A 57,671-nucleotide genomic window follows, 5' to 3' on the forward strand; every position below is an offset into this window, starting at 1 on the left:
TCTCATTTGCAAATTGAATTATCCACAACAATTTTTAGTTTTTGATATGGATAATTCTACGTTTCCATTTTCTTTTTCTTAAATAATTCCATCCACTTTTTATCAGATGTAAGAGCCATTACCTTTTGTAATTGTATGGAATTTTGTCCCGCGAGCGGGACGAAAAGGAATAGCAAGAGGATAACACGCTACGCGATGTTAAGCATTCCTTTTCGTTTTTAAAGTGTTGAAAATCAATCATTTGATTTTTTTTGAAACTATGAATTAACAAGAATTGGGAACACTTTTCACGGAAAAACCGTCGCAGCCCAGTAAAATTGGCAAATTTTTCACGGAAAAATGGATAAAGGATACGAAAAAGAACGGTTCGAGAGCATAAGCATCAAAACATCTGTAGTCAAGAAATTTAGGCAGTTTTCACGTCAAATTTCAAAATCACAATCGATGACCTTGCTTTTGATGCTCGAGTTTTTTGAAGATAATGGCATTTCGCCTGGCGAGAATTTAGGGCCGAAAATGCAGACGCTGGAAGAGCTTATCAAAAAGCGAATCAATGGTGTCATTGCCATTTTGCGCGATATCGAAAAGAGCCAAACCAAGCCTACCGTTGCGATGATGGAATCCTTGTTCAAAGAAGCAGAACCCAAAAAGAAACCCTTGATTCTGGAAAAGAACGCTGCGGGCAAAAAGGAAAAAATCCGCTTTCGCGAAACCGAGTCTACGAGGTTCACGACCGAAGGGAGAGCGAAGCGGTAAAGCAGAAATACGAACAAAGAAATCTAAAAGAGAGAATAATGTACATTACCATAACCGCACAGAAATTGGACAAAAATTATGGGCAAAGCTCAGCCAGTTTTGTGTCATATTTAGAGAAGGAAAATGAGGGTCGTCAGCAAGAAGAAATGGAACATTTCTTTAATCAATATGGTGATGAAATTTCGGCTGAAGAAGTGGTCCGAGAAATTGATGGAAATACTGCAAAGCTCAAAAAGAAAGAACCGAAGTTTTATTCCATCACCGTGAGTCCGTCCAAATATGAATTGCGAAAATTAGAGAACAGTATTGAAGATTTGAAGCGATACACCCGAGAGCTGATGAAGGAATACGTAAAGTCTTTCAACCGTGAAATAAACGGTCGGGCAATTACGGTCGATGATATAAAGTACTATGCCAAGATTGAGCACCAACGAACCTTCAAGGGAACGGACAAGCAGGTGCGCGAAAACCAACCTTATGCCACCAAGATTCTAAAACTGAAACAGGAAATACGAAAAATAGAACACGGCGAGGCAACGGGAAATATCGAACGCTTAAAACTAAAAATCGGAAAATTGGAAAAAGAGGCACCGTACCAACAAAACGGTATCCGCATCTTACAGGGAATGCAGAAAGCTGGAAATCAAAGCCACATCCATATCATCGTAAGCCGAAAGGATGCTTCCAACTCGGTGAGTCTTTCCCCAGGAAGCAAGTACAAGGCATCAGATGTAGAGATGCACGGTAAAAAGGTAGGGCGCGGTTTTGACAGGGATAAATTTTTTGTAGCGGCTGAAAAAACATTTGATAAGACTTTTGGCTACGACCGAAACTTTGCTGAAACCTACAAAGCGAGAAAGGACTTTGTGAAGCACCCAAAGCTGTACTACGCTGCGCTATTGAAATTGCCTGCAAATGAAAAAGCGTTGGCATTTAAAGTAATGGGCAAATCAGGCATACCGTTGATTCCCAATATTCCCACCAGTAAAGCGCAATTGGCACTTCGGGTTTTCAAAAGATTAAGAAAAGGTGCTGAGGTGGCTATTAAATCAAGCTCAATCGGGATTTAAACTAAGTTGTCTATGGAAAATCTACAGGACATATCTGACAGAAGAACAAGCTTCGATGCACCGAAGATTGAGCTGTTTACAATGGACTGTATGCAGTACCTAAAGCAATGCAACGATAAGCAGTTTGATTTGGCCATAGTTGACCCACCATATGGAATCAGTATCCATAAAATGAATTTTACACAAAGTCTTAAAGCTGGTCTGGCCAAAAGAAGAGACTATAGCTCAATTGGCGATTGGGACAAAGCTATACCTGAAAAAAAATATTGGAAAGAGTTAATGAGGGTTTCTAAAAATCAAATCATTTGGGGCGGTAACTATTTCCCGTTACCTAAGTCCCGAGGTTGGGTTTTTTGGGACAAAAGAACGGATGCTAAGTACAATACCGATTTTGCTGATGGGGAACTCGCTTGGACATCTTTCGATAGACCTATGGGTTGTTTTAGATGGTTGTGGAACGGGATGCTTCAACAGAATATGAAAAATAAACAAATGAGAATACATCCTACGGAAAAGCCAAAAGCGCTCTATGAATGGCTGCTTATGAACTATGCCAAAAATGGTTATAAAATCATTGATACACATTTGGGAAGTGGCAGCATTGCTATGGCTTGTTGGAATATGAAATATGATTTGGTAGGAATGGATATCAATAAGGAATATGTAGAATCTGCAAAGAAGAGATTCTATGAATATAAGAAACAACTAACCCTATTCTAATGCTAATTACAATCCCACAAATACTTGTTTATGTTTTGGTGCCCATACTATTGATAGCCATAGTTTTTTATGTCTTTTTCGATGATGAAGAATCTGTAAAGAAAGATAAAAGATATCAAATAAACTTCAGGACCAAATCCGGCAAGTTTAAAATCGATAACATAAAACGTGGTGCATCCATCATTGGTTCTGCAGGAAGTGGCAAAACGGAAAGTGTGGTCTATGGGTTTTTAAAACACTTTCGTGAAAACAAATTCTGCGGAATCATACACGATTACAAAGACTTTGAACTGACCGAAATGGCATATCCACTCTTTAAGGATAGCGATATTCCGTTTAAGGTCATTTCCTTCGATAAAATCATTCATAGGGTAAATCCTATTGCGCCACGCTATTTAGAGAACGAGGAAAGCGTAAACGAAGTCTCAAGGGTATTAATTGAAAATCTCTTAGAACAAAGGGAAAGCGGAACCACAGGAACGACAAAATTCTTTAACGATGCTTCGGAAGGATTGATAGGCGGATTGATTTGGAAGATGAAAACAGATTACCCGGAATTTTGCACCTTGCCACATCTCATTGCGATTTATCAATTTCTTGATACCAAAAGCTTGATTCAGTTTCTGGAAACCAATACGACATCAAGGGCAATGGCAGATGCTTTTATTAGTGGTAAGGATTCCGACAGGCAAACCGCAGGCGTTAAAAGTACGCTGGCCAATGCGCTGAAGCGAATTAGCACACAACGCATTTTTATGGCATTGTCTGCGGATGAGGTACCCTTAAACATCAATAGTGAAGCTAATCCAGCTGTCATTTCCGTGGTTAATAACCCGAAATATGAAACTTCTTACTCACCAGTCATCGCCACTATCATCCACACGATTACCAAGCAGATGAGCGTAAGAAACAGCAAGCCATCTTTCTTGCTAATGGAAGAAGCACCCACCATCCGATTGTTGAATATGCACCGTATTCCAGCAACTTTGAGAAGCTATAATATTTCAACTATTTACGTGATGCAGGATAAAATCCAGAATGATATGATGTATGGCGATAAGGCAAGTAAGGCTATTTTGAGCAATCTATCTTACCAATTCTTCGGAAAGGTAAACGACCCAGACACCGCCAAATATTATGAACGATTCTTTGAAATCATCAAGGATCCCACCAAAAGCATAAGTCGTGGTCATAATCTCGATTTTGACACTCGAGTTACCACAGGTGAAAAGGAAATCCCAAAGATTCGAGCGGATGTTTTTTTCAGATTAAAGCAAGGCGAGTTCATCACCTATGCCGATGGTAAGGATAAAAAAGTGCAGTTTAAGTTAGCCAACATACAAAGAGAATTACCGAAGAATGTAAACCAATTTTCCAAAGCAGATTTGGAGGCTAATTTTGAGCGGGTTTATGATGAGGCGAGGTCGATTTTTAATTCTGATTAAACACTAAACCTAGGATTTTGTAAATTGGACTTTCAATGTCTAAACAAAAATACTATCAGAACATTTTTGCTTTACTTAGAGGTTTAAAAACGGTACAACCCTTAAGTGAGGACTTCCATATCCATAAATTTTCAGATACGCCCAACACTTGGGTAAAGGAAACGAGCATCTTCCGTAGTGATACCTATTCCATCATTTTATTGACCAAAGGGGAAGCCGAATACAAAATTGGTCTATCCGAATATCACATTACCGAAGGGAGTATCTATTTTCAAGCACCGCAACATTTGCGATATTACAATCGGCTATCCGAATGGCAGGGCTATGTCATTGTTTTTATGGACAGTTTTTTTGAAGACCATCCAACACTCAAGAAATTAGTGACCGAGTTCGATGGTTTTAAAATCACTTCAAAAGTCGTGGTCCAATTAAGCGATGAAATCTTGTCAGAGACAGAACAAATGTTTCAGCATTTATATGATATCAGTTATTCGAAAAGCGTCCATCGTTTTGCAAAAGCAAAATCCTTATTGGAGCTCGTAATGCATCAAAGCACCGAGCATTACAATTATCAATATAGCAATCAAAAGGAAACAAAGCAGAATCGTATCGTAAAACAGTTTGAGCAAATTGTAGAAAAACATCTCTATGATATTACGCAAGATAATGTAGAACGTCTCATTACTATTTCAGAAATAGCATCGCAAATCAATATAAACGCAACCTATTTAGGTGAGGTACTTAAAAAAGTAACGGGTAAGACCCCAAAAGAGATTCTTTCCGATAGAATTGTTCTCGAAGCACGGTCGCTTTTGAACAATACAGATATGGCTATAAACGAGATTGCCTATTTCTTGAAGTTTCAGGACGCTTCTAACTTTACTAAGTTTTTTAAACAAAAAACTGGGGTTTCACCATCGGATTATCGCTTATAATCTTCTTTTTCTGCTAAAAACTGGAAAATGTACCAGTCATACTGATTTCTTTACCATAAAATACCTTCCCATCTGTCGGATATTTGTACTGTACTAAAAAACAATACAAAATGAAAACAGATAACACATTTAAACTAGGAGATTTCGAAATTAATAGAATCGGTTTTGGAACAATGAGAGCTTCAACTGGAGCTGGAATTTGGGGAGATAACTTGAATAAGGAAAATACTATTAAAGTTATCAGGACTGCCATCGAGAACGGGGTCAATTTTATAGACACCGCAGATTCTTATGGACCTTATACTTCTGAACTTCTAGTTCAAGAAGCGATTAGACCATTTAAGGATAAGGTAATGCTCGCTACCAAAGGCGGTGCGGTAAAATATAAGCCTGGAGCTATTATGGCAAACGGCCATCCATACTATTTACGTACGGCCATCGAAGGAAGTTTAAGGCGATTGGAACGGGAAATCATTGATATGTACTTCCTACACCGGGTAGACCCGAATATTCCCATTGAGGAATCCGTAGGCGCCTTGGCAGAATTCCAAAAAGAAGGTAAAATCAAACATATTGGTATTTCCAACGTAACCGTAGAACAGTTAGAGAAAGCGCAATCTGTTGCAAAAATTGATGCCATACAAAATGCTTTCAGTTTCAAAGACAGACGTTACGAGGCTGTAGTAAAGAAAACAACGGCAGAGAACATTGCTTTTGTGGCACACACACCGGTAGCGGTCAATAATTGGGATGATGACGCTTTCGCGAAAGCGGAAAAAGAAAATGTATCCACCAACCAACTTTCCCTTGCTTGGTTGCTTGATTATGCGCCGAACGTTATTTCTATTCCAGGCACATCTTCAGAAAAGCACTTGATGGAAAATTTGGATTCCTACAAGGTGGATATCAAATTTTAAAACAACAATAACAGATTAAAAAATAAAACAATGAGAAAAACAGTAACAGTAATCGCAATCGTCTTGGCAAGTGTAATGATTTACAGCTTTTCAAAAAATGAAGCAGATAGTAATGACAAAGGATTGGCCACAATGAAAGCGGACCACCTTTTGTTAGGGGTGAGCAACTTTGAGGAAACCCTACAATGGTACCAAGATATCTTGGGCTTTGAAGTAGAGGTACAATGGAAGGTCGAAGGTCTGGATAATCTGGATTTAGCTTATTTGAACAATGGTGATTTCAGAATCGAAATTATTGGGGATAAATCTTCAGAACAGAACAACAAGCAGGTAAGCGATTTTTCCGACCATCTGTCCCACCAAGGTTTCGCCCACATTTGTTTTCAGGTCGATGATATCGACCTGGCAATGAAACAGCTGAACGATAAGGGCATAGAAACCTTCATTAAAGCAGGAACATATCCACTGGATACCTATACCAGAAGGGTAGCTTTTATAAAAGACTTAAATGGGAATGTCATTGAATTTGCAGGACCACTAAAAAAATCTAAATAATAACATTTAAATACGAACACAATGAAAACACTTAACATAAGCTTTCTTCTATTACTGATGACCACGACCTTAACTTTTGGTCAGCAGGTTGAAGCAATAAACTTGGAACAACATATCAATCAACAAGCGATTGGTAAAGTAGGAATACGCACCACCTTCGAATTTAAAGAAAGTGAAGCTGAAAAAAGCATCGAACATCTTCAAAAGTTATCTCAATTTGCAACGGGCAAAAGCAATCCAATTTTCTACAGGTTTTTTCAAAATGTAGAAAAGCCAGAACAAATTGTACTCTTTGAAGAATGGGCATCCGTTGCAGACTATCAGAACGAGACCTATCAGTCATATCGCCATAAGTGCCTAAATGATTTGGTAAAGGCCATACGTGGAGTCAAATGGTACCGGGCTATGAGTAACGAAAGAGAAAAGCATAATACAGCGGACCTCGCCTTTCTGGACACTATTCCAGCCACGGCACCAACGGCGCAAAAGACATTAGATAGGTTGAACAAGGTAGGTATGGGTACCAGCCCCTTCGTGCTGTTCGTAGATGTTCCCATTAAAAAGGAAGGAATCACGGCAACGCGAAAGTCGGTCGCCCAAATACAGGTGGAAACCTTAAAAGAAGAGCGCGCCATCCATTACGGGTACTTTCAAAACTTGGAAGATGCTGGAGATTTTTTACTCTTTGAATGGTGGACCGAATCTGATGGGATGAACGACCATTTGCAATACGACTATTTCGTGCAACTGATGAAAACCTTCGGTGCCTTTGGTGGTGATGGTCGTAAAATTGGAATTTATAGACCCTTGAAATTTTAAGGGCAGAAATAAGGATTATACTATTTAAAGAAAGAAAAATGAAATCGAAGATTCACGAATATCTAAACAAATATACAGCAATGAGTAAAACAATATTTACGATAGCAACGGCGCTACTCACAATGTTTGTGAGCCTTGCTTCAGAAACAACACAATTAAAGGAAATAGCGAGTTTTAAAGAGCACAGGCCTACGGCCGTGGTTGTTTCCCAAGAAGGCAGGATTTTTACGAACCTTCCATATTCCAGTTACTCATCAGATACACATTCAAATTCGGTTTTGGAAATTTTTGAGGATGGAAGTCAAATGCCATTTCCAAATAAAAACTGGAACCAGAAAGGATACGCTTTAAATATATCTGACAGTCACTTCATCAACGTACAAAGCTTGACCATCGATGCCCAAAATGATTTATGGGTGTTGGACACCGGCTCGCCAAAACGTCAGGGTGTGATTGAAGGCGGAGCAAGACTCATCCATTTCGATTTGGAGACCAATACGGTAGTGAGCGTAACGAGCATTGATTCAAATATACTTTCAGAAAAAAGCTATCTCAATGATGTGCGAGTGGACAAATTACAATCCTTTGCCTACATCACCGATAGTGTTGACGGCGGAATACTAGTAATCAACCTAAATTCTGGGCAACAAAAACGGGTACTTCAAAATAAATTACCAGAGAATGATATACAGAAAACATTGACCATTGAAGGAATTTCATTGGTGGATGCCGCAAATTTTTATGCCACGGATGGCATTGCCTACGATTCCCAAAATGAAATCCTCTATTTTCAGTACAGACCCTTTTCTGGCTCAACCGCTTTGATGAAAATAGATACGAGGGTATTGAATGATTTTACGCTTTCGCAAAGACACACGGAAGAATGGCTACGCTTTGTTGGACGTACGGTAATAACCGACGGGATTACATTCAAGAATGGATATCTCTATTTAACCGATTTGGAGCGCAATGCCATTACGAAGTACAATCCCGAAACAAATGAATTGATTGAAGTCATTTCAAATGATAAAATCAGCTGGCCGGATAGTATTGACTTTGATAGCGAAGGCAATTTATACTTTACTACGGCACAGTTCCATAGACTACCTGGGCTAAATAACGGTGTTAATGTGCAGAAAGGGGATTTTAAAATCTACATGACCAACTCAACAGAGGTTACGAGCAAGACCAATTTTAAACTAAAGTTCGCACCACATATTGGTTTGACAAGTTTGGAAGATGGTATGTTTATCAATCACGCAGGCAAAGACCCTATTTCACAGATTCAATTTATCGCGGCACAGGGCTTTAAAGGTATCGAGGACAATTTTATGAAAATACGCCCTGTGAAACAGCAGATTGCCATTGCTCAAGAGCTTGAAAAAAACGAATTGCAACTCGGTTCGTTTGTACACAACACGACGACTTGGCAAAACGCTACGTTGGTTTCCGAACCTTCGGAAGTACGTGAGATTATCTTAAAAGAAATTAGGGAAACCGTTGAAGTTGCCAAACGGGTGAACGGTAAGTACCTGACGTTACTATCGGGTAAAAGTCATCCTACGATGGAACGTCAATATCAAAAGGCAAATTTTATAGAAAATCTAAGGGTCATTGCCAAAGAAGCCGAAAAGGCAGGACTTATTTTAGGCTTGGAAGCGATTAACGGAAAGGAATTCCCTGGAACATTTATTACCAAAGTTACCGAAGCCTACGAAATCGTAAAAGCGGTTAATAGTCCTTCTATAAAACTGACATTTGATATGTACCACGTACAGATTGAAAATGGTAACATCATCAACACCTTTGACCAGACTTTTGACGAAATCGCATATATCCATATGGCCGATAATCCGGGCAGAAGCGAACCCGGAACCGGAGAAATGAACTTTGTAAATATTCTGAAACATATTTATAAAAGCGGCTACACAGGGTTTATAGATATGGAACACGTTAGTTCGATACCCGGGAAAGAGGGTGAGCAAAATATTTTAGACATTTACAAAAATTTAAATAAGAAATTATGAAAACTATAATGATAGTACTTGTTGTACTCTTAGCAAATACCGCCATAATGGCGCAGGATAAAGAAAGTGATTTTCAAAGCATAGAGGTCTATGGACAGACTTTAAAATATGTTGAAAAAGGACAAGGCGAAACTTTGATTTTATTACACGGTTTGGGGAGCAATTCCGAAAGGTGGATAAAAAACATAAAAGTACTGGCTCAAAACTACAATGTAATTTCTTTGGACCAAATAGGTTTTGGTTATTCAGACAAACCATTGATGCCTTACAAAGGGTCGACTTTGGTAGAATTCCTGAACGGGTTTATGGTGCAAAAAGGAATAAAAAAAGCTACGCTCATTGGGAACTCTATGGGAGGATGGGTATCGGCATTATTTGCCGTAACACATCCTGAAAAATTGGATAAGCTCATTATTGTTGACCCTGCTTTTCTGCTGGGTTTACCTGAAGATGCCAATGCTGATGATATCTACGCTTTTGCGAATCCTTCCACCGTCGAAGATATGGCCAGCTATGTGAAACGTATTTTCTTTCAGAACGAGGAGTTGTTACGACCAGAAAATCTGAAGCAAAGTTTGATAAAAAAACTAAGCTGGAACGATGGCTACACGGTTCATCAAATCATCAAATCCTTACTACAAGGAAAAGACCTAATGGTAGATTCTTTAGAAGATATCAATGCCAAAACTTTGATAATCCAAGGGCAACACGACCCGATTGTACCAATGGAGACAATTAATACGCTAAAAGAGAAAATAAAGGACAACATCACCATAATCTATGAAAACAGCGGACACTCGCCAATGATTGAAGAACCCAATAGATTCAATACTGATGTCCTAAATTTTTTAAATAAGTAAAAATGAAAAAGCTAAAATCTACATTCATTGTTTGGATAGCTATTTATCCTGCAATTACCCTAATCTTATTGTTATTCGGTGATATGCTAAATCAACTTCCAATTTTACTCAGAACTTTTATTCTTACCATAATTTTAGTGCCAGCAATGGTGTATCTACTCATTCCATTTTGGACGAAGGTACTAGAGTTCAAATCCCATAAGTAATTTAAACAATGCTAGTAATTACAATGGTATTGATGCTATAAGTAATACTAAAGTAGCTAATGGAACGGTTATTGTCATATATAGTCAAGTAAAATATGGAAAAAACTTGACAAAATATATAGAATTACATATATTTGTACCCTTAGAGTTATGAGTATTACTAAAGATATAAGAGATAGAGTTGCTCGTATGGATGCTGGAGAAGTATTTACATACGATAGTTTGGCTATTCCTCAAGATGAGTTTTCTGCTGCAGCTAAAGCTTTAAGTAGATTGGTTGCTGATGGTACTATCAAGAGATATAAGAATGGAATGTATTACAAGCCAAAGAATACTGTTTTTGGAGAACTGGAACCAAGGGAGAACGTATTATTAAAAAAGTATCTATTTGAGAACAACAGACAAATAGCTTATGTGACAGGAATACGTTTGTACAATCAAATGGGATTGACCACGCAAGTCCCTAAAGTAGTGCGTGTAGCCAGTAAGGATAAGCAGATAAAGACCAAAATTGGAAATATGGTTATTAAACCTGCCAAGAGTTATGTGCGGGTTACGAAGTACAATGTACCCCTGTTGCAGTTATTGGATGTCATAAAAGATTTCAAGAACATTCCCGATTTGGATAAAGCACAGGGAGTGCGATTTATAAAACAAAAAGTTCGAAAGCTTTCCAATAGTGAAAAGAACAAATTGACCAAATTCGCTAAGTCGTACCCACCAAAAGTGCGGGCTTTTTTAGGAGCCATTCTTGAAGCACTTTCCTTAAAAAAACTGAGTCAGTCGCTTAAAGGCACAATTAATTATTTGAGCAGTTATGAGTTTGGTGTATCAGAAAAAATATTGCCCACCATTTCAAACTGGAACATTGCTTAATGAAACTTCACGAATATAAAGATGCCTTTGAAGGTGCCATTGTAGCGGCAGCACAGCACTTTTACATTCCGGAGATATATATCGAGAAGGACTATTGGGTCACCTATGCCCTTAAACAGATATTCTCGGATAAAACAGCCAAAGATTTGGCTGTCTTCAAAGGGGGAACTTCATTATCCAAGTGCTTTAAAATCATCGAACGATTTTCAGAGGATATCGACCTGGTCGTTTTTCAAAAAGAAGGCGATAGTGGCGCCGCCTTAAAGGGTAAATTAAAGAAAGTGACCAATACCGTTGGTGGTGCTTTGGCTTATATTCCGAGCCATCCTTTTGAGGTGAAACTTGGGAAAATTAGAAAGCTATACTACAAATATCCCAAGGCCAACTCTCAAGGTGATTTCGGACAAGTGAGTGAAACCATTGCGGTAGAAGTATCCAATCTCGGGAATACCCATCCTTACGAAAGTATTTCTATCCATACGATGATTGCAGAATTTATAGGCACTACGAACAATGTGGACCTAATACAGAATTATGGATTGGAACCGTTTGACGTTAATGTCTTGAGTATCGAACGTACCTTTTGCGAAAAGATAATCAGTCTGGTGCGGTTTTCTTATGCTGATGAACCTCTTAAGGAACTTGCTGGTAAAGTACGCCATACTTACGACTTGCACCAAATGCTTCGACACGATAGAATAAGTGAGTTTATGCATTCCACGGATTTTGAAGCAATGTTGGTACAGGTCGGAAAGGATGATGACAAAGCCATACCCAACGATAAAGAATGGCTGTCAAAGCATCCTTCAGAAGCAATGCTATTCAACAAGACCGAAGAGGTTTGGGAAACCATAGGAAAGACTTATAATTCCACGTTTGCCGAATTGCTTACAGGAAAGTTGCCTGAAGAAGCCCTGGTCGTAAAATCATTATTGCGGATAAGTGAACGCCTCAAACATATACAATGGAAAATGTAAGGGCGTATGGCAAACAAAAAACGACAGCACTTCGTATCGCAATTCCTGTTGCGGAATTTTTCTTCTGAATCGAACAATAAAACCATTTATCTATTCAATAAGAATACTGGAAAATCTGTGAGGGATGCACCGATTAGGTCACAGGCGCAAGAATCCTATTTTTATGGAATAGACCCAACATTTGAAGATTACCTATCCTTATATGAAGGTAAGTCCTCTGAAGTTATTAAAGATATCATAGCAACTGGGTCATTACCCGATAGAACCGAAAAAGCCAATTCATTCTTGCTTCATTTTGTGATGATGTACGCCTTTAGAACAAAGTCAAGTGTGTTCAATACCGAAGAGCGCATCAATTCATCCTTCAAAACAATAGCTAAGTATGATAAAGAATTGAGCCAGATTGATTTCAGTACACACAGAATTAAGCATCCAGAACCAGCAGCTTTCAATTTGGCATATAACATAGATAATTGGGTTATCACGGGAGATTTGAACTTGTTGCTTCTACAAAACCAAACTGCCAGTAATTTTATACTTTCTGACAACCCTTTTGTGCAATTTAATCCTATACTTCTTTCGAATAAAGATTACCCCAATAATGGTGGATTGCTAAGTAAAGGGCTAATTATATTCTTTCCACTTTCACCCAAATTCTGTCTAATGTATTACGACCCTTTGGCGTATGCTCTTCAAAATGGAGATAGAGATACACTATGTCTTAATGTTCAGGAGGATGTTGACAATATCAATTTGCTACAAGCAATTGCATCGGATAAAATTCTTTATTACGGCAATTTATCCGAGAATGATTATGTCCTAAACTTAGGGTTAAAGAGTCGTCATTTGAAAAAGGATATATATGTGAATGAGGAAATACCACATCCTACAAAACCGAATAGTTTTGTCTTGTTATCCTATTATTTAGAACATACCAACAACCCAAATTTTTCATATTTCAGCCTTACCGAAGAAGCAAAAAATCGCATTGGTCATATAGGAATGAACGAATTCAGAAATCAAGAGATAGTGGATTGGGTACAAATGGATAAAACCCAGTTAAGGAATAGATATAAAAGTTGATATGAAGGTAGTTCTCGATTCGAATATCATAATAGCTGATTGGCACTTGGGTTCACCCAGTTTCAGAATATTGTTAGAAGGTTCCAAGCAAGGAAAGTTGGATGTTTACGTCCCCAAAGTGATTATCGACGAAGTCTGCAATAAATTTGAAGAGCGTTTAAAACAAGCCCAACAAAAAATCGATAAAGAATTGAAAACAGTAAAGAAACTTACTGAAGAGTCTTTTGACAATGAGGTAACCGATGATTTTATTAAGGAGAACACATCACAATATCGGAGCCAGCTCATTAAAAAGCTGAAAGAGAACAAAGTTTCATTCTTACCATACCCCAAAACCAGTCACAAGATACTTTCGCAAAAAGCGATGAAGAAAATTAAACCTTTCAATTCAAACGAAAAGGGATACCGTGATAGCCTGATTTGGGAAAATGTGAAGTCGATATTGACTGAAGATGAACAGGCAATCTCATATCCTGAAGTGATTTTTATTACGAATAACTATACTGACTTTTCTGGCGATGGCGATAAGATACACTCAGATTTGATAAACGAATTGACTGAAGAAGAATTCGACGCATCTTCGGTAGAACTGAGACGTGGCTTAAAGGAATTTAACGATACGACCACAAAACTATTCTTCTCGCAAGCTGAATCATTTAGGAATAGAATAAAAGATGGTAAGATTTGGGATTTTGACATCAAGACACCCATTACCAATTTCCTTTTCGATAATTATATCGGCAAGGAATTATATCATTATCAATCAAGGGATGAGTACGAATTTGATAGTAGTACGGTAAGTGGTATCAATGATGAAGATTTTGAGTTGGAGATTACATCGGTACAGAAACTGAATGCTACCGAGTTCATTCTTGAGGTCGCTACGGAAATTGATACGGAAATCGACCTATTTATAGAAAAATATACCAATTGGATGGATATGGAACCTAAGGTTGCAATTATAGACCCAGACTGGAACCGCCACGTTATGCTGGCCAGCACAAGTCTTAACGTGCCTTTATCCATTACCTTAATTGTTGACGCTGATTTGGAGATAAGCAGTATTGAAATTGATAAAATTTATGACGAATACAGATGATAGATTTAAGCTTCAAAGAATTTCAAGGTTTACTGAAGAATCTACAGTTTGACAATCAGAGTTCATACGTGCAGGCATATCCAGAATTTATTCGATACTTCCAAAACGTTCCAATAATAGAAAAACATCATTTGGTTATTGCAGGTCATTTTACTTACGGTTGGATGCCTACGATTCTCAAATTGGATTTGAGCCAATCAGAACATACACTCAAATTATTGAACGATGCAAAAATTGGTCAGGCTTTGACTTTTAAAGACTTGGGATATTTTAAGGGAAAAATAAACAATTCATTGGTTGGCGTTTCAAAACTGTTGCATTTTATTTCACCTCAAAACTATGCAATATGGGACAGCCGAATTTACAAAGCCATCTTCAATCTCGAACCCTATGATTACAGAATAGGCAATGTGAAATTTTATACTGAATACCTCGAACTGTTGAGTAAACTTGCAAGACACAAAGAGTACCTACAAATACATCAAAATATTGAAGAAAAGGTTGGGTACAAACTCACCTCTTTAAGAGCAATTGAAATGGTGATTTTTGAAAATTCAAAATTCAAAAATTGAAAAAATACTATTCAAGATTTGGTACAATATTTGCTATTAATTAAAGAGAGTTAGATAATAATAAAACCTATATAAGTTCTTTAAAATTTTGGCGTAGTAGTGTATTGGGCAACAAGCTTAATCCAAGAGATTATTGTAAGTCTCGTGTGTAATTTTATAATTAAAAACATAAACAATATGAGAACACTTTTCAATAAAATCGCAGAAGTTTTAAACTTCGTAATCATTTCAATGATAATAACCGTGATATTTCTTTTTGGTGGGCAGACACCCTTATCCAGCAGACTTGTCCGAACAGAAATTTCTTGATAAGTTCCAATCACTATGAAGCTTGGGGATAGGTTTGAGGTTCGATTCCTCGGTCTGCTGCTAATACAAAAGCTACCATATGGTAGCTTTTTTTGTTTCGCTCAAAATTTAGAATGGCGTCTTTTCTTTAGGTCGTCTCGCCGTCACCTTCCATTCACCCTCTTGTTTTATGAGCTTAAAGATACCTGGTGTCTTATCGTAGGATGTAGTGTATTTAACCCAAGCGACATCACCGTCTATTGATTCTTCGAGGACTTTGAAATTAGAATCTGAATTTTTGTTCTTACTAAACGTTGCCATCACCGTATTAAAACTGGCATAGCCTTCTTTGGTGGTGTGCGCTTTTAGAACATCTTCATTGCCTTGATAAATACTCTCGAGAACAGTCTTTGCGACATCTGAGGGTTTAGAACTTTGCTCGCCGGCACAGGCAAACAGCAAGAGGACCGATAAATAAGTGACCAATTTTTTCATAATATTTTAATTTGGGTTATTGATATATCTATGCGATAGTTTCAGCTCTACATTACGTTCGCCATCTTTTTCATTCAGTTCTAAAATGGCCCTACGGTCATTGGATAATGAAAATTTGGGCAACACATAAGCGAACCGCACCATTTCACCTTCTGCGATTTTTGAAGGCAGCTTATGTTTGTATAGCGGCTCTTGATACAGGCGTTGTATCGATTTCATCTTCCCATTTGCCCTCGTTTCAACCGAAAGGTTCAGGAAATTCATATCATAATCCAAGGTAGAATTATTCTCAATCTGGATAACGAAGTACAGTTCTTCTTTATCAAAAACGATATTTTCAACACTCAAAAAAATACCTTCAGTTCGCTTCTTAATTCGACCAATGCGTTGTTTTCTATTGAGAAGGTATGTGCAGAATTTTTGATAATAATACGTTCTGTTATCTACACGCTCTTCAGAAGATTCAGCAAGAATGGAATCAGTTATAATCGGCTTTTCATTCCCGATACTATGCGATGCAGGAATGAAATAATTAAGCTTAGAAAGCTGTTTTCTGTACTTTACAATATACGAAAAAATTGAGCCATTTCTATTGATTACCAGTAAATTACTTTCCTTCCCTGGCTTGGCTTGAAGTAACCCAAAATACTGTTCTTTCTCACGATTATAGGTAAAGACAAAATTATCCGCGCCGGTGATACCTTGACGAATGGGTTTTGGAAAGAACAGCGCAACATTCTTGGTGTCGTTTGCATAAATGGTGTCAAGAATTGTCGTTGAATCTGCTTTAGCCTGAGCTGAGCATAATCGAGGTGCGAAAGCGGAAATCAGTATTGCTAATATTAAAATGGTCGTTTTCATAGTCTGGGTTTTAGAATTAATCTGTAATTGTTCAGAACGGTTACTTTTACCCTTCGATTAGAGCGCCTGAATACTTGTGTGATTCCGCTTACTTGTGGAACACTTGGGATATTGATATCCCCAATAACATCATCGAGTACTTCTCTCGAAACTTCTTCCCTAAAGTTGTTCTCTACGTAAATACCCTCGCTACCGTCGAGCAAGTCGACGGCTTTGAGTTTGGTAGGATGATGTTTTATATTTTCAATAGCAATCAAGGCACGATTGGGCTGAAAACTGATAAATCCGAAAATGGGTGTGTTCTTAGGCATCGGCTTACCATTGATAGTAGCCGATTGGATCAGGCGCATACGCAATCGGGTATTTGCTTGCACAACTTGGTCGCCATCTACCACCACGTAAATGGTTTCATCCGTATTGCCAATGATGGAAAGTTCATTGGGCTTGGGCGAAGCGGCAAAGAACAGTTGGTGTTCCAAGCCCAGTTCTTTTGCCTCGATTTTTTGTGCTCTAACGACTTCTGCGGAATCCACTTTTGGTGCGGTTTTTTGAACCACTCGCTTTTGACCTAAATTTTGATACCGCTCTTCAGAATACTTAATCTTGCCGGCATCATAGATACTGTCCACAATGCGTTGTCTTTGTTGTTCGGGTAAATCGGGATTGTACAGTCCAGTTGAATCCAATAGCTTTTCATCATAGATACTGGGTGCATTGGTTTCGCGTACTTCTTTCAAATCGTTGATAGCATCCAGTTTAGAATCATATTCTTTTTGCTCTTCATTAAGTTCTGGAACAAGGGTCTGTTCAAGGCTTTCACTCTCATTTTCATCATCGCCCATCACTATCATCGAATAGCCAATGAGAAATATGAGGACGGTGGCCAGCACCGCTGCAAAGACGATTTTATTCTTTTCTACCTTCATAGTCTAATTTTTTTAGTGTGTTTTCGAAATAATTGGTAATGAGCAATCCGTGTGGATTGTTAGGGAAATGCCTATCAACGGCTATCAGATTTCCTGTTGAGACCAACTCATAGGTATCGATAATGGAACCGCGATTGATTTCAAAAACTGTCACGGTTCTAAAGGCATAAGTCTCACTCTGTTTTTCAATCTGGGATTCAATACGCAGTACCTTTTGTACAAGAGAATATTGTAGCAGCCTGTTATAAACACCATCGGCCTTTTTCTGACGGTACAGATTATCCACAGAACTATTGCCTAGCCAAAGTGCCTTTTTCAAATTACGCTCATAGTTGCTGGCATCGATGTTATAGAAATAGGTATGAAACAAATCCAAATGCGAGAGTGCCTCTACCTTAAAGTTCTCTTTTTGTGCCACCAGTTTCAATGGAATTATTGAACCATCGGTATTTACGGCAAAAGCGCTGTTCAATGCTTTTTGGTTGATGTTGTAGGCCATCCAAACCGAGAAGAATGACGATAGCATCGCAGAAATAACCACCGCAAGTACGATAAAACGGTTCATTTTCAAAACGGCATATATGTTTTTATAGGGTGTTTTCATTGGAAGAGTTTTAGTTGCTAAAAAGTCTGAGTGTAAAAGAGGTGGCGCGTCTGTAGAGCTTGAACTTTAGAAACACGATAAAGCCAACTGAGCCCAGTTGTACTACGGGTGCAAAAAAACCTTCCCAAGTGTCGCTTCCAAAAAGATTGACCCAGAAGTTAGCATTGATTTCATTATAAATGGCATTGATAAATACATTGACCAAAAAGAAGGCAGGCACCAACATATACACCGCAGCGTATAGTTTAAAAAAATTATAGGCCAGCGACCGGAACTTCTCAAAAACCGCCAAACTAATGACCAATGGAAAAAAGGCCTGCATTATACCCAAAAGAAAAAAACGCTCTGCCAAGAATAGCGGATAGATAAACAAATCCAATATCCAGAGTATGGTACTAAGGATAAATGCTAATATTTTGAACCCGTATAATGGTGTTACCAAGGCTTCATAGAGTAGTGTCATTGCCATACTCGCAGCGTCAAGAAGACCTACTTCCTCTTCAAGTGGTAGGTCTTGTAATTGTAAGGGTAAAAGCGCTGGCGCCGTTCCACGGTATTGCCCTTCGATAGCAACCAAAATGCCATCGAAAAATCCCAAGACCTGAGTCGAGAAAATGACCAAGAGCACAATGGCGAAGTTCTTGGCCAATTCCCCAGGATTCAGCCCCCAAGAATACCCATCCTTATCTGCAATACCCTCATTGTATTTTTTAAGGATATTGACCAGGAAGAACAGTACCGCAAGTGTTTTCATTCCGGCAATGGTATATTGCGAAAAAGCACTTGCCTGTATGGTTTGAAAAACCGTATCGATATATTCCAGCCCTATTGACATTGTTTAATATTCTGTTTCACGGTTATTCACTTTGTCCTGCATCTTTCTGAATGAGATGATATCTCGGTAACGCTTCGTTCTAATGGTAATGTTTGATACCATTTCCCTTGATTCCGCCTCTTTCTTTTTGAGGACTTCGGCACGTTCGGCATCGCTCATTTTTAGGTAATCGCTGGATAAGATTTCGTCTATAAAATCAACCGTGTCCAGAGAGTTCTGTACAATGGCATCAAAGGATTCCATCACCCGATTCACTTCATCAGGTTTGATGTAGGGCGAGTTCAAAATATCCTGTAAGTCATTTTGCATTACCTCGATAAGCCGTTGGTTGTTACTACTAATTTCCTCAACAGCCTTAAGCTGCCTAACCACGTTGGAAACCTTTTCTATGGCTTCTTTGGCATCCTTTAAAAATTTTACGGACTTAATCATTTCTGCCGTCTGCTTACCCGATTCCAACAGTTGTTTTACCAAGCTGATAAAGTTGGTGTTGTCATAAACCGGCATTCCCTGGCACGCAGCGCGTGCAGGCAGTAAAAAGATGAATGCTGTTGCGATAATTAAAATTTTTGTCTTCATAGCTTTATGTTTTAGATGTGAATTGTTTTATGGCTTCTTCCATATTATTTGTCTTATTATAAATGGCCATTATGGTCTCGTTTTCCTTGCCATCCGTGAGGTAAGCCGCATAGACTTCCTTCGGCACTTCAAGCCGGAAAATGTTACTTTCCTTTCCAATTTTGATGAACATTTCGGTGTACTTCCGAGGACCGGTAAGATTGTTTTTGATGGATTTTAATTGGTTCAGGTCGTGGCTGGATAGGTTCAATCGCTTTACCAGTTCTGCGTAGCCTTTTTCGTTGTTCAGGCTATATACCACTTGTGTATTTTCGAGAATACTTGCTGATGTACTATTGTTCGGTAATTGATTGATGGATTGAAGAATAATACCTATCGCACCATTTTGTTTCCGGATGGCTTGATAGTAGAATTCCACACTTTCCAGTACGTTATCAAACTTTAACTGTTTGGCAAACTCATCGAAGAGGATAATACCCTTTTCCGCGCGATTTTTCCAAATGGTTCTCTGGATGGCCGACTTTATCAGCTTCAACATTACAGAAAGGATTTCCTTGTTGTCCTTCACTTCATCCAGCTCAAAAACGATGAGGCGTTTATCCTCGATTTTATAGGTCTGGTCTTCGCTCACCTCAAATAGGAAGCTGTATAGACCATCGTCGACATACTCTGACATTACGTGCAAAAAGCTCGTCACATTGAAGTAGTCGGGATGGATTTTTAGGCTCTTCAAAAGATTGTTTTGATGCCCTTCTATAAAATTGTAGAACCCGTCCAGCGAATGATTTTCCAAGGTGCTGTCGTAGTAGTATCGCAGTATCTTTTTAATGGAAACCGATTGAGCCTTGGTCACTTTTAAGTCTGAAGCAAAAAGCTCAAAAAGAAATACCGACAAATCTTCAAGGCGCTCTGGTGTGAGGTCGTTTTGGTCGCTGATAAAAAATGGATTGATACCCAGATTTTTTCCGCTTTCATAACGAAGAACGGTATATTTTTCAGGATAGAGCTTGGCAAATTTGGTGTACGAACCACCCAGGTCAATGATGACCAGGCGAACGCCACTTTCAAAATATTGGCGCAGTATGTTATTGGCGAGAAATGACTTGCCTTCACCTGTGGGGGCGAAAATGGCAAAGTTTCGGGCCTTGATGCGCTTTTTGCGTTCGTCTCAAACATCCTTTAATACCGGAATGTTATGCTCACGGTCATTAAAGATGATTCCGGTTTCATCAGATTTGTAGTTGGTGTTGTTGATTAGCAGGCAAAGTGCGTGCTTTAAATCGGTAACGTACAAATCATTGTTCGAAAAGTTGGATGAGAAACAACAGTAACTATTTAGGATATAGTTCTTGCGCTCTTCACCACGAGGGTAGTACGAGATAATATCCAGTTCTTTGAATTCAGTTTTTATCTTTGAACCTATCTTGCTCAACTCTTTGGCTTCCTTGGCCCAAAAGATGATGTTGAGATGACCACGGATTATCCGTGCATTGTCATCGGCATTGATTTGGTCAAGAATGTGCTGGATTTTACCAAGTACCACTTTATTTTGCGAACCGAAGTTGGAACTCTTGTTCAGTTCCTCAATCTTTTTGTCGAGCAGTTTCCGCCATTTCTGTTTGTCGTCGAGATACAGGATTTGATTGACGATATGGTTTTCGGTCAAGGTCAGACCAAGGCCATCGATGAATCCCTGGTGAAAGACAAAATCGTCAGAAGTAAATCGCTCATTGGTCTTACTGCTTTGTACGCTTTCGCCAAAGCACAGCTCGCTGTTTACCGCAAGGGCATCAAAATAGTTTTCGCCAATATTTACGTTGCTCTTATCGAGAATAATGTCGGTGTCAAAACCTTCGTTAAAACCATTGAAATAGCCATTTGTTAGATGTTGGATTTCTTTCGCTTTAAGCGGAACAAATTCCATCTTCCGGCTATTATTGATAAAGGAAACCGAATCGCTGACCGAACCTATAAAGCTGTTCACATTGTCATCCAATTTCTGGACGATACCCTTGGAAACCTTCCGGAATGGATTGACATATTTTGGATTATTGAGTGTCTTGTTTTTGGTCAGTATAAAGAACAAGTAGCATTTGTGTTCCATATACTCACGTCCTTTAAAATGTGCATATGTCGCTTTTTCGAGAAAGGTGTTATTGGGAAGTTGTTCTGCAGAATAGGATTTCTTCAGGTAGATATCCTGTTTATGGACAGCTGTGCCCACAGGAAGTGATTTTAAAGCCTGAAACCAGGCACCGTGAATGTCCTCAAAATCCTTTTCTGAAAGCGAATAGATTTCCGGTAGAATGCCCTCATAGCACAAGACCACATTGCCATTATTGGCAAAAATGATATTGTCTTGAATATCCGCAATGGGTCGATATGCCGAGAGGTTAATCTTCTTCATAGTTAAAACCAGAATTTCTTTTATTGCTGATACTTTTTGGAAAGGCATTGATGGTCTGCAGCAGTTGTGGGTTTTTGGCCATTCGGGTCAGTGCCACAAAGAGTATGGCGTTAAAAACCATTGCGCTAAGAATTATCCCAAAACTGAAGGAAAAGATGATGACCAAAAGTGAGGCCACTACCGAGACCATTTGCAGGGCAAACAAGGAAACGGGCAGACCGAAAATCATCGCCCGCTTCCTGATGTTTCTATAGACCTCAAATTTCTTCATAACACTTTTTAAAAAATGCCTCTTAGAGGCTTAAACCACGATTGAAATGAGGTAGGTAAATATGCCCACGACGGCACCTGCGATAAGTACAAAGACCAGCACTCTGGTAATCCCTTTTTTGAGGTCGGCATTTTCCCCAAAGAAATGTCCTGCGTTGAACAGGAAACCAATCAAAAAGATGACCCCAAGAATTATCGGAAAGATGGCGCGAATGGTATCTGAGACATCGTTTACCGAGTCTTCTATACCACCGATTTGTGCAAAGGCGGGTGCCGAGATGAGCAGCAACGCAATCAACATAGACATTGATTTTTTCATAACTGTTCGTTTTTAGATGCCTGATGAGGGCGTTGATAAATAATCTTTGCGAAATCTATTGGTAAAAGAGAGTATGGGTAGAAATTCGCTAAACTTTAACTCGAAATCCTGTTAAACTTTGGAAGATTCTTAAAGATTGAACCCATTCTTTACAAATTGTGCAGTAAACGTATAATTATGGATCGCTTACTCACTTTATTGATTCTAACATTTTGGATGGTACCAATGACAACTCTGGCCCAAACCGAAAACAATAGAAAAACAGTTGTAATTATTGACCCTGGCCACGGCGGAAGTGATTCCGGTGCCACAGGTATTAATGAGTGTCAAGAAAAAGATTTGGTGCTCAAAATCGCTAAGGAAATCGTGAGGGTCAACGAAACTTTTTTAAATAACAGGTATGACATCTATCTCACACGCTTTACCGATACGCTGGTATCATTACAGCATAGGGCAGAACTTGCTGAGACGGTAAAGGCGGATATGTTCATTTCCCTGCATTGCAATCATTCCAACAATCCGAATGCAAGGGGTATTGAAGTTTTTGTACCTCTAAAGGGGAAGTACGTTCGTGAATCGATTCTTATGGCTCACCAGCTTCAACTTGGTATGAAACAGCATATTGGTTATAAAAGCCGTGGTGTAAAGTTTGGCAACTTTCAAGTGCTTCGGGAAACGGTGGATTATTGCCCTACGGTTTTATTGGAATTGGGCTTTCTGTCAAATAGCGATGAAGCAAGGCACCTTAACGAAGAAGATAATGTTTTGGCGATTGCGCTTTCTATTTTGAGTGGGTTAAAAACCAAAAAAAAGCTAAAGCGATGAAGAATTTTTATGTTGAGCTTTATACTTTGTTGCGCTCTATTGTATTAGAGGTTTGGATTTCCGTAAAGACCTATCTCAAATCAAGATAATTCTAAAATTATTTCTATCTTGTTATTTCTATAGGTTTAGGTGCTTTTCCGGCTATTTTAAGCGTTTTAAACGCAAGGCATTCCACTAAACAGGACGATAAAACAAGGGAATTGCATCTAAGTTCTATAGTGTACGCTATAAAACCACCAAGTACCTTTTTCCTTGTTCACCGATTTTCTTCTGAGTAGTACAACCTGAACAATACTTTGTCCTTGGGCTGTTTCGATTCTTGCCCTTAGACCATATTTCTGCTCAAGCTCAAACCACCATTTATTTTGGTCGATAAGTATGGCTTTTTCCGCTTCTTCTATGATTTGTTTGGCCACACCTAAAAGTCTAAAGGAATTGACCCGTCGTTCTTTACCACGGCGACTGGCCGTGATATGGTTCCAGCCAGTTTTGGATATTCTGATATGCGCATCTACTGCTCTACAATACATTTTACCGTTATCAAGACCAGATTTCCAAGATTGATAAAAACTCTTGGCATCCTTTTTTAAAGAGTCTGAATTTAACAATGCTTTGCTATATTTATTTAGAGCAAGATTGAACAGGCCTTGGATTTTTACCAGCGGTCTAATCAATTTTAGAAAGTCGCCTTTGGAATGCTCACCAAATGTATTCTTCTTGGGTATGGCGATAATTGTTGATGTATCTTCAGGTAGTATGGACGCATCTTTTAAATTCACCCACCAAGCTTTAGGATTCAACCTATTTTCGATGGTAAGGAATTTACCATTTTCACCTTTTAACGGATTCCCGCTTTTATCCCGTTGACGTTTGAAGGGGTTTACAAATACCAGAATAGTCGGGTCGTGTTGTTGGTGCCAATAGTCTAAATGCTTCAGAAACTTCTCTTGGTTGGAAATGGAAATCCTTATCTCATCACTATTAACACTTGAAATGTAATTAAAGCCACACTTGACTTGGCAATTGATGCCCACACCAAGTTCAATACCTTTTTTGTGTAGTAATATCCTACCATCAATACCTTTGTCATTTCTGGCTTCGTTTTCTTGCCAGCCCGATTCCCAAAACTCACGCACATATTGCAGAACCACCCGAATTCCTGTAGCCTCATTTTTCTTAATTAGTCTTTGGTAATGTTCCATCAGTATTGTTTATTATTAGAGGTATCGGGTCAATGGTCTGCTCTTCAATCCATTTATTTTTTGCTATTAGTTCTTCGATTAAGGCTTTTTCCTTTTCATTAAAACTATCTTGCTTAAGACCAGAGAAAGGTGCATCTTGCCATTTGCTATCGTGCTTTCCAGATTTCATAGGTTTTAGCATAGGATTGGCAGGCAAGATTAGAGTGATTTCTTTTTTCTTATCATTTACAATTTTCTTTATTCTGGCATAGATATCCATACCGTGGTAATCCCAATCGCAGACATAGAAAAAGGGAAAGTGAATTTTATCAGTTGGAAGCTCGTGCAATTTTTTGGTGTTGTTCCCACCAACATACCAGAGTTCAATGTTATTCTTTCTAAATTCAAAAGGGTCTTTGAGAAAGTCAATGTTCTCGCAGAGCAAAATATATTTGGGATTAAGGCAGTCTACAACTAAACGGTACTGTTGGTCTTTAGGTGATTCTCTTGGGAATTTCTCAACACCTAAAATGGTTAAGATATCTTTTTTTAATTGTCGTTGGTCATCTAAGAACTTAGAATCTTTGTCCTCAAAAAAATTACTTGAGAAAATTCTTGCCGTGGATAGTTTTTTCCTCAGTTCTTCCCTGTTTTTATGAATAAGGACGAGGGTTTCCAAAATATCCTGTGAATAGGTACGCCTTGCTGAAATCTCAATGCCTACACTTTCAAAGAACTCGGCATAGTACTGATACTGGTCGAGCAAGTTGTCTCTAAAGTACTTGTCAAATCCGTCATTTTTCTCAATTACATCTGGATTACCATCTCGATGTTTTATGTGTTGCAGATTTTCGTAGATAACTTTTTTAACGAATACATTGCTCATCAACTTTACCCGTGTGCTTTTGTTTTCATAAAGTTGATGCAAGCCTTTTAACTGCCGCCAAGTGATTTCTTTTCTCATATGTCTACAGTTCGCTAAATATTACGGATGGTTGATGATTTATCCTATCGTGGTCTTTCCGTTTTGAAAGCCTGTAGATGTATTGATTTTTTCTGGACAGCTTATTGGGGTTAATACCTATGGAAATGATTTGATAGTCAAATTCTTCCGCCAATTCCTTTAACATATCAAAATTTGAACCTATGCCCTCGGCTTCATCAATACTCAAAAACCGAAGTCCAGGATTCTTATTTACCTTGCCATCTTTTATCAAAGAGAGTTTGGCGATACATAGCAAGGCTATAGATGAGTAGGTTTGCCCAGTACTGCCCGAATTTTTCTTTCCGCTTTTCGTGAGCAGTTTATAATCCAACGTGTAATAAGAAAAGGGGTTTAGCAATTCTCTAATACTAACGCTCGGCAAAGGTGCTGGACTGTATTCTTTATAAGCCAAAAGGATTTTTTCTTCAATGGTCGGCAGGTCGTCCAATTTTGAGGTCAGGCTATTCTCGTGGTCAAAAATGCCATAGTCTAATTTACCTATGTTGGCGAGAAAATCATTAATCCATTTCAATGAAATATCCTTCCTGAAGTCCGCCTTTAGCGAAGCGGTATTTTCACCGCTTATAATCATATAGTCCTCTTTAAAAAAGCTGTTCATTTTTCGGCTATGGGAAACTTGATTGTTAATGGTCGACCTAAGTTCTTGTAAAATATCCCGGATGCTTCTCAGCTTATTCTGGTTGAGCCTTGCAATGGAATCGTTTATCTCGTCGAGATGTTCAAGTATTTTAGGTATGACGGCAGCTTCTACAAATGAGATTTGCTTGAACAGGCTATGCGGTAATAAGAGGCGTACCAGTTCCATAAAGTTTTTGTCCTCTTCAAACTGAGTGGATTTATCTTGAAGTTGATAAGCGATGAGCATTGCATCAAATTGTTTTACATAAGCTTCAGAAATATTGTTGTATTTATCTTTGGAATCGTCATAATCTTCTTGACCAATTTTCATATCAGAAAACTCACGTAGCCAATTGGGAAAAACGGTTTCAATCTCAAGGATGCGCTTTTTGGATGTGTCGTATTTTTCAAGCAGCTTATCAAGCTGGTCTGTCTCGTTCAGGATGTTATTTTGTTTGGTGTATTCCTTTTGATAATCTAAGGCATAGGATTTTTCCTGAAAAGCAAACGTTTTATCTTTTCGCTTTCGCGAAATCTGATGCTCTTCCAGTAGCGTTTCTATATGCTCTTCCAATGTATCTATATCCACAGTTTCAATCTGTGGTAACTGTTGTTCAATACTTTCCAAGTACCGTAGTAATTGACTCTGGCCATCTTTTTGTTTTTTGGATTCTTGGTATAATTTTAGAAGCTTATCTTCATTGTTTAAATCTTCTAAAATCTGGTCGATATCACCTTGGGCTATTTTTGCCAGTTCAACTTTGGCTTTGGTTGCAATGCCCTCATTTTTTCTGCCGAGCCAAGCAGGTATAGCATTTGGTATTTGTGAAAGTTCGTTGAGTAGAAACGACCTTAAGGTTTTGATGTTACCTATTCTGTTTTCAACTTTATTTAGTTGTTCTTGATTCTCTTTTTGGGTTTCCAGAAGCACATCTTTAATCTTGCTGCTATCATCGGTGTCAAAAATCTGTTTTTCAACTTTTTTGATGTAAATACTAAGTCCGGATAAATTCAACCAAAAATGATCATCGATTACTTCAATATCTTCTTTACCTAATACCGAAATGAGATGTTGTGGGTTTGGAATGTATCGTGCATCGGCTTTTGGTGATTTAGGCATTGCCGTATTCAAATCTTGAAAATGTCTCAGTAGGCTTTCCTCAATCGGCGAACAAGCTTTGCCACGGTTTAAAATCCAATAGGATAGTGTTTCCGGATTGTTGAAGTCATTGAACTTTATGAGTTCCTTTGCCAACGACAGCTTATCTTTCAAGGTTTTTATGTCGTCATCTTGCTGGTCTACGATTTGCTTCAAATCTTGATTAAAATCTATTACCGAAAACGCTTTGGTCAATCCTACTTTTTCAAGCTTTGCGTTTAGAATCGTCAATGCCTCATCAAACTTCTGTTGCTCTAAATAGTCCTTGATGATTTCTTGTAATTGGGTATCGGTATTAAGCTGAAGTTCTTCCTTTACCGTTTTAGCGCTATTCAGCAGTTCCATACGTTTTTTATAAGCATTGAACTCAATAGTCAACTCATCTTCCTTGGGTCTTTGTGTATTAATTTGTTCTTGTACCTCACGAAGTTTATTTGCCTTTAATTCATTTAGCTGTTGTAAGTTTTTCCGTGCATCTAAGTAATTTTTGAGCACCATTTTTATGCTTTTCTTGCTTTGTTTTTTGATACGCTTTTGATAGTTCCAAGCTACTTCAATAAACACTCTTTCGGTTTTATCTTTTAGCTTTTTAAGTTCGTACAATTTCTCGATATTATCGCTCTTTGCCTTCATCTGTGTGATATATGCTTTATTGGCCCGATGCGTATTTACAGAGTCCTCAAACTTTTTGACCGCTTCTAAATAAGTGTTGTAATACGTTTGGCTCTTTTCTTTTCCAAACAAGAATTCTTGAAGTTTTACATCACTTTTTACAGAAATCCCTTTTCTGGAAAACGCCTGTAGGATTTTGGCATAATCTTGCAACGCACTTTTACTGCTAGCGATATCAATGGGCAGTAAATTGTTATTGAACAATGCCTCGTGGTAATCTTTGAAATACTGATAGATTTTACAACCGTAGTGTTCGGTCTGGTTCAACTTAGCGTCCAAATCTACCAAAGTCAGAAGATTACCTTCGTCAACAAAATCTTCCACAACAAATGGTTTCTGAAAGGGCTCAAACGACTGTTGTTCAAAATCGAGGCCACCTTGTACTATAAAAGCTTGGCTCATTTTGGCATTCCGCTCTATGTAACAACCCATTAAAAGATATTCTTCTTTAGCGACTTCAATATTGAGATAGGCATAGCCATAATCACCTTTTTCGCTCGACTCTATGACCAATGTATTGAACGGTCTATCGTCTTGTCCAGTCGTAGAGGATTCATATTCCGTTGAACCGATAATAATTAATTGTAAAAGGTCGGTGATGATGCTTTTACCTACCGCACTATCACCCGTGAAGTCAGTTCTAAACGGATGCAATTCATAGTCAAAATGCTGATGATGAATGATATTTATGGTGCCTAAGCTGTGTATTCTCGGAAAGTCCTTCATTGATAGTTGGCGATGATGTTATCGATATCCTTTATTTGTTTTTCGTAAACCGAATTGATGCGGTTAAAGGATACTCTGGGTTCAAAGTAATCGTTGTCAATATCCATCCAGCCAAGGCGTTTGAAGCTTCTCAGAGCATTGTGTACAACCGAATCGATACGTTCATCGTCGTCAGATAGCTTGATGTCGCTACCGGATTGTGCCAGTAATTTGATTAGACCTTCCTTATATTCTTCATAGTCGTTCCGTATCATCTCTTGAAGTTGTGAGATGCTGTTCAATTCTACATTACCTTCGTGGTAGATTATTTTATAGGTGATGATGCCTATGATGGCGTATTCATTCTTAAGGATGTCCCGATAAGTCCACGGAATTTTGATTCGACTTGATTTATTGAAATCCAAAAAGAAATACGAGTCACCTTCAGTATTTTCCTCTTTGAGCTGAATGCCATAATAATAGGTGTAGAATTCTTCGAGGTCTGTCCTGTGTTTTTTTAAGAACCTATAATATAGAATTTGGTCACCATATTCCTGTATATGGATGCCATCTTTTAGATAATAGTCCACTTCACCAAAATAGGTCCGCGCATCTGGTGCAGCCAGAAACTTTAAAAAGTCTAATGTTCCGTTAATATTGTATTCCATAGTATAAGTCCTTCTTGTTTTACAAGTTTGTTTTTATCAATTTCAATATGGTATTCTTCCTTATCGTAACCTATATCTAAGATGTTGAAGAATACCTTGGTTGCAATAGTGAAATCTGTAGAATCCTTTAGCACCCTAAAATACATTTCTGAAAGGTTCAGTTGTTTGCTCTGCCTCAATTCGGCAAAAATCAGATTAACCCAATTCTCAATACTTTCAGAATCGGCATAGGCCTTGTCGAGAATGGCTTGGTTCTCTTTTTCGGCCTCTAAGTCGGGCTCGTATGTTGTTCTGGGTTTTGAGCGTGTGGGGAACAAATCCCTGTCCCTATCAAAATGAATATGCCTTGGCCTTTTAAACTTTAAAAGCACATTTGGTATTTCTTTAGGAAAAACGACCTGTTTATCATTTGAGGCTTTTTTCAGCGTGGAATATTTGAGCAAAAACCGAATGAACCTATCGGTCTGTGCGCTGTACTCTGGGTTGCGAAAAGCGGCAAACAATTGCTTAATCTTGGGTTGTATCCTGTCCAGTCTTCTGTCGGTACCACGTAGCCTTCGTTGAATCTCTTCAAAAAATTGAACCTTTTCTTCAATAAGGTCAAGCAGTTCTCGATTATCAGTATCTATTTCCGTGAGCAGTTGACTGATAGAATTGGTTTCGTTGAAAGCGCCTCGCAAATCCTCATTTTTCTTCTGAACATCCTTTAAATCATCGCTGACATTTTCAAGTAACTGTAGTGGCTTTATATTTTGGGCAAGGGTATCCTTCCTCAGTTTTGAAACCGAATCATCTATTTGCCGGTCCAGATAGTCGATATGTTTTTTGAGTGTGGGATGATAGTATTTAAAATGTATCTCGAACCATTCTTTAAGAGCTTCATCATACTCTAAAGCTTCATTTAATAATTTTTTCAGCGAAGAACAGATAACCTGAATCTCTGTTGGTTCGAAACTACCAGCAAGTGTTTCCTTTGCTGTTTCGCAGAAGTTGAGACCGTACTCTTGAAAGGAATAGGTTCGCGTCTCTTCGTCGTAGCTCAAAAAGAACTTCTGCAAACGTATTATCCTATTCTTGTTATAGGACTTCACATATTTAGTGCGCTTTTCTTTAGCGGTCATCGTGACCTCAAAAAGTCGATGGATTTCATCACCCGTGAACCTTCCGTTGTCATATCTACCCGAAACTACGCCATCATAAAGATGTAAAATAACGATGCCTTCACGCCTTTTCGGAATCAAGGCGTGGTAGTTGGTCTGTTTCGAGGCCTCGTCTTTAAAATTAAATATGTCCTCTTCGTCGTTGTTCAATATCGCACTTGGATTTTTTTAAAAATTATACTTCTTCTTGCGCTTATCAAATGCTTCAGGACCACCTTCAAGAATATCACAGATGTGTTCCTGTATGCCTCGTTTGTGCAGGACCTCTGCAATCGCATTGTCCTCGGCTTTGGAATACTCTATGGAACCGGAAACGTACTCGAACTTATGAGCCTTGTTTTTGGTGCCCTCACCATCTTGATTGGCAACTACTATAAGTTCTGCGTCTGCGCCCAGTACCAAGTTGGGATTGTGAGTGACTATTATTATTTGTCTTGTCTTTTTTCGCTTTCTCAGAAATTTCACCACTTGGTTATAAATGGAACGGTTGTCAAGGTCATCCTCGGGCTGGTCGATAAGGATAGGGCATTTGCTGTCGTCTAAATCGATTAATAACCGCAGAAGCACGAAGGATTTTTTCCCTGGGGACATATCCGAAATGTCATCACCCTGAAATGTAACCTTGTAATCGTGCATAAACCAATTTTTAAAAAGAGAGGTAACAGCTTCTTTGTTGGTCATACCCTTACGCTTTGGTATGTTGTTCGTGATGATTTTTTTTGTTTCGGTAATTAAAAAGGTTTTATGTGCCTCAGGATTTTCAAACTCATATTTAGTCAAATAATCATAATCTCTACTGGCCGTTGCACGCCCGTCAAAACTTTTTTGAACGAAGGATTCTTGGAAGTTTTCCTTTTTGAATTTGGTGATGATATCAAATGAAAGGTCTTCGTCAAATTGAGTAAGATTCACATTGTTTTTGGCTTCTAAGTAGAGTGAATAATATTCAACATTAGAGTCTGCAAGAGATTTGATATTTTTCTCTAAAAGTTTTCTGGCGCTGTCTGCCTCTTTTTGAATTTCTGCTATTTCTAGCAATAATTTTTCTTCCTTCTCGAGTTGTTTTATCAACTCGTTGAGCGCGTTTTGGTCTTTAAGCGCATCTCTTAAATCCTTGATGGAACTTTCCAAGGCTTCTATTTCGGCATTCAATGTTTGTATACGGCCTTGTTGTGCAACTACACGGTTTTCTATTTCGGATGACCAGTCTTCTTTGTAGTTTTTAATCTTGGTGGTTATCAGATTTTCAATATCCTCTTTTAAGGTTTGGTTTAGGATATTTTCAGTTAGGTTCTCATTTACAAGAATACTGATATCTTTGAGCGATTGTAGTTTGGATATATCTTTGGTAAGTGTATCTATAGCCGCTCTTTTATTCTTGATTTCTGTATTAACAGCGTTGTACTTATCTAAATCTTCTTTGTTAACTTTAGATTTTTCCTGTAGAGTCTTAATTTCTTCCTTGAGTTTCTCAATCTGCTTGGTAATGCCATCTTTATCGCCAAGTTCCTTTTTTTGACGATTTTTATCAATGAGAATGCCTATATTCTCGAAAAGGTTTTTTATGGCAAGTTCAACCTTGCTGTCAATTTCTTTTTCCCTATCGTTCAAGGAATCGAACCACGCCTTAAACTCTTCTTTTTGCAGAAGTACATCCTGTATAATTTCATCAATGTCACCTGTATCCTCACCATCATCCACAACTCTGTTTAGGTAAGATTGCGGAATGTATATTATCTTTCTTGCAGGATTATTTTCTGCACCCAGATTAGAAATCTGGCCATCTTTCCACATCACTTGGAAGCCCTGAATAGGTTTTTTGTCTTCTATTTTTGCAGATGCGTTACGCTTATTATATTCCGTAATATCCGCAGTTTTTGCGGTGTTTCTGAGCAATATGGATTTGCCAGTTGATTTGCCGCCAATTATAGCGGTTAGGTTTTGATTGCACGGAATGGGTTCTGAAGTAAATACAGGGTCTGCAAACTTGACACTATCAATAACTTCATAAACTTTTTTCTCATCGGGTTTTATTTCGCCGATATGTACACGCTCATCAGGCTCATAGATAATCTGCTTTAGTCCTTCAAAAGTCGGGTCTGCTTTAATCCAACAGAGTCTGTTCGCATTTTTTACGAACATCTCATCATAGGTGTGCGAGTCGCTACCCCAAATACAGGGCTTTAGTGACTTAAACTCATTTATATATTCTTGGGGTGTGTCACCAAATTTACCCAATGCCCATTTTACAGTATTGGGATTGGAGGCAAAAAGGCAATCGGACTTTTGTATCAGGATTTTACGTGTGAGGTGCCCTTGGTTATTCCAATCAACATCACTTAAATCTTCGTCGGATGGTGTGGCGATTAGGAACTTACCTTTAAATAGAGATGGTTGTTCAGAAAGTACCTTTGAAATTTCATCGTCAGAGATAACGGCATTCATCATACCGGTATAAAGAATACTTGGATGCTGTCTAAAATTTTCGTGCTGGTCTTGCAACGTTTGACCCAGAGAAGTAAGATTATTTTTAGTCAATGCTCTTCGCTCACCAGCTTCTTGGGGAATTCCCTGAATAATAATGTGCAAACGATGTAGAAAGTTTTCTTCGATGTCGGCTATGGGTACTTCATCAGAGAATATGACGTGAAAGTTGACCCGATTATCTTGTACCAGTTTATCAAGCCTAAACTCTATATTGGGTACAATTAATATCTGATGAATTTTTTTGATTTGCTCATCATTAAACTGAAGCTCTTTTAGTTTGGCATCATTTAAATATTCTGTTTTAAGTTTCTTATAACCATCAATCGTAAAATAGTCAGTTATACCTATGGCTGCAATATTATTGGTTAATGCCCTTGTAAAAAGCTGCTTTACATACACGTCCCAATCTGCACCAAACTCATTGTTTAATATTGATTCTGGTGTATGAACGTGCAAATCCCATTTACGCCATTCCGAACCTTTCTTACAGTGTTTATTCATATAGCTATCATAAAAATTTACCCCTACAAAAAGGGGTTATTAGGGTAACCGTGATGTGATGGGGATTAATAAAAAGGGCAAACCAATATAGTGAAAAATCGCCTCTTATTGAGATTTTTTAGTAAGAAATTAATGTAGGGAAACGTTTTTTCTTACACCCATAAGCTATCAAGTCAGGTATTAAAGTAAAATCTAATTGCGTCTATGCTGATAGTATTTACTTTTTATGCTTTGGCAAATGTTCTTGTTTCTGCCAAAGTTTAATATAATTACAATCCCACCCACACCAACGGATGCTCACTCGCCGCCTGCCTTTTACTGTGCATATCAGGATACACCTTCCAGATAGGGCGTTTTCTTGGTAGTATGCCTTTTCGGTTAAGGCCACATAGTTTGGCCTGGGCAAATAAATCTGGTGAAAGCAAAAGGTAATCCCGCTGTTTGATATTCACGCCCAAACGGTATGCACCCAATCTAAAGTAATCGGCATCGCTGCCTTCATCAAAGTCCACGTTGAACTTTTGATGCTTGGTAACATCTTTCAAATCAGTTTTACGAAGCAATGGGGATAGGGAATCACAATACGATACGGCATTTAGGGTGCCGGCAATAATGATACTTTTATATCCATCCTTTATAAGTTTTTGGTATACATTGGCAATTTGTTCTGCCTGTAATTTGCGGTAAGCATCCGTTAGTTTCTTATCGTCAGTCTCTTTTTGCAATTGCGCTGCCAACAGTATGATGGTCTGCTTGGTGTTGGTCTCTATTTCATATTGAAAGAATTCTTTTTTAGGATTTTGGCTGTTATCGATGTCAAATTGATGCGTACTAATGGATTTGATACGGTGACCATTTTTCAATAACAGTCCCATTTCTTGACCACGCTTATCACTTCCTTGAACCACGGCAATTTCTTGAAAGGGCTCGCCATCAAATTCGGATAGTAGTTGCGCATTGAATTCTTCCAAAGAGGCTCTGTCTTCAATTTCCTGCAATAACAGGATATCCGGATTTACATCGGTAATGACTCGGGCTTTATTCTTAATGGCAACAGAATCAATGGGTGTGGTTTGTAGGGTAATCCATCCGTTCCAGTCGGTCATTTCGTTGGCACATAATTCTTTGGAATATTCCTTTCCCTTTAGGAAAAGAAACCCTGCTTTTCGTCTCAAAACGGCATAGGGTGCCTGAAGGGTTTTGTCAAAACCCAGCAGAAATACAAGCTCTTGTATGCGTTCTTTATGGTTGGTGGTTCTGTTGTTTCCTCGCATCAGGTCATCAAGTTCGTTTATCCAATCGGTCACACATTTACCGTAGGATTTGTCATTAAGGCTTCTGTCTCGATGGAACAGGTTCTGGATGTTGTACGTTGCTATTTTCATAATGAAATATTTAAATGCCCATATGGGCTTATTTTCTTTTATCATTGGTGTTCTTGTCAAATGCTATCAGGTTGAACAATTCGCGCATTCTGCTGCGTACCCTTGCGCCATAGCGTTCTTCCAGTTCTTCGGCATTCAGATTGGTGGTGCCGTAGGTCTTTATTTTTGATTTGGTCTTTAGGTACAGTTCGTATCGAGAGAGCAATACCTCACCCATCACATTGCAATCCTTGCCGTAGTGTCGGCCAATGGGTTCGACACCCAAATCATCAAAACAAATAGGGCTGCTATCACCATAATCTTCGATGATTTTATAGCCCAAATGATTGAAACCGAATACAATGTTTCTGCACGGTGCGACAATGTAAGGGCGTTGCAATGGCACGAGGTATTTCATCAGTTTCATAAGGCTGGTCTTGCCACAGCCCACAGGACCCGAGAGCAGCATTCCCTTTTCCGGGTCGATGTTATCCTTTTGGCAGTTTTCCTTGTCCTTGATGAAGTATTGGCAGAGTTTTCGGATGGTTTCTGAGTCTTCATCATAAATCTTGAAATGTTTCCCGAATAGCAATTTCCCCTTGGCATTGAGGTAAATCAGGATTTTGTCAAAATCGTAACATACGTTTTTACCGTCGAAGGTTCCCAATGAAAACTCGACGCCACCTTCAATAATTTTAGAGGGGTTGTCCATAGTCCTTTTGTTTTGTGGTTTTAAGGTTGTCCTGATTTTGGGACAGTTGTTTTTTGGTTTGCTCTTTTTCTATTTCGGCGGCCTTGAGCATCCAGTTTTCTGCCGAGGCTTGCCAATCGACGATTTTTATTTTACCACCGACCTTCCATCCAATGGACGTGTAGTGGTTGTAAAATTTCCGTGCTTCAACCGTTGGCCATATTTTCTTTTTAAAAAATTCCAACACTTCATTTTCATCTTTGGGCAGCTTAGGTTTATTGCTGTTTTCTATTTGTTTTTTACTGTTTGTATTAGGTACCAATGCTTGTCCCGCAACTTGTTCACCACTTATTTCAGTACTTGTCCCATAACTCTTGTCATTGGTTGTACCATCACTTGTACCGAATTTGAGCATCTTGATTTGACTGCCTTTATATGGATTATGGGACGGCATATAGTGAATGTATTTCCAGTCGTGAAGGCATTTCAGGCAACGGTGATAGGTCTCTTTTGAACCTATCTTGGCCATTGCCATCACTTCTTGCCGATTGATGAAAAAGCTTTCGCGAAAGCGGTTGATGTTCCAGTATTGAAAAAGGGCTACATACAGGCTGACGTGGGTTGGGTTCAAGCGAGAATCCATAGAGAATTGCTGAAAGACCGCATTGAGATGTTTGATGTAGTTCATACATTATCAATCATATTTATGGTGTACCCGGTTTGCATCCATCACTTTTTGAATCTCATCCCAATCATAGAATATGATACCGCCTACCTTGGTATAGGGTAACGTGCCATTGACGCGAAGGTTCTGTAAGGTGCCAGGACTTATCTGAAGCAGTTCCATCAGTTCGGACGACTTGATGTACTTTTTCATATTACCCGAAGCGCGTTGTGTCAGAAGTTTTTTGATGTCGTCGAGCAACTCGAGCTTAAATTCCATTAAGTCTTCTGTGGTAATAATACTGGTGGGCATAGTGGAACAATTTTTAAGAGAAGGGCTATCGCATCTCTGTCAACGCATTTGATAGCCCTTGACCTGAATTAACTTTCGTTCTACAAAATTGAAGGGGATTAATGGGTTTTGTTCACAAGATGACCCAACTTGGGTTTAACTTTAACTTTTGAGGAAAATGCCTGTTTTAAAGGCTTTCGGTACGTTTTGGGATGGATTGCAATGTGCTTCTATGCACAATTGCGATGACCCCAAGTTGGGTTGTCTTGGGATATGGATTATGACTAGTAATGGCTAATTGTCCAGTTCGGAAATGCGCTGTAGCAAAGACGTTTTCAAGATGTCCAAAAACTTGGACGGGTCATTGCTTCTGTTTCGGATATCCACAAAGGTTCTGTAGAAATCGCCAAGGTCAATATTGAAGATGATTTCAAATGCTCTCACCAATTCTTTTATATCACCTAAAACGGCTTTTGAGGCGTGAAGCGCATAGATGAGTTCTACAATATCAATTTTGGACGAGGTGCATTTTAGGTCAAAGTTTCCCTTTAGTTTCAAACTATCGGATTCCATATCCAGTTGCTTTTGTTTCTTTCGTAAAAAAGATACCATTAGACCATAGGCCGTAAATTGTGCGAGTAAAAAATCCTTGGGCGTATTGAACTCGGTATCTTGAAGATAATAGGGCGAAGAGGTATTGGGCATTTTATCAAGCAGTTTGCGGGTAAAATAGAACTCATCAAAATGGGTAGAGCCTAGCTCTATGTATTGCCCGAAGTCCAGATTTCTTAGAAAGAAATCATCGTATTTACAGAACTGTTTTTTGATACCGTCCCGCCTCAACGAAAGGGAATTCTCATTGAAGCTACATTGAAAATTTTGGATTTCCGAATAATAAATAAGTTGCACGAGGGGCAACTGTTTGGTGACCTTGAAAAACAATACTTCTTCATCAATGTTTGCAAAACCCTTTGTGATGACTTCATTGCGCAATTTTGCCAAGCTGGCACGGCTCGCTCTTATAGCTTTAATGGCACGTTGCACCAAACTGGTATCCTCAGACTGTATTCGCTTGAGTGCATTGAGAAAATGGGTAGAGATGGTATGGACGTTCATAGCTCGGCTTGGATTGGGACCAGCTATGGATGATGCAACGATGAACCAACACCCTTGCCTGCCGGTCAATTTAGGATTTCCTCATAATATTGCTTAACTGATTTATTCTTATAATTATGCCATTAAAATATGGCGAATAACCATTTTTCTTATTTATAAAGAACGTAAATTACTACGTGCCAGCACGTAATTTTGTACGTGTTACACTGTGTATTGAGCCAATTAGGCATCAACCTTTCTTTTTCTGAGAAAATTGTGATAAAAACTCTTTTTTACTTTTTACACCTGTTTTTTTGAAGATATTGGATGCGTGCTTCGAGACAGTTCTTTCTGTGATAAACAGTTTTTTACCAATGTTTTTGTAGGTCAATCCATCAAGTATAAAAGTAGTGATTTCAATTTCCCGCCGGGTCAATTTTTCGTAAATTTTTTTATATTCTTCATATCCGTTGGTTTTGTTCTGAAGTGCAAAAATCTCGTACATTCTCGCACGATTTTCTATAATGTAAAGATAGCGTTCAACCTCAATGGTGGTAATGGCGTAAAACCCAATGTTTATCACGGTAAAGGTTATCCATTGATAATCGCCCACTAGCGTACTGATAGGTAACAGAGCGATACTTACTATACTCACAATGGCAAGTTTGTTTCTACGCAGGATGAATGGAGTGGGGTTGGGCGGGTTGGAAATACGTCTATAGAATATCACCAAGAAAATGATGGCAACCACAGATATGGGTATTGTAAATATCAACCGGGCCGAGTTGAGGGAGTCTGTCAAGAAATAGGGCAAAAGGAACAGTACAGCAAAGCCACCGCCTGCCAAGATAGAAAGGTTCTTTATCGATGAATTATATTCCAAAACCTCTATATCATATTCTTTATATAGGTAGTACACCATATAAACGCAAAGTGCGATGGTGATACTATAGGTAATGACATACTGTATGATTATAGGTCCTGGAAAATGCTCAGAGGGCAAAAAACCACCGCTCGTATTATAGAGAATGAACAATACACCTAAATTAAGAAAACGATTAAGGGTACTACACGGTTTTGTGTTTGAATAATAAAATGTGATTGCAACGATAATCGTATCCAATAATAGATAGAAGAAAGTTGTCCAATGTATTGCTGTTCCAAACATTAATATTAATCATCGCTCTGCTCAAATTTGTTGGTTTCCAAATTTTTGGTCACATTATTCCAATCCAATAATTGACCGTTAATTGCGACATATACACCATTTTCCAGAAACTCTAAGGCGCAAATGGCAAACCCTAGATTAAAAGGTGCATCTGTGTTTATGGATGAACCCAATGTAAAAGACCCAACGAGAACGATTGTTTTATTTAGGTCGCGTCTTCCCAAGTATTTAGCGGTAGCTTCCATAGTGAAAGTCCCGTGTGTTATTAAAATTTTAGATGACTTCGATTCTTTTATTTTGGTAGCCACAAGTTCTCGGTCATCATCTGTTATTGCTCTACTATCTTTGTGAAACAAATGCCTTATATCATATTCTAATGTTATATTGGCAGCATCTAAAAAATCACTAATCGATACTTTTGAATTGATGTTTTCTAAATTATCCACAGTATCAATTCCTTCGATAGTGCCATCTGTGGTTAAAATTTCGATTTCCATATTATCAAGATTTAAAATATATTATAAGCACAAGATACTATTGTTCTCATTATCAGACATACTTTAAATCTTAATCCGCAACCCAGTCCTCAACGAGAAACCATTGCTATTGTCTATTTCAAAAATCTCATTGTTCCCACTGTCTAGCAGTTGAACACTTCTATCCAATATATATGCACTCCTCAAATAGAATTCAAAATGTTCTTTAAAGTGAAATTCATATTGAAGACCAGACAAGATGAGCGACATATTAAATCGTTCAGGTTGCTCACCAGTTATTAAAGTGCCTTGTTGGATATTAGAGGTAAATCCATCGAGTTGTGCATATAATTTTAAGCGATGCGCATCTGAAATGTGATATTGAAAATTAGATTTAGGAACACCAAGATTATATGAGAATTTCTCTGTAAACTTTCTATAATAACTTATAAATGGAAGCGGGAACGGAAAACCCCTGTTTTGAGAATAGGAAACGCCTAAAATTAATCTATTAGGTTTTCGCGCAGATGGGTCATTCTTTTTATCATTTATAAAAACGACATCACCAGAAAACACCACATCATCGGTATCTAAGTCACTCGCTCTTAAATTTGAACTCACACCAGGCGTAAATCGCGCACCAAATCGCCATTTTTTGTTAATCTTAAACGTATAGCCTATGTTTAAATCAATAAGCTGAAAGCCGTTAAGCTCTTCTTTGTCAAAAGGTACTTCATTATCGCCAAACGTGATATTGATGTTGCTGTAATCCAGCCCAAGGAATAGATAGGCTTGCTTGTCATTTAGCTTTATAGGGTAGTTAAAAGATGCTCTCGTTCTATTAAACTCAAAATCAGAATCTGTTGCTGGTAAAATGGTGTAATCTAATCGAGCGAGGTCAGCCAGTTGTGCTTGACAGAAATAACTCAAGAAAAATATTCCAGTAAAAATAAATCCTTTGGTGCGTTGCATTATAAGCTTGTTATATGAGTTAAAAAAGGGCTCGCTCTTTTAGTGAAACGAACCCTTCCAACCATCAAAATGAAAAATCTACTTGCTTAAGTGTTTTAAAGTTTTATAGAATTTTCTGTTTGTTTATGTCGTTTAATAAGTTTCAATGGTAAATACATCACCATCTTCAGGTATTTCTACTAATTCATCTATGCCTTTATCTGAAAGGTTCTTCTTTAGGTCCTTACGTTTTACGAAACAGTGATTTAGGGTGTTCATATGTACAGCTAGTATATCTGCATTAGGTGCTTTTTTTTGCACTTCAATGATATCTGCAGGTGTCATTGTAATGGCATCACCTTTTTTGTTTCCTTCAATAAATTGAGCACCTCCTGCATTTAGTACAATGACGTCTGGTGAGTGTTTGGCTAATGCTTGTTCTACTTCGGTGGCCCAACGCGTATCACCTGCGATGTATAGTTTTTTATCTGCTTTCGCGAAAACAAAACCAGAAACATCTCCCATCATTTTGCCCACTTTACCAAAACCGTGTTGTCCACCTGTTATGTGAATGGTCATTCCGCCCCAAGTTGTATGGTCTTCTATGGCAGTAACGTTAGTGAATCCTTGTTTTTCAATTTTGGCTTTATCTGAAGGTTGTACAAAAATTGGTGTGTTTTTAGGAATCATATTTTGAGCCTTTGTGTCCCAATGGTCCAAATGGGTATGGGTTACAAAAACGGCATCTATGCTATTTACAATATTTTTTAACTCAGAAGCATTTACAGGAAGTTCTACCATTGGATTTCTGTAATTGTTCCCTGCGCCATCAAAAGCGGGAAACTCACCCTTATCGGCAAACATTGGGTCTATGAGAATCTTCTTTCCGCCAAAGTTTACAACGAGTGTAGCATTTCTTAAAAGTTGGATGCTTTCTTTAGTGGAATCTTTATATCCCATCTTGGTGCTGTGCAACTTTCCTAAAAATGATTTCATTTTTGCGATAATGGCATCACCTTCTTCTTCAAGTGCAAAATGTCCTGTGTCGTAAATATTATAATCTATGTTTTTAGCATCCTTTTTGTATGCTTCGGCACCAGACTCTGGAAAGAACAAATCGCCTTTACCCCAAACGATAAGAATCGGTGGTTGATACTCTCTGATGAATTTTTGCCATTCTGGATATAGTGCTACATTTTTTCTATAGTCATAAAATAGGTCTATGTTCATATCCTGAATTTTAGGACGTGTCATTCTATAATAATCCATAACCCAATTATCTGGATTGATTTTTTCAGGATTTCGAGTACCGTGCGTGTATTGCCATTTCATTCCTTCTAAGGTAAATGCGCCATAAAGTGGTTTTTTATTTTCTGGTGTATAATTTGCCCACAACTTTTTTACATCTCCCCAGGCCGCACCAAGACCCTCTTCATAGATATTCCCATTTTGTACAATAAGTGAGCTTACTTTGTTAGGATGTTTTGTCGCTATGCGATAACCAATGGGCGCACCATAATCTTGCATCATTAAGCCATAAGAATTTAAGTTGAAGCTTTGCACAAATTCATCCATCACATTGGCAATGTTGTCAAATGTATAATCAAAGGTATCAGGGTCAGGATAATCACTTTCTCCAAAACCAGGATAGTCTGGTGCAATTAGATAGTATTCATCTGAAAGTTCGTCCAGTACTTTTCTATACTGGTGTGACGATGTGGGAAAACCGTGCAATAAGATGAGAGCAGGATTTTTTGGGTTGCCAGCTTCTCGGTAAAAGATATTTAATCCTTTTACCTCTTTCGTTTTGTACAATATGTCGTTATTATTTATTTCGACTATTGGTGAGTCATCTGTTCTTTCTGAATTGGTAAATGCAGAAAGCACGAGTGTTGCACATATAAGTGCTACAATAATTATGTTGTTTGATTTTTTCATTTTGATTATTTTAAAATTTAATTAAATCTATATAGGCCAGTAAGCATCGTGTACTGCTGGCTATCGTTGTCGCTCAGTTCTCCGCTAGAATACATATAGCGTACGCCTACAGTCCATCGATTAGATGAATAGTAACCGCCCACGTGACCGTTTAAAAACAGATTGTTTATAAACTCACTATCTAGAAAGTTGAGGTCTTCTATCTTATCGCCTTGTATGGTGGCGTTAAATCCCGAGAATTTAAGTGCAATACCAGCATCCATATAAAACTCTCTATTTGATTTGTTTGCCAGTAATGAATTTTGAAAAGCAGCGGTTTGAGACAACGGATTAAACTTTCCGAATCTAAAATTGACACCTGGATTTACATAGGCAAAAATGTTACCTAAAGACACATCTGCCACACCATATACATCAAAATTTTTCTTTGCAAATAATGTATGAGCATACACACCTCTAATGTTAAACCCAAATTGATTTTCTATCTGATTACTCCAGTCTAAAACTGGGTCTCCAGATACGTGCTCGTGAAACCAGTTTTGTAAAGCACCAGCTTGTGAGTCTGGTCCTAAAATCCCTAAATCGACACCAAAGCTTAAAAAGGATTTTTTAAATCCATAGGTGACAGCAAATTCTGCATAGCTCCAGCCTGCATAAGGTCTGTCTGTTTCTGTGTCTTCTCTTTCATAATCTGGTGTGTAGGCTTCTATATTAAGGCCTACACTTTGAAAGTAGCCTATCTTTTTTGAAAACCATTTATCTAGAAAAATAGGTTTTTCATTGCGCCATCTAAAAGTGCTATTGATACCGTACGTGTAATATCTGTCAGACTCTGCAGCAATGACTAAAAAATCATTATCTGTTCCTATTTCGACTTCGTATTGATAGTGGTCATCATCGGTTGTAGTCTGTGCAAAACTGCTTACAGTAATAAATAGAGCGATAAAAAGGTAAAATAGTTTCATTGTAATGTGGTTGGTTGTGTGTACGCTTTCGCGAAAGCGTAGTAAGCTATAGTGTATGATGTGTAATTCAAATAAAAAGGCTCGTTCGTGTTTGTAAAACGAGCCTCTTTAATCAAAAAACTAACTATGAAAAAACTACTTTTTTATTAGGCAAGTTGTGCTTCTAGTGGTGCTGCCACAGGAAAATCTACAGGTACTCGCGTAGTGTTGTTAATGTAATTTGAAATAGTCTTGTCACCTACCAATGATATAGTGTCGATTAAGTTTTCTTTAGTCCATCCTGCGTTAAAGAAGTTCTCAAGAACATCAGCATCTGTGTTTCCACGATTTTCCGTGATGTTTTTAGATAATTTGGCTAATGCATCAAGCTTGTTGTCAAAAGACGCTTTTCCTGCTCTTAATTCTAAGATTTGTTCGTCAGTAAAACCGTTCATTTTCCCGATTGCTGTGTGGGCAGACAGGCAGTACTCGCAATTGTTTACTTCGCTTACCGCTAAGTTTACCGCTTCTTTTTCTTTCGCTTTAAGCGATGTCTTGGCGCCTGAAAAATCTAAATAGTTTTTTAAGGCGTTTTCTGAATAGGCATAAGTTGCAAAAAGGTTAGGTACAAAACCTACTTGCTTTTCTAACGTGTCAAAAATGGCTTGATTTGTTGCGTTTACTTCTGCTCTTGTTGGTACATTAAATGTGCTCATAATTTCTATTTTTAAATTATTATTAATTATTGTTTTTGATGGTACAAAGATGCGACGAGATACAAGCCTCTGAAATACACCTATTTCCTAACAGATTGTATATTTTTCCCAACCTGTACCTTTTTATAAAGAAAAGGCTCGGTCTCAACTAAAAAGTCCAGACCGCACCAAGGGCGTTTCCGTTAAAAGTGAGACTTAGCGAGCCTGACTTAGATTTTTTGTCATTGTATTTTTCATCATATTTTCTGTCCAGATAAATGTCGATAGCTTCTACAATGAAAAAACTCATTGCCCAGCTTAAAAACACATCACTTGCCCAATGCGCATTGTCATATATTCTAGATATGCCTGGGATAAGACCTATGGTATATATAGGTGCTTTAACCCACCAACTGTCAAATTGCTTTGCAATAACGTGGGCATTTGTAAATGTTAGTACTGCGTGACCTGAAGGGAAAGACCGGTATCTAGAATTACCACCAAAAGGTCTAAAATGATGATTTCCCAGCTCAGCACCTGGTCGTGCTCTTCCTACGGCAGATTTTGACAGCTGCTGCAAGAATCCTGTGGCGGTTGCAGATGATATGAGTAAAACGCCTGTGCGTCTTAGTTTTTCATTTCTTGTAAATAGTCCTGTTAAATAAACCGCACCTGTAAATCCATAATTGTTTTGTGGACTACCAGCATACCAACCGTAGTCTAATAATAGGTCAGGAACATCATCTCTATGACTTCTAAATTCTCTGGTAATATTTTCATCTACCGTAGCAAGTCCAAATGTGGTGGCTGCCACACCACCAAGGATTAAAAAATCATTTCCCTTCCAGTAAAGCGGTCGGGAATAGGCATAGCCAGTTCCTTTAAAAACGTTGCCCATATCATAGGTAAAATCTTGCCATAAGGTTCTTTTACTATCTGTAAAATCATTTTGGTCTTGGGCTTTTACGGTGGTTAACATTGTAAAAAGTATCACTAAAATGCTAATAACAACGCGTCGCGTGTGTACGGCTTGTGTACTATGATATACGGAAGGCTTCATTTTTTTTGGTATCGCTAATTTGATAGTATCTCGTCAAACAATTAATTAGACAGGATGTTTAGTTATACCCAAGTATCCAAATGCAATGCCATTGATAAAATAGTCTTTAAGTAATTAATAATCAATACTATAAAATTATATTAATAAGAGCAGTAACTACAATATGTTGTAACTCTACAAATTATAGTAAAAAGAAGATGATGATTTAATCGAAGAGTTTGGTCTTTTCAATCCCAAGCTTTTTAATTTTAAAGTCAAGTGTATTGGGATGCACTTTAAGCAAAGTTGCAGCACCATCTTTGCCTCGTATTTTACCTTTGCAATAGGTAAGCGCATTGATGATGGCCTTGCGCTCTATTTCTTCTAGTGTAAAGACCTCGTTGGTTCCTGAAGTCATATCAAAATTTACATTCCCATTTTCAGAAAATTCAACTTGTGCGATGTCTATCTCGTCGGTATCTGCGAGTACAACGGCTCTTTCCATCATATGCTGCAACTCACGCACATTACCAGGCCACGAGTAGTTGAGCAATCGTTTTTTACAAGCTTTAGACAGACCTTTAAAGAACCTGCCCACTTTTTTAGCGTATCTATCCAGAAAGAATTGGGCTAGTGGTATGATATCTTCTTTACGTTCTCTAAGCGCTGGCAGGTGAATGGGAAAAATATTTAATCTAAAATACAAATCTGCCCTAAACGTACCATCTTCTACCATTTTGCTCAAATCTCTATTGGTGGCTGCAATAAAACGCACATCTATCGCTACGGTTTCTGTGGCGCCTACACTTTCTACCTCTTTTTCCTGAAGACTGCGTAATAATTTGGCTTGTGCTTTGAGTGGTAATTCGCCTATTTCGTCCAGAAACAAAGAGCTCATATCTGCACTTCTAAATTTTCCCATACGCTTTTCGGTAGCACCAGTAAAACTGCCTTTTTCGTGGCCAAAGAGTTCTGATTCGGCTAAGTTTTCTGGGATGGCGGCACAATTAAGGATAATCATAGATTTTTTGTTACGCAAAGACATTTGGTGAATGTACTTTGCAAATACCTCTTTTCCTGTGCCTGTTTCGCCCGTAAGTAGTACCGTAACATCTGTGGAGGCAACTTTGTTTGCAAATGATAACGCTTTCGCGAAAGCTTCTGACTTCCCAACAATATTAAAAGAATCTGGTACTATATTCGGAATACGTTTAGATATTGGCGCAGACGTGTCCGTTTCTAACGATTGGGACAATGCCGAAGTTAAGCTGAAATTTTCAAGCTCAAGACTATCTATATGATACGACCACAAACCTTTTATAGCATCTGCACCCAATATGCTGGAAGACATCTCTGGAAGATTTGCAAGTGCGATATACGGAATGTTGAATTTTTTATTTAAACGCGCCAGTAACTGCAAATGGCTAGGCTCATTTGCTAGCTCAAGGTCTAGGGCGATAAAATCTGGTTTTTCAGATTTTAACTTTGCTTCAATACTGTTTTTATCTTTTGTGATACCAGTAATACCGTAACCAGCCAGCGTCATTTGGCGAGCCAATTTTTTGGCCTCATCGGTTCTATGTGATATAACCAGTACCTTTTTACTCATTTGTGTGTTACTACAGTGCTACAGACCATCGTTAATCAACGTGGTTATCAATACATATAAGTCTATAAACGTGCCAAAATACAAATTTCACAAGGGCATATTAGCGAAAGTCAATCATACTGTACGATGTGGGCATAATATTTTTCTAAGGCAAATAAACCATTAAATATAAAACTATGATATTTCGTGTTTATTTGAATTGTAAAAGTGATATATCGTATAGTTAAGTATTATTTTATCAAAGATTTCATTACTTTTATACCAAAAGAAGTCTTATGAAAACAAGCACGGCATTACAGGATATTTTACTGCATATAAGCAAAGCGGTCATCAACATACGCAGTCTTGAAGATTTCCATACAACGATAATGAACGACATTGGGCCACACATCCTTTTTGACGATGCGGTCTTGGTGTTGTTTTCTGAAGATAAAACTAGACTCGAAATTGTTATAACGATGGCACCACAAGAAAGAAAAGACCATCCTAAATTCAATGAAAGTGTTTATCATCAGTTAGAGATTGCCAATTCGCCTTTCGAAGCTATTTTAAAAAGCGACGATATTGCTTTGTTTTCATTAACCGATTGGTTAAAAAATTATCCTACCTATCCAGGTATAGTGTTAATGAAAGACACGAACCTCAATCATACTATTAGCATACAATTGAAAAATGTAAACGGTGTTTTCGCATCATTGCTATTCCACTTTGAAAAAAAACCATCGCAACCTGTTGCTGGCGATTTTTACCACGGTATCAAAGACCAACTGGCAATGGCGCTAAGTAATATCCTCGCCAACGAAGAAATAGCCCAAGAAAAACATTTTGCCGAAACCCTTTTGAGCATAAGCGAAGCCTTGGTCAATATCCGTAATCGAGAAGATTTGTATAAAACGATAAGGACACAAATTTATCCGATTATCAATTTTGACGATGCTGTGGTAATACGCTTTGACGAAGATTTAAAAAAGCATACCTATATACTAACAATGTCCGATGAAAACCGCCAAAATCATCCCTTATATAAGAAAATCGTAAATAAATATCACAACATAGCAAATACCCCAGGTTATGATGTTTTAAATGGAGAAGATTTTCGTTGGTACACCTTGGAATATTGGTTGAAAAAGTATCCTGACTATGCTGGATTGCTATTAATGAAAGACACAGAACTCAAGCATACAGTTGTTTTACAGTTGAAAAAATACGGTAAAGTATTCGGTGGTTTACTTTTTCATTTTAAGGACATACAAGATGTGGTTAATGACCCCAGGAAAAAATATTATTCAAACATAGCAAATCAAATATCCGTTACGGTTAATAATATTATTGCCAACGAAGAAATAGTCCAAGAAAAACAATTTGCCGAAACCCTTTTGAGCATTAGTGAGGCTACTACAAACATACGCGATAGATACGACCTCTACACCACCATTATGGATAAGCTTAGACCCATTGTGCATTTTGATGATGCTGTGGCGATTGTATTATCAGATGATGGTGCCCAGTACAACCACTTACTTACAGTATCATCTCAACAAACAAAAAGCCATCCCAATTATAGTAAATTAGTCAATAATTATTTGCCCTTGGTTGGCAGTCCTATTGAGACGATGTTTCAACAAGAGGACGCGGTGCGCAACTATGACCTCTATAGAGATTGGTTAAAAGAATACCCAAATTATCCAGGATTTGTATTGATGAAGGATGTTGGTTTGCACCATACGACCATCCTTAAATTAATGAATGGCGGTACGGTATTCGGCTTATTGCTTTTTCATTTTGAAACACCACAACCCAAAGATGATGATAGATGGAAGCTCTACCCAAACATTGCAGACCAGCTATCCATCGCCATAAGCAACGTGATTACCAATGAAAAAGTACTGGACGAAAAACAGCAAAAAGAGACGCTGCTAAAAATAAGCGAGGCAGCCACAAAAATTAGAGACCGTGAGACCTTGTACCACACCATAATGATGCAAATAAAACCTATTGTTAACTATGATGATGCGGTCGCCATTATTTTATCAGATGATAAAACCACGTTTCAGCATATATTAACGATGTCGCCAGATGAACGTAAAGACCATCCGTTGTACGATACTGTAGTGCATAAACCTATTGGGTTAAAGAATACACCTATATCTCAAATATTAAAGGGATTAGATTTTCAGCAATATGAAGTCGACCAATTGCTCGAAGAATATCCTCATTTTGAAGGCTTACATTTAATGAAGGACACAGGACTTAATTATTCTGTCGTCCTCAAATTGAAAAATGGAGATGAAGTGTATGGTATAATCTTATTTCATTTTAAGGAACAACAGGATATGTCCTCTAGCGTAGTTCGTTTATACCCTAACATTGCAGACCAGCTTTCGGTAGCGATAAGTAATTTGTTGGCCAATGAAGAAATACAGCGACTTAATGAAAAACTGACCCAAGAAAACGAATATCTAGAAGAAGAGATAAAAACCAGTTATAATTTTACTAATATAATAGGCGCTAGTGAGCCTATGCAGCAGGTATTCCAGATGGTTGAGCAAGTGGCATCTAGCAGCAGTACCGTAATAGTTCTAGGAGAAACAGGTACTGGGAAAGAGCTTATTGCTCGAGCCATACACGACAGGTCGCCACGCAATAAGCGACCGCTTATTAAAATAAACTGCGCCACATTGCCAGCGCAATTATTAGAGTCAGAATTGTTTGGGCACGAAAAAGGCAGTTTTACAGGAGCTACAGAGCGTCGCATTGGTAAGTTTGAGCTGGCGCACCAAGGCACTATTTTTTTAGATGAAATAGGAGAACTACCTTTAGAATTGCAGTCTAAATTACTACGAGTACTGCAAGAGCGTGAGATAGAACGTTTGGGCGGAAGCAAAGTAATAGCGGTAGACACACGTATTATTACTGCCACAAATCGTAATCTGGAAAAAGAAGTACAAGACGGAAACTTTAGAGCAGACCTGTTTTTTAGGCTGAATGTATTTCCTATCATCCTACCACCATTACGCAATCGCGTAGAAGATATTCCTGCACTGGCAGAATATTTTTTAGAGCGTTTTAGTAAACGATTCGGTAAGAAATTTAAAGGGATTGCAAAAGAAACCATTCGACAGATGAAAGCTTATCAATGGCCAGGAAATGTAAGGGAACTAGAACACCTTATTGAGCGTGCAATGATTATAGCAGATGGCGGACTTTTAAAAGTAAACCTAGCACAACTTAACCCAAAGGCTGATAATGAGCATTTAAAAGCAACGCAAGGTTTTAGCCCTAAAACCATAAAGGATAATGAACGCGCACTCATTATTGCCACGTTAAAGCATTGTGGCGGTCGCGTACGTGGTAAAGATGGCGCAGCGCAATTGCTCGATATTAATCCATCAACTCTAGAATCCAGAATGCGCAAGCTGGGTATAAAGAAAACATTCACTACTTAATCTTAAAAATAGTATTACTATCACATTATAGATGTACTTTTTTAGTAATGTTACAATATGCTGTGTTTCTTTAAAAGGCGAAAAATTTCAAAATACTGAAAATAAGATAGTTGCAATTTGGTACAGTTTTACAATGTAGATTGTAAACACGACCAATTATGAATACACAAGAGTATGTAATTAACGCAGAGAAATGGATGGACAATTATTATAAATTCCTGTTTAATTATACGAGAGCAAGAGTTAGCAATACGTTAGATGTAGAAGAAATAATTTCAGATACATTTTTTGCAGCCTTAAAGGCGAAAGACAATTTTCAACAAAAATCAACCGAGCGCACTTGGCTTGTGGCCATCCTCAAGCACAAAATCATAGATTATTACCGCAGAGAAGCTTCGCACAAAGGTAGGATGAGAAAATATACAATGTCTCACGAAGAATATCAAGAGACCTATCATCATACCACCGCAATTACCGAAAGTGAATCGTCTACACTTTCTGACATACATCTTGAAACCTTGGAAAACGTGCTTGAAGAAAGTCTTGCTCACATTCCACAAAGTCAATCTAATGTCGTTAAGCTACGCGTGTACGAAGCGTTGAGTACCGAGGAAATATGCGATAGACTGGATATTTCAAAAAACAACGCTTGGGTCTTAATGAGCAGAGCGAGAAAATCCTTAGCGACGCATTTAACCAAATATGATTATGCGGTTTAGAAATAAATCACAGATAGCATACATTTTCAATGCTATCGAAATTTAAATGTTATGAGCACTTTAAAATTCAGAAAAATAAATCAATACATAGGCATCGAGCTTGAGGAGTACGATGATATTACCGTATTAGATACACCTACTATTAATACGATAAAACAGCTCGTAAGAACTTATAGCGTTGTGGTTATTAAAGGCAAGCGCAAATGGACAGGGGCTGAACAAATGGCTTTAACGGATGCGTTAGGAAAATTAGAATTACCTGTAGTATATTCCATTCCACCAGCTCAAGTTGAAGAGCGCAAGAGCGATGCAAAAGTCACCAAAGGTTCTGGAGTATTTTGGCATTCTGATAATTCTTATCACGAGCGTCCGTCACATATAAGCGTATTTCAAATGGTAGAAATACCCAAATCTGGTACAGTAACTTCATTCGCATCTCTCATAAACCTTAGCACAAATCTGCCTGAAAAAGATAGGAAACTATGGCGAGATTATGCTGTGGTCTATCGTGATAATGTGGTGCATCCCTTATTGTGGAAACATCCATTTAATGGGCAGAACACTATTTATTTTGACATCGGTTTTTCTACAGATATTTTAAACCATTGCGATGGTGGCAATAAATTACCTATGAAGGAAAGTAACCAAATCTTTAACTACATAAACAACCGACTCTCAGATGAGGCTTCCATACTGAAACACCAATGGGAAGAGGGCGACATCGTCATCTTAGACAACTATGCGGTGGCACACCGAGCCGATATTTTACTGGAAAATGAAAAACGCACCTTGCTTCGTATGACCACGGAAGGCATTTACTTTTAGAACTGAAAATTATAAAGTTTAAAAATTGAATTTTTCAATTCACAGAAAACCTATTATCTTGAGAATTCAAATACGAAATGATGAAAAACACCTATTACATAAGTGCCATTTTAATGATTATACTTTCTATAGCCATTACCTACTTAGGACTACAGCGCGAGCAAATATTTAATCCACCTGTGGTGACTGGTGTAGGTTTTTCGGTAATTGCAATCGTATTTATACAGAGTGCCAGAAAAGGCAATAACGGTTAAGTCTTCAGGTATTATTTCTGAATAATAAGATAAACGCATCGGTATAGAGCGCAACGGATTTTCCTATTTGTAATGCTTTTTTATTGATTAGGAATTATGATTTCATAAGCTACACCATCGTTATGCTGTATCGATAATCTTCCGTCTAGCTGGTCCACTAAGCCACGTACCATCATTATCCCAAAGCTACCGTTTTCGGTGGTTTCTTTTTCAAACCCTATACCGTTATCTTTTATTTTTAACAATAGTGCATCTTGGTTTTCCGCTTTCGCGAAAGCAATATCAATCTCATTGCCATCTTTCTTTTTAAAGGCATATTTTATGGCATTGGTCAAAAGTTCGTTCACAATAAGTCCCAAGGGAACACCGATGCTCAAGGGTACTTTTATGTCTTCAAATTTATGGTGTATGGCAACCTTAAATTCGTCTATAATGGTGTAAGATTCCTTGATGTTTGTAATCAAGTTTGCGAAGTAGGACGAAGCAAGAATCTCGCCGGCACCTTTTTCTTTACTCGCATACAAGTCCTGATGAATGAGCGCCATAGTCTTTATTTTATTCTGACTTTCCATCAAAATATCATTCACTTCATTATGTGCCAGTTTATTCTTTTTTGACGATGATGAGAGTAAGGTCATAATAATTTGCAGATTGTTTTTTACCCTATGGTGCATCTCTTGAGTTAAGAGTTCGTTCTCGCGATTACGTGCTTCTAGTTCCTTTTTTTGCTCATCAATAATGCGCAAGGCCTTCTGTTTTGTATAAAATTTGTAATAAAATAATCCACCTAACACCAGTAACAAAAACCCTATGAACGAGAGTTTTAAAACGTTGTCTTTTTCTTTTTCTATTTGTAACTGTTGCACCTCATTATTAGCTGCCAGTAATTTTATTTTTTCATCTTTTTGCGTGGCTCGGTACTGTAATTCCAGATTAGCTATTTTTTGTTGTGCTTTTTTATTGTCTAAGCTATCCTTGAGCTTAAAATGAGCCATCTGATTTTCGAAGGTGCTTTTATTATATCTATTTTGAAGCGTATCTATAGTTATTAAAGCTTCATAAACGGTGATGCGTTCGTTAGGATTGGTTTTATAAAGCTCTTTTGAGTACAATTTTTTCGAATCGTTCAACATCTTTTGAGCAGTCGCAACTTTATTTTGCTTCATTAATACCTCGCCCAGACTTACGTAGGCATTTGCAATCACAAAATTGTTTTGGGTCTCTTTCCCATACTCAAGAATGCGGTTAAAGTTTGTGTAAGCACAATCGTAGTCCTTCAATTTCATACAATTATAACCCAAACGAGAGGCAATAAAAGGTTTGTAGGGTGCATAAGGTTTATTATCCTTAATAAGTTCGTATGCTTTTAAATTATAATTTTTAGCCTGCGGGATGCTATCCAGTTTATCATACATAGTTCCAATATTGATTAAAAGCTGGACTTCTTTGAGTAAAATATTAGTCTTGTCTGTATAGTCAAGTGCATCCTTAAAATAAGTTAATCCTTTCTCATAATTTTTACTCAACTCATAAGTTTCGGCAAGCTTGGTATTGATTTCCTGCTTGCGTATGTCCAGTACTTTTGGATTATCAAGATGGTCTATCAATGGTAATAACACCGCTATGGAAGCCTCATATTCTTCCAGGCTTTTATAAATATAACTTTGTGTAATTGCAATTTCAATCTGTTTATTTACAGGTGTATTACTGCCATCGCCACTTATGGCTAAGGTTTGTAACCCATATTTTTTTGCTTCAATAAAGTTTTTAATCGTGGCATAATATTTAGTCATTCCTATAAGGCCATTGCGCATTAGCGAAGTGTCCTTTATAGTGAGCGCCATTTGATAGGCTAAACTATCGCGTTTAAAGCCTTCATCATTTTTCTTTTGAGCTCGGTCAACTTTGGCTAGTAGAATTTGAGACCGTATAGTGCCCTTGGTATAATTTCTAGTTTCAGAATACTGAAGCATCTCATTACCGTAGTAAGCAGCGCTATCAATTTCTTTGGGAAAGTATGTTTTTATTAAATTAAGGTAGGTTGCTATTTTTACAGAGTCTTCTACTTTTAAAGTGAGTGCTTGTTTTAAACTATCACGCACCTGTTTTTTTTGAGAAAAAGCTATGGATGTGCTTAGTAGAGCAAACAGGAAAATAATAGTTGAACGTTTTTTCATTATGAAAACAAGGTAGCTTTATTGATATTTAATTTTTTAATCTTAAAATCCAGCGTATTGGGATGTAGTTTTAGAATTTCGGCAGCACCATCTTTACCACGCACTTTACCGTTGCAGTACTTTAAGGTCTCGATGATTTGCTCTCGCTCTATTTCTTCAAGTGATTTTAATTGAAATTCTTTTATACCTGGTATTTCAGTGGAATTATTAGTATCCAGCTGTACATCTAAAGTGTCTCCTTCATTTAGTAATATAGAACGTTCTACAACGTGCTGTAATTCCCTCACATTACCAGGCCAGTTGTACTGTAACAATTGTTTTCCTGAAATTTTAGATAAAGGAAGATGGTCTTTATTAAAACGTGAACAGGCTTGGGCTATAAAATGGGTTGCCAAAGGAATAATATCTTCTTTACGTTCCCTAAGTGGCGCAATTTGAATAGGGAACGTGCTAAGTCTAAAATACAAATCTGCCCTAAACGTCCCTTCTTTTACACAATGCGGTAAGTCCTTATTTGTCGCAGCAATAACACGTACATCAATTTTTTTCTGAATAGAACTACCTACAGATTCAATTTCTTTTTCTTGAAGGGTTCGCAATAACTTGGATTGACTTGTTAACGGTAACTCACCTATTTCATCAAGAAAAATAGTACCGCCATTAGCTTGTTCAAATTTGCCGATGCGTTTCTCTGTCGCGCCAGTAAAACTTCCTTTTTCGTGACCAAATAATACCGATTCAATAAGCTCAGAAGGCAATGCAGCACAGTTTACCTTCACAAGCTTCTTCTGGTTTTTAGTCGAATTGTCAAAAATAGCTTGCATAAACACCTCTTTACCAGCACCGGTCTCGCCAGCTAATAGTACGGTAACATTAGTAGGTGCTACGAGTTCTACCTTTTTTAAGGCTTCGAGAAATTTAGGACTGTTGCCTATAACGGCTTTATTGAGCTTAGTAGTTGTTTTTATTTTATGAGACGTTGGTTTATTAGTAGCATTTAAACTGGCATTGGCCATTTGTAAAGCGACACGTATATCACGTTCATCAAAGGGCTTTAAAATATATCCCAGCGGTTGCGTACGGTTCATTTCTTCAACGATGGCTTTATCTGAGTATGATGTAATAAACAGATGTTTGATGCCATATTTTTCTTGTAGTATTTTGGCAAGTTCAATACCATTTCTATTCCCTATAATATTTATGTCTAGTAAAGCTAAGTCTGGTGTTTCAGTCTTTACAGCAAGTAGTGCCTCATCTGCAGATTTTGCTACCGCCGTCACCGCATAACCTAGTTGGGTAACAATACTTCTTATTTCATTTGCGATTAAGAATTCATCTTCTACAATGAGTAATTTTTTAGACATTCTTTGATTTTATATAGCTCAAAATAACACAATTTTTAGATTTCGTTGATTTAGCGACCATAAACGTGCCAAACGACTCTTATTTGTATGTAGTTAGAATTCAGTCTTTTATTGGTAATTCATATATAGGAAACCCTAATATTTTGTACACCTACAATATATGGGATGTAACTTTTACTAGGATGAGCTTCATTACACTTCATTTTTTCTGAAAATTCCAACACATTCTTAATCCTCTCATTAACACAATATTGTGAAACCCACAAGATACTGTGTATTTAGACAAGCATTATATTTTTTAATGGATTGATAATCAGATAAATAGGGTGTTGGCATAACAATGGAATGTTCAATTTCAAATTATTCAGATATGCAACATCACATCATTTGCCCAAAAACCGGAGGACTATTCTTTCTCTCAGACTTTAAGAACAAAGATTATGAGGGCTTGCTCACATCAAGTGCGCTCTATAAGATTATTTACAATCGTGGTAATGCGGTAAAGATATATGTTGACCATAAATTGATAACGCTTAAAAAGGATGAGGTGCTGTTCTGTAAACCGCTCAATACCGTTCAGGTTTCAAAACCTCACGATACGGTAAATGTGGTAGCATATAACAAGGATTTTTACAAACTATCTAATGCGGCCGAAGAAGCAAGCTTTTATTGGTTCTGGTATTTTGGCGTAAACCATCCGCACATCTTTCAACTTTCTGAAGTGGAGCAAGGTTTCTTCCAGATGATGTATGAATGTATGGAACGTGAGTTCAATCAGTATAACGGCTGTATTGAAACGGTAAGAGATGTACTCAAAAGGGTGATGGCTGTCTCGATAATGCGTGTGGAAGATAGTCCCATTGTTCCATCAATAGGTGAAACGCAATTGCACATCATTAAAAAATTTAGTCTTCTTATTGAAGAACATTTCAGAAAAAAAATAGCGTTTACAGACATCCCTAAGTTGCTCAAGCGCAATCCTTCTTATGTAAGCAAATTGCTTACAAAGTACTTTGGCAAACGAGCAGTAAAGACCGCCAAAGAAAAATTCATACTGGAATCTAAGCAAGCAGGCGCACGTATCGAGAAGCGTATGGAAATTCAATATCCATCACGCCTCAATACACTCTCAGAAGCCGAACATCAAATACAGTAATACCTTATAGCTATGAAAAACAGACTTAAACATATAGCCTTTCTCATTACATCAGGAGTTCAGCTCGTAAGCGTGATTGTTTTTTATGTGTGGGAAATTTATTTGGCAAACGCTTTACCGTTGCGCTCTCCTGATGGTCGTGAATCTCGCAAGCTCGATTTCGCGAAAGCAAAAAAAGAACCCATTGCAAAAGAATTAAACTAACCTTAGAACCTAAGAAAATGTCTAAAAACACATTGCAAATATTCTTGCTATTGCTCAAAAATGGCAAGTGGTGCAAAATTCTCAAGGAATACTATCGGCCTAACACGTGCATAGAATGTAAAGATGATGATTGTAATGATGAGAAAGACATTACCTGGTTGATGCAACGTTTAGCGTCTTCAGAAGGATTGTTGCAACATACAGTAGATAAAATTAAAGTGATAGAAAATAGACTGTCATTTACTATTTATACCGTATCGAGAGACATTAATAATCAAATTGATATGGAAGAACATAAAATAACAAGCTTTTGGAAAAATAATAAAATTCAAAAACACAAGCATAGTTTGTCAAACTACTAAAAAAAATGAAAATGAATACAACAGAACAAGCACAACAAGGAAAAGCGGAAGCACAGTTGCCAGTAACAGGGTTTGAAATTGATGCAACTACCGCAATGGTCATTACAGACCCTCAAAATGATTTTTTAAGTGAAAATGGAGTGGCTTGGGCTGCAGTAGGCGAAAGTGTAGTAGAGAACAATACCATCGAAAATCTCAAAACTTTATTTATGCTGGGTGCAAAAAAAAACATTCACATTTTTGTCTCACCACACTACTATTACGAGCACGACCATAAGTGGAAATTTGAAGGTGCACTCGAAAAATTGATGCACGCCATTACAATGTTCGATAGAGGAGACCAACTAAATACTAAAGGCTTTGAAGGTTCAGGAGCAGATTGGTTGCCCGAGTACAAAGAATACATCTCAAATAAAGATAATGTTACCGTAGTTGGGCCGCATAAAGTTTTTGGGCCAGAGACTAATGATTTGGTTTTACAATTACGTAAACAAAAAATAGACAAGGTAATACTGGCAGGAATGTCTGGTAATCTCTGTGTAGAATCTCATATGCGAGAATTGCTAGAAACTGGTTTTGAAGTTGCAGTAGTTGGAGATGCAACTGCTTCCGCAAAACTACCCAATCTTAACGGAGACCAAGCGGCACAAACTAATTTTATGATGATGGCGAGCCACGTTTATACAACAGCGAAACTTAAAGAACTTTTAAACAGCTAAACCTAACACTAAAAACCTAACCCAATGAAAAAAGTAA

At 37.9% G+C, this 57,671-nt stretch carries 55 protein-coding genes and 1 pseudogene (1 of these 56 running past the window's edge); 26 read left to right on the forward strand and 30 right to left on the reverse strand.

The genetic code is table 11. The features are described 5' to 3' along the window. Positions 1-339 precede the first annotated feature (339 nt). The 16 genes from ACFOSX_RS05440 (at position 340) to ACFOSX_RS05515 (ending at position 14,917) form a co-directional block, all read left to right on the forward strand. Positions 340-756, forward strand: a complete 417-nt coding sequence (locus tag ACFOSX_RS05440; RefSeq protein WP_386097793.1) for a BfmA/BtgA family mobilization protein — start codon at positions 340-342, stop codon at positions 754-756. A 38-nt stretch (positions 757-794) separates the two neighbouring features. After that, the gene (gene mobB / locus ACFOSX_RS05445) at positions 795-1,826 is read left to right on the forward strand and encodes a MobB family relaxase (protein WP_386097795.1); all 1,032 of its coding nucleotides are present in this window, start codon (positions 795-797) and stop codon (positions 1,824-1,826) included. 12 nt (positions 1,827-1,838) lie between these two features. Next, positions 1,839-2,546, forward strand: coding sequence for a DNA methyltransferase (locus tag ACFOSX_RS05450; RefSeq protein ID WP_386097797.1), 708 nt, complete (start codon positions 1,839-1,841; stop codon positions 2,544-2,546). Beyond that, positions 2,546-3,991: a type IV secretory system conjugative DNA transfer family protein gene (locus tag ACFOSX_RS05455; RefSeq protein ID WP_386097799.1), complete on the forward strand. Its 1,446-nt coding sequence runs from the start codon at positions 2,546-2,548 to the stop codon at positions 3,989-3,991. Before ACFOSX_RS05450 ends, ACFOSX_RS05455 begins: the two co-directional genes overlap by 1 nt. A gap of 35 nt (positions 3,992-4,026) precedes the next feature. Beyond that, positions 4,027-4,926, forward strand: coding sequence for a helix-turn-helix domain-containing protein (locus tag ACFOSX_RS05460; protein ID WP_386097801.1), 900 nt, complete (start codon positions 4,027-4,029; stop codon positions 4,924-4,926). 110 nt (positions 4,927-5,036) lie between these two features. Beyond that, on the forward strand, positions 5,037-5,843 hold the full coding sequence (locus tag ACFOSX_RS05465) for an aldo/keto reductase (RefSeq protein WP_386097803.1): 807 nt from the start codon (positions 5,037-5,039) through the stop codon (positions 5,841-5,843). A 30-nt stretch (positions 5,844-5,873) separates the two neighbouring features. Further along, positions 5,874-6,398 (forward strand): VOC family protein, encoded by a 525-nt coding sequence (locus tag ACFOSX_RS05470; protein WP_386097805.1) that lies wholly within the window; start codon positions 5,874-5,876, stop codon positions 6,396-6,398. 21 nt (positions 6,399-6,419) lie between these two features. Then, entirely contained in the window at positions 6,420-7,217 is a 798-nt protein-coding gene (locus ACFOSX_RS05475) for an antibiotic biosynthesis monooxygenase (RefSeq protein WP_386097807.1), read from the forward strand. A gap of 80 nt (positions 7,218-7,297) precedes the next feature. Further along, a complete protein-coding gene (locus tag ACFOSX_RS05480) occupies positions 7,298-9,244 on the forward strand; it encodes an L-dopachrome tautomerase-related protein (protein WP_386097809.1) in 1,947 nt (648 codons plus the stop codon). Continuing rightward, positions 9,241-10,104: an alpha/beta fold hydrolase gene (locus ACFOSX_RS05485; protein WP_386097811.1), complete on the forward strand. Its 864-nt coding sequence runs from the start codon at positions 9,241-9,243 to the stop codon at positions 10,102-10,104. The genes ACFOSX_RS05480 and ACFOSX_RS05485 overlap by 4 nt, the downstream gene beginning before the upstream one ends. A 2-nt stretch (positions 10,105-10,106) precedes the next feature. Continuing rightward, positions 10,107-10,310: a hypothetical protein gene (locus ACFOSX_RS05490; protein ID WP_386097813.1), complete on the forward strand. Its 204-nt coding sequence runs from the start codon at positions 10,107-10,109 to the stop codon at positions 10,308-10,310. A gap of 150 nt (positions 10,311-10,460) precedes the next feature. Further along, positions 10,461-11,186 carry a DUF6088 family protein gene (locus ACFOSX_RS05495; protein ID WP_386097815.1) on the forward strand — a complete coding sequence of 242 codons (726 nt, stop codon included), beginning with the start codon at positions 10,461-10,463 and terminating at the stop codon, positions 11,184-11,186. After that, positions 11,186-12,163 (forward strand): nucleotidyl transferase AbiEii/AbiGii toxin family protein, encoded by a 978-nt coding sequence (locus tag ACFOSX_RS05500; protein WP_386097817.1) that lies wholly within the window; start codon positions 11,186-11,188, stop codon positions 12,161-12,163. The genes ACFOSX_RS05495 and ACFOSX_RS05500 overlap by 1 nt, the downstream gene beginning before the upstream one ends. A gap of 6 nt (positions 12,164-12,169) precedes the next feature. Then, positions 12,170-13,246 (forward strand): DUF4238 domain-containing protein, encoded by a 1,077-nt coding sequence (locus ACFOSX_RS05505; RefSeq protein WP_386097819.1) that lies wholly within the window; start codon positions 12,170-12,172, stop codon positions 13,244-13,246. Position 13,247: 1 nt separating this feature from the next. Further along, positions 13,248-14,345: a PIN domain-containing protein gene (locus ACFOSX_RS05510; protein ID WP_386097821.1), complete on the forward strand. Its 1,098-nt coding sequence runs from the start codon at positions 13,248-13,250 to the stop codon at positions 14,343-14,345. Next, positions 14,342-14,917 carry a hypothetical protein gene (locus ACFOSX_RS05515; RefSeq protein ID WP_386097823.1) on the forward strand — a complete coding sequence of 192 codons (576 nt, stop codon included), beginning with the start codon at positions 14,342-14,344 and terminating at the stop codon, positions 14,915-14,917. The genes ACFOSX_RS05510 and ACFOSX_RS05515 overlap by 4 nt, the downstream gene beginning before the upstream one ends. A gap of 417 nt (positions 14,918-15,334) precedes the next feature. Here ACFOSX_RS05515 and ACFOSX_RS05520 read toward each other — a convergent pair whose 3' ends face one another. The 9 genes and pseudogenes from ACFOSX_RS05520 to ACFOSX_RS05560 all read right to left on the reverse strand — a co-directional run bounded on the left by ACFOSX_RS05520 (position 15,335) and on the right by ACFOSX_RS05560 (position 22,501). Next, on the reverse strand, positions 15,335-15,700 hold the full coding sequence (locus ACFOSX_RS05520; protein ID WP_386097825.1) for a hypothetical protein: 366 nt from the start codon (positions 15,698-15,700) through the stop codon (positions 15,335-15,337). A gap of 6 nt (positions 15,701-15,706) precedes the next feature. After that, the gene (locus ACFOSX_RS05525; protein WP_386097827.1) at positions 15,707-16,561 is read right to left on the reverse strand and encodes a DUF4138 domain-containing protein; all 855 of its coding nucleotides are present in this window, start codon (positions 16,559-16,561) and stop codon (positions 15,707-15,709) included. Continuing rightward, positions 16,558-17,487 (reverse strand): conjugative transposon protein TraM, encoded by a 930-nt coding sequence (gene traM / locus ACFOSX_RS05530; protein WP_386097829.1) that lies wholly within the window; start codon positions 17,485-17,487, stop codon positions 16,558-16,560. The genes ACFOSX_RS05525 and traM overlap by 4 nt, the downstream gene beginning before the upstream one ends. Then, positions 17,468-18,091, reverse strand: coding sequence for a conjugal transfer protein TraK (locus ACFOSX_RS05535; RefSeq protein ID WP_386097831.1), 624 nt, complete (start codon positions 18,089-18,091; stop codon positions 17,468-17,470). The genes traM and ACFOSX_RS05535 overlap by 20 nt, the downstream gene beginning before the upstream one ends. A gap of 10 nt (positions 18,092-18,101) precedes the next feature. Continuing rightward, positions 18,102-18,926 (reverse strand): hypothetical protein, encoded by an 825-nt coding sequence (locus ACFOSX_RS05540; protein ID WP_386097833.1) that lies wholly within the window; start codon positions 18,924-18,926, stop codon positions 18,102-18,104. 3 nt (positions 18,927-18,929) lie between these two features. Beyond that, on the reverse strand, positions 18,930-19,505 hold the full coding sequence (locus tag ACFOSX_RS05545; RefSeq protein ID WP_386097835.1) for a conjugal transfer protein: 576 nt from the start codon (positions 19,503-19,505) through the stop codon (positions 18,930-18,932). A 4-nt stretch (positions 19,506-19,509) separates the two neighbouring features. Continuing rightward, a pseudogene (locus tag ACFOSX_RS05550) lies at positions 19,510-21,912 on the reverse strand (TraG family conjugative transposon ATPase). Further along, the gene (locus tag ACFOSX_RS05555) at positions 21,899-22,183 is read right to left on the reverse strand and encodes a hypothetical protein (protein WP_386097837.1); all 285 of its coding nucleotides are present in this window, start codon (positions 22,181-22,183) and stop codon (positions 21,899-21,901) included. The pseudogene ACFOSX_RS05550 and the gene ACFOSX_RS05555 overlap by 14 nt, the downstream one beginning before the upstream one ends. A 30-nt stretch (positions 22,184-22,213) precedes the next feature. Further along, positions 22,214-22,501 carry a hypothetical protein gene (locus ACFOSX_RS05560; protein ID WP_386097839.1) on the reverse strand — a complete coding sequence of 96 codons (288 nt, stop codon included), beginning with the start codon at positions 22,499-22,501 and terminating at the stop codon, positions 22,214-22,216. Between the two features lie 177 nt (positions 22,502-22,678). On the opposite strand from ACFOSX_RS05560, the gene ACFOSX_RS05565 reads away from it, so the two are divergent. Beyond that, positions 22,679-23,326: an N-acetylmuramoyl-L-alanine amidase family protein gene (locus tag ACFOSX_RS05565; protein WP_386097841.1), complete on the forward strand. Its 648-nt coding sequence runs from the start codon at positions 22,679-22,681 to the stop codon at positions 23,324-23,326. Positions 23,327-23,532: 206 nt separating this feature from the next. Here the strand turns inward: ACFOSX_RS05565 and ACFOSX_RS05570 are convergent, their stop codons facing one another. The 19 genes from ACFOSX_RS05570 to ACFOSX_RS05660 form a co-directional block, all read right to left on the reverse strand. Beyond that, positions 23,533-24,528, reverse strand: coding sequence for a DUF4365 domain-containing protein (locus ACFOSX_RS05570; protein WP_386097843.1), 996 nt, complete (start codon positions 24,526-24,528; stop codon positions 23,533-23,535). Next, the gene (locus tag ACFOSX_RS05575; protein ID WP_386097845.1) at positions 24,503-25,471 is read right to left on the reverse strand and encodes a hypothetical protein; all 969 of its coding nucleotides are present in this window, start codon (positions 25,469-25,471) and stop codon (positions 24,503-24,505) included. Before ACFOSX_RS05575 ends, ACFOSX_RS05570 begins: the two co-directional genes overlap by 26 nt. Positions 25,472-25,475: 4 nt before the next feature. Continuing rightward, a complete protein-coding gene (locus tag ACFOSX_RS05580) occupies positions 25,476-28,688 on the reverse strand; it encodes a hypothetical protein (RefSeq protein ID WP_386097847.1) in 3,213 nt (1,070 codons plus the stop codon). Continuing rightward, positions 28,685-29,335, reverse strand: coding sequence for a condensin complex protein MksE (locus ACFOSX_RS05585; RefSeq protein ID WP_386097849.1), 651 nt, complete (start codon positions 29,333-29,335; stop codon positions 28,685-28,687). Before ACFOSX_RS05585 ends, ACFOSX_RS05580 begins: the two co-directional genes overlap by 4 nt. Continuing rightward, on the reverse strand, positions 29,308-30,645 hold the full coding sequence (locus tag ACFOSX_RS05590) for a hypothetical protein (protein ID WP_386097851.1): 1,338 nt from the start codon (positions 30,643-30,645) through the stop codon (positions 29,308-29,310). Before ACFOSX_RS05590 ends, ACFOSX_RS05585 begins: the two co-directional genes overlap by 28 nt. An 18-nt stretch (positions 30,646-30,663) precedes the next feature. Next, entirely contained in the window at positions 30,664-33,483 is a 2,820-nt protein-coding gene (locus ACFOSX_RS05595) for a TrlF family AAA-like ATPase (RefSeq protein WP_386097853.1), read from the reverse strand. Positions 33,484-33,752: 269 nt separating this feature from the next. Then, on the reverse strand, positions 33,753-34,868 hold the full coding sequence (locus tag ACFOSX_RS05600; RefSeq protein ID WP_386097855.1) for a hypothetical protein: 1,116 nt from the start codon (positions 34,866-34,868) through the stop codon (positions 33,753-33,755). Between the two features lie 28 nt (positions 34,869-34,896). Next, positions 34,897-35,559 carry an ATPase gene (locus ACFOSX_RS05605; RefSeq protein WP_386097857.1) on the reverse strand — a complete coding sequence of 221 codons (663 nt, stop codon included), beginning with the start codon at positions 35,557-35,559 and terminating at the stop codon, positions 34,897-34,899. Further along, the gene (locus tag ACFOSX_RS05610) at positions 35,543-36,226 is read right to left on the reverse strand and encodes a hypothetical protein (RefSeq protein WP_386097859.1); all 684 of its coding nucleotides are present in this window, start codon (positions 36,224-36,226) and stop codon (positions 35,543-35,545) included. Before ACFOSX_RS05610 ends, ACFOSX_RS05605 begins: the two co-directional genes overlap by 17 nt. 6 nt (positions 36,227-36,232) lie before the next feature. Beyond that, positions 36,233-36,514, reverse strand: a complete 282-nt coding sequence (locus ACFOSX_RS05615) for a helix-turn-helix domain-containing protein (RefSeq protein WP_386097861.1) — start codon at positions 36,512-36,514, stop codon at positions 36,233-36,235. 273 nt (positions 36,515-36,787) lie between these two features. After that, positions 36,788-37,609, reverse strand: a complete 822-nt coding sequence (locus ACFOSX_RS05620; RefSeq protein ID WP_386097863.1) for an RteC domain-containing protein — start codon at positions 37,607-37,609, stop codon at positions 36,788-36,790. A 229-nt stretch (positions 37,610-37,838) separates the two neighbouring features. Next, a complete protein-coding gene (locus ACFOSX_RS05625) occupies positions 37,839-38,756 on the reverse strand; it encodes a helix-turn-helix domain-containing protein (RefSeq protein WP_386097865.1) in 918 nt (305 codons plus the stop codon). 5 nt (positions 38,757-38,761) lie between these two features. After that, positions 38,762-39,253: an asparaginase domain-containing protein gene (locus ACFOSX_RS05630; protein ID WP_386097867.1), complete on the reverse strand. Its 492-nt coding sequence runs from the start codon at positions 39,251-39,253 to the stop codon at positions 38,762-38,764. Between the two features lie 63 nt (positions 39,254-39,316). Continuing rightward, positions 39,317-40,204: a DUF6268 family outer membrane beta-barrel protein gene (locus ACFOSX_RS05635; protein ID WP_386097869.1), complete on the reverse strand. Its 888-nt coding sequence runs from the start codon at positions 40,202-40,204 to the stop codon at positions 39,317-39,319. A 132-nt stretch (positions 40,205-40,336) separates the two neighbouring features. Next, entirely contained in the window at positions 40,337-42,121 is a 1,785-nt protein-coding gene (locus tag ACFOSX_RS05640) for an alpha/beta fold hydrolase (protein WP_386097871.1), read from the reverse strand. Positions 42,122-42,138: 17 nt separating this feature from the next. After that, entirely contained in the window at positions 42,139-43,086 is a 948-nt protein-coding gene (locus ACFOSX_RS05645; RefSeq protein ID WP_386097873.1) for a lipid A-modifier LpxR family protein, read from the reverse strand. A gap of 146 nt (positions 43,087-43,232) precedes the next feature. Then, positions 43,233-43,781 (reverse strand): carboxymuconolactone decarboxylase family protein, encoded by a 549-nt coding sequence (locus ACFOSX_RS05650; RefSeq protein WP_386097875.1) that lies wholly within the window; start codon positions 43,779-43,781, stop codon positions 43,233-43,235. 148 nt (positions 43,782-43,929) lie between these two features. Continuing rightward, positions 43,930-44,820 carry a phosphatase PAP2 family protein gene (locus ACFOSX_RS05655; protein ID WP_386097877.1) on the reverse strand — a complete coding sequence of 297 codons (891 nt, stop codon included), beginning with the start codon at positions 44,818-44,820 and terminating at the stop codon, positions 43,930-43,932. 205 nt (positions 44,821-45,025) lie between these two features. Then, positions 45,026-46,408, reverse strand: coding sequence for a sigma-54 dependent transcriptional regulator (locus tag ACFOSX_RS05660; RefSeq protein WP_386097879.1), 1,383 nt, complete (start codon positions 46,406-46,408; stop codon positions 45,026-45,028). Between the two features lie 275 nt (positions 46,409-46,683). On the opposite strand from ACFOSX_RS05660, the gene ACFOSX_RS05665 reads away from it, so the two are divergent. From ACFOSX_RS05665 to ACFOSX_RS05680, 4 genes are all read left to right on the forward strand, one after another. Then, a complete protein-coding gene (locus tag ACFOSX_RS05665) occupies positions 46,684-49,854 on the forward strand; it encodes a sigma-54-dependent Fis family transcriptional regulator (protein ID WP_386097881.1) in 3,171 nt (1,056 codons plus the stop codon). Positions 49,855-50,012: 158 nt separating this feature from the next. After that, on the forward strand, positions 50,013-50,573 hold the full coding sequence (locus tag ACFOSX_RS05670) for an RNA polymerase sigma factor (RefSeq protein WP_386097883.1): 561 nt from the start codon (positions 50,013-50,015) through the stop codon (positions 50,571-50,573). 51 nt (positions 50,574-50,624) lie between these two features. Then, positions 50,625-51,398 (forward strand): TauD/TfdA dioxygenase family protein, encoded by a 774-nt coding sequence (locus ACFOSX_RS05675; protein ID WP_386097885.1) that lies wholly within the window; start codon positions 50,625-50,627, stop codon positions 51,396-51,398. An 80-nt stretch (positions 51,399-51,478) separates the two neighbouring features. Continuing rightward, the gene (locus ACFOSX_RS05680) at positions 51,479-51,652 is read left to right on the forward strand and encodes a hypothetical protein (RefSeq protein ID WP_386097887.1); all 174 of its coding nucleotides are present in this window, start codon (positions 51,479-51,481) and stop codon (positions 51,650-51,652) included. Positions 51,653-51,732: 80 nt separating this feature from the next. Here ACFOSX_RS05680 and ACFOSX_RS05685 read toward each other — a convergent pair whose 3' ends face one another. Both ACFOSX_RS05685 and ACFOSX_RS05690 read right to left on the reverse strand, forming a co-directional pair. Next, positions 51,733-53,829: a tetratricopeptide repeat-containing sensor histidine kinase gene (locus tag ACFOSX_RS05685; protein ID WP_386097889.1), complete on the reverse strand. Its 2,097-nt coding sequence runs from the start codon at positions 53,827-53,829 to the stop codon at positions 51,733-51,735. Beyond that, positions 53,829-55,193: a sigma-54-dependent transcriptional regulator gene (locus ACFOSX_RS05690; RefSeq protein ID WP_386097891.1), complete on the reverse strand. Its 1,365-nt coding sequence runs from the start codon at positions 55,191-55,193 to the stop codon at positions 53,829-53,831. Before ACFOSX_RS05690 ends, ACFOSX_RS05685 begins: the two co-directional genes overlap by 1 nt. 370 nt (positions 55,194-55,563) lie before the next feature. On the opposite strand from ACFOSX_RS05690, the gene ACFOSX_RS05695 reads away from it, so the two are divergent. The 5 genes in view from ACFOSX_RS05695 to ACFOSX_RS05715 are tightly spaced (at most 24 nt apart) and all read left to right on the forward strand, a layout consistent with a single transcriptional unit that may run on beyond the window. Beyond that, positions 55,564-56,349, forward strand: coding sequence for a hypothetical protein (locus tag ACFOSX_RS05695; RefSeq protein ID WP_386097893.1), 786 nt, complete (start codon positions 55,564-55,566; stop codon positions 56,347-56,349). A gap of 12 nt (positions 56,350-56,361) precedes the next feature. Then, positions 56,362-56,553, forward strand: coding sequence for a hypothetical protein (locus ACFOSX_RS05700; protein WP_386097895.1), 192 nt, complete (start codon positions 56,362-56,364; stop codon positions 56,551-56,553). A 17-nt stretch (positions 56,554-56,570) separates the two neighbouring features. Then, positions 56,571-56,915 carry a hypothetical protein gene (locus tag ACFOSX_RS05705; protein ID WP_386097897.1) on the forward strand — a complete coding sequence of 115 codons (345 nt, stop codon included), beginning with the start codon at positions 56,571-56,573 and terminating at the stop codon, positions 56,913-56,915. 11 nt (positions 56,916-56,926) lie between these two features. Continuing rightward, positions 56,927-57,634, forward strand: coding sequence for an isochorismatase family protein (locus ACFOSX_RS05710; protein ID WP_386097899.1), 708 nt, complete (start codon positions 56,927-56,929; stop codon positions 57,632-57,634). Between the two features lie 24 nt (positions 57,635-57,658). Beyond that, on the forward strand, positions 57,659-57,671 hold the 5' end (the start) of the coding sequence (locus ACFOSX_RS05715; RefSeq protein WP_386097901.1) for a cytochrome P460 family protein. 1,076 nt of this gene lie beyond the right edge of the window; only the first 13 of its 1,089 coding nucleotides appear in the window; the start codon lies at positions 57,659-57,661; the stop codon falls past the right edge of the window.

This window comes from Winogradskyella maritima, assembly GCF_042650215.1.
GTDB lineage: Bacteria > Bacteroidota > Bacteroidia > Flavobacteriales > Flavobacteriaceae > Winogradskyella > Winogradskyella maritima.

Excerpts from the sequence above, each read along its gene's own strand:
- ACFOSX_RS05630 (WP_386097867.1), bottom strand. The coding sequence starts at position 39,253 with ATGGAAATCGAAATTTTAACCACAGATGGCACTATCGAAGGAATTGAT.
- ACFOSX_RS05470 (WP_386097805.1), top strand. The coding sequence starts at position 5,874 with ATGAGAAAAACAGTAACAGTAATCGCAATCGTCTTGGCAAGTGTAATG.
- ACFOSX_RS05585 (WP_386097849.1), bottom strand. The coding sequence starts at position 29,335 with ATGGAATACAATATTAACGGAACATTAGACTTTTTAAAGTTTCTGGCT.
- ACFOSX_RS05660 (WP_386097879.1), bottom strand. The coding sequence starts at position 46,408 with ATGAGTAAAAAGGTACTGGTTATATCACATAGAACCGATGAGGCCAAA.
- ACFOSX_RS05680 (WP_386097887.1), top strand. The coding sequence starts at position 51,479 with ATGAAAAACACCTATTACATAAGTGCCATTTTAATGATTATACTTTCT.
- ACFOSX_RS05510 (WP_386097821.1), top strand. The coding sequence starts at position 13,248 with ATGAAGGTAGTTCTCGATTCGAATATCATAATAGCTGATTGGCACTTG.
- ACFOSX_RS05440 (WP_386097793.1), top strand. The coding sequence starts at position 340 with ATGGATAAAGGATACGAAAAAGAACGGTTCGAGAGCATAAGCATCAAA.
- ACFOSX_RS05710 (WP_386097899.1), top strand. The coding sequence starts at position 56,927 with ATGAATACAACAGAACAAGCACAACAAGGAAAAGCGGAAGCACAGTTG.
- ACFOSX_RS05540 (WP_386097833.1), bottom strand. The coding sequence starts at position 18,926 with ATGTCAATAGGGCTGGAATATATCGATACGGTTTTTCAAACCATACAG.
- ACFOSX_RS05685 (WP_386097889.1), bottom strand. The coding sequence starts at position 53,829 with ATGAAAAAACGTTCAACTATTATTTTCCTGTTTGCTCTACTAAGCACA.
- ACFOSX_RS05515 (WP_386097823.1), top strand. The coding sequence starts at position 14,342 with ATGATAGATTTAAGCTTCAAAGAATTTCAAGGTTTACTGAAGAATCTA.
- ACFOSX_RS05570 (WP_386097843.1), bottom strand. The coding sequence starts at position 24,528 with ATGGAACATTACCAAAGACTAATTAAGAAAAATGAGGCTACAGGAATT.
- mobB (WP_386097795.1), top strand. The coding sequence starts at position 795 with ATGTACATTACCATAACCGCACAGAAATTGGACAAAAATTATGGGCAA.
- ACFOSX_RS05555 (WP_386097837.1), bottom strand. The coding sequence starts at position 22,183 with ATGAAGAAATTTGAGGTCTATAGAAACATCAGGAAGCGGGCGATGATT.
- ACFOSX_RS05545 (WP_386097835.1), bottom strand. The coding sequence starts at position 19,505 with ATGAAGACAAAAATTTTAATTATCGCAACAGCATTCATCTTTTTACTG.
- ACFOSX_RS05695 (WP_386097893.1), top strand. The coding sequence starts at position 55,564 with ATGCAACATCACATCATTTGCCCAAAAACCGGAGGACTATTCTTTCTC.
- ACFOSX_RS05475 (WP_386097807.1), top strand. The coding sequence starts at position 6,420 with ATGAAAACACTTAACATAAGCTTTCTTCTATTACTGATGACCACGACC.
- ACFOSX_RS05610 (WP_386097859.1), bottom strand. The coding sequence starts at position 36,226 with ATGAACTACATCAAACATCTCAATGCGGTCTTTCAGCAATTCTCTATG.
- ACFOSX_RS05635 (WP_386097869.1), bottom strand. The coding sequence starts at position 40,204 with ATGCAACGCACCAAAGGATTTATTTTTACTGGAATATTTTTCTTGAGT.
- ACFOSX_RS05650 (WP_386097875.1), bottom strand. The coding sequence starts at position 43,781 with ATGAGCACATTTAATGTACCAACAAGAGCAGAAGTAAACGCAACAAAT.
- ACFOSX_RS05465 (WP_386097803.1), top strand. The coding sequence starts at position 5,037 with ATGAAAACAGATAACACATTTAAACTAGGAGATTTCGAAATTAATAGA.
- ACFOSX_RS05480 (WP_386097809.1), top strand. The coding sequence starts at position 7,298 with ATGAGTAAAACAATATTTACGATAGCAACGGCGCTACTCACAATGTTT.
- ACFOSX_RS05575 (WP_386097845.1), bottom strand. The coding sequence starts at position 25,471 with ATGAGAAAAGAAATCACTTGGCGGCAGTTAAAAGGCTTGCATCAACTT.
- ACFOSX_RS05455 (WP_386097799.1), top strand. The coding sequence starts at position 2,546 with ATGCTAATTACAATCCCACAAATACTTGTTTATGTTTTGGTGCCCATA.
- ACFOSX_RS05525 (WP_386097827.1), bottom strand. The coding sequence starts at position 16,561 with ATGAAAACGACCATTTTAATATTAGCAATACTGATTTCCGCTTTCGCA.
- ACFOSX_RS05705 (WP_386097897.1), top strand. The coding sequence starts at position 56,571 with ATGTCTAAAAACACATTGCAAATATTCTTGCTATTGCTCAAAAATGGC.
- ACFOSX_RS05640 (WP_386097871.1), bottom strand. The coding sequence starts at position 42,121 with ATGAAAAAATCAAACAACATAATTATTGTAGCACTTATATGTGCAACA.
- ACFOSX_RS05595 (WP_386097853.1), bottom strand. The coding sequence starts at position 33,483 with ATGAATAAACACTGTAAGAAAGGTTCGGAATGGCGTAAATGGGATTTG.
- ACFOSX_RS05580 (WP_386097847.1), bottom strand. The coding sequence starts at position 28,688 with ATGAAGGACTTTCCGAGAATACACAGCTTAGGCACCATAAATATCATT.
- ACFOSX_RS05460 (WP_386097801.1), top strand. The coding sequence starts at position 4,027 with ATGTCTAAACAAAAATACTATCAGAACATTTTTGCTTTACTTAGAGGT.
- ACFOSX_RS05490 (WP_386097813.1), top strand. The coding sequence starts at position 10,107 with ATGAAAAAGCTAAAATCTACATTCATTGTTTGGATAGCTATTTATCCT.
- ACFOSX_RS05485 (WP_386097811.1), top strand. The coding sequence starts at position 9,241 with ATGAAAACTATAATGATAGTACTTGTTGTACTCTTAGCAAATACCGCC.
- ACFOSX_RS05560 (WP_386097839.1), bottom strand. The coding sequence starts at position 22,501 with ATGAAAAAATCAATGTCTATGTTGATTGCGTTGCTGCTCATCTCGGCA.
- ACFOSX_RS05500 (WP_386097817.1), top strand. The coding sequence starts at position 11,186 with ATGAAACTTCACGAATATAAAGATGCCTTTGAAGGTGCCATTGTAGCG.
- ACFOSX_RS05700 (WP_386097895.1), top strand. The coding sequence starts at position 56,362 with ATGAAAAACAGACTTAAACATATAGCCTTTCTCATTACATCAGGAGTT.
- ACFOSX_RS05495 (WP_386097815.1), top strand. The coding sequence starts at position 10,461 with ATGAGTATTACTAAAGATATAAGAGATAGAGTTGCTCGTATGGATGCT.
- ACFOSX_RS05520 (WP_386097825.1), bottom strand. The coding sequence starts at position 15,700 with ATGAAAAAATTGGTCACTTATTTATCGGTCCTCTTGCTGTTTGCCTGT.
- ACFOSX_RS05505 (WP_386097819.1), top strand. The coding sequence starts at position 12,170 with ATGGCAAACAAAAAACGACAGCACTTCGTATCGCAATTCCTGTTGCGG.
- ACFOSX_RS05645 (WP_386097873.1), bottom strand. The coding sequence starts at position 43,086 with ATGAAACTATTTTACCTTTTTATCGCTCTATTTATTACTGTAAGCAGT.
- ACFOSX_RS05675 (WP_386097885.1), top strand. The coding sequence starts at position 50,625 with ATGAGCACTTTAAAATTCAGAAAAATAAATCAATACATAGGCATCGAG.
- ACFOSX_RS05615 (WP_386097861.1), bottom strand. The coding sequence starts at position 36,514 with ATGCCCACCAGTATTATTACCACAGAAGACTTAATGGAATTTAAGCTC.
- ACFOSX_RS05600 (WP_386097855.1), bottom strand. The coding sequence starts at position 34,868 with ATGAAAATAGCAACGTACAACATCCAGAACCTGTTCCATCGAGACAGA.
- ACFOSX_RS05625 (WP_386097865.1), bottom strand. The coding sequence starts at position 38,756 with ATGTTTGGAACAGCAATACATTGGACAACTTTCTTCTATCTATTATTG.
- traM (WP_386097829.1), bottom strand. The coding sequence starts at position 17,487 with ATGAAGGTAGAAAAGAATAAAATCGTCTTTGCAGCGGTGCTGGCCACC.
- ACFOSX_RS05620 (WP_386097863.1), bottom strand. The coding sequence starts at position 37,609 with ATGAACGTCCATACCATCTCTACCCATTTTCTCAATGCACTCAAGCGA.
- ACFOSX_RS05450 (WP_386097797.1), top strand. The coding sequence starts at position 1,839 with ATGGAAAATCTACAGGACATATCTGACAGAAGAACAAGCTTCGATGCA.
- ACFOSX_RS05665 (WP_386097881.1), top strand. The coding sequence starts at position 46,684 with ATGAAAACAAGCACGGCATTACAGGATATTTTACTGCATATAAGCAAA.
- ACFOSX_RS05565 (WP_386097841.1), top strand. The coding sequence starts at position 22,679 with ATGGATCGCTTACTCACTTTATTGATTCTAACATTTTGGATGGTACCA.
- ACFOSX_RS05605 (WP_386097857.1), bottom strand. The coding sequence starts at position 35,559 with ATGGACAACCCCTCTAAAATTATTGAAGGTGGCGTCGAGTTTTCATTG.
- ACFOSX_RS05535 (WP_386097831.1), bottom strand. The coding sequence starts at position 18,091 with ATGAAAACACCCTATAAAAACATATATGCCGTTTTGAAAATGAACCGT.
- ACFOSX_RS05690 (WP_386097891.1), bottom strand. The coding sequence starts at position 55,193 with ATGTCTAAAAAATTACTCATTGTAGAAGATGAATTCTTAATCGCAAAT.
- ACFOSX_RS05670 (WP_386097883.1), top strand. The coding sequence starts at position 50,013 with ATGAATACACAAGAGTATGTAATTAACGCAGAGAAATGGATGGACAAT.
- ACFOSX_RS05655 (WP_386097877.1), bottom strand. The coding sequence starts at position 44,820 with ATGAAGCCTTCCGTATATCATAGTACACAAGCCGTACACACGCGACGC.